Source organism: Luteibacter jiangsuensis (assembly GCF_011742555.1).
GTDB classification, from domain to species: Bacteria; Pseudomonadota; Gammaproteobacteria; order Xanthomonadales; family Rhodanobacteraceae; genus Luteibacter; species Luteibacter jiangsuensis.
The window spans coordinates 1-56,478 of record NZ_JAAQQR010000009.1 but is presented as its reverse complement, the minus strand read 5'-3'; the positions used below and the strand labels follow the sequence as shown (position 1 = coordinate 56,478).

The following is a 56,478-nucleotide window of genomic DNA, read 5'->3' as shown; positions in this document are numbered from 1 at the left end:
CGGTGCGCGGAAGCCCTCGGCATACGTGGCACGCAGCAAGAGGTCGTCGAACGGCTTCCAGCGGAGGCTGTACTTGTCGTTGGTGCGCCCGCCGAAGGCCGTGTAGTGCGAATAGCGGGTGGATGCGTTTACGGCCAGTTCGCGCGCGAGCGGGAGGTCCGCAAGCAAGGGCACGTCGAATTCGAGGTAGGCCTCGTTGGCGATGTACCCGCCATCGGTCGGGTCGCTGGCCAGTTGTGTGGTGAGACCCGCCGAATCCGCGGGATCCGGCCGATAGCGTCCATGGTCGTTGCGGTGCTCGATGCCGCCGGCCACGCGCAGCGTGCCGGCCGGAAGGTCGAGCAAGCCGCCCGTGATGTTCGCGATGAGGTCGTTCGTGCGCGTGGTCTGCCGTGACGTGGTGGTGGAACCCACGTACGACCACACGGCGTCGGGTGTGCCACCAGGACCGGCAAGTATGTTCCAGGGAACGCATCCCCCGGCGCGGTCCGCTGCATCCGCGCAGACGGTCCGGCCATCGATCACCGTCGTCGGCCCGAGCGCCTTCCTCGCGGCGACGAGATCGATGTTGCCGCTGGTGGTACGGCTGGCCCGTGTTTCGGAGTACGCGTAAGTGACGTCCCAGGTCCACGTGTGGTCGGCCCAGGAAAACGTTCCCTCGGCGCCCACGTCGCCGTGCAGCACCTTGCTCTTCGCCCATGTCATGCGCGGCATTTCGGTGGTGCGTCGGAAGAACGGCGTGGCGTAGCCGGGGAAAGGGTTGTATGCGTTCGCCGGGTCGATGAACAGGCCGTCCGCGCGGCCGGACCCGCTTTGCAGCGGGTATCCCGCGCTCTGGCTGCGCGTGTCGCGCACGGCGTAGGTGGCCATGCCGCGCAGCACGATATCGTCGGTGAGATTGTAGCGTCCGGTGCCGAAGAGGCTGCGCAGCTTCGTGCCCGAGCGGAAGCTCATGTCTCGCGAGGTGGCGTATTTGTCGTCGTTGCTGTCGACGTCGTACGGGTGATAATTCGCGAGGTTCGCCGTATCGCCCGCGATACCGCCGGGGTGGTTCACCACGTAACGGTTGGCGGTCCAGCTCCCGTCCGGCGCATAGCTGCCCGCGCCGAGTGTGCCGGGCTCGCGAGGGTCGACCACGCCGCCGTACGGCCCCATGCCGAATCCGTCATCCGGATGTCGTGGACCGTACGCGTTTCGCGTCAACGACCGCTTGCTGTCGCGCAGTTCGTCGCCGTCCTCGTACGCCGCACCGAGGATGATCGAACTCGTCTCGCTGCTTCGGCCCCAGGTGAACGTGCCGTTCTTCTGTGTGCCGTCGCCCCGCCCGTTCACGCCGTACAGGACGTCGGCAGACGCCCCTTCGAAGCGATCGGTGGTGATGATGTTCACCACGCCGCCGATCGCGTCGGATCCATAGATCGACGAGGCGCCGTCCTTCAGCACCTCGATGCGTTCCACGATGGACAGCGGAATGGTCGAAAGGTCGGTAAGCCCGCCCAGGCTGCTCGTCCAGCGGCGTCCGTTCACGAGCACGAGGGTGCGCACGGCGCCCAGGTTGCGCAGGTTGGCGTAGCGGCCGCCCGCGTCGTTGCTGGAGGAAAGCGTGTCCTGTGGGGTTACTTCGGGTGTAGCGGCCGAGGGCATGCGGGCGATGATGTCGCCAAGCGCGGTGAGCCCGGTGGCGCGAATCGCCTGGCGATCCATGGTGAACACGGGCTGCGCCGTCTCCACATCGGTGCCGCGGATGCGCGAACCGGTGACCGTCACGTTCACCGGAGCGAGCATCTCGGCGGAAGGTGCGGTCTGCTGGCCATACACGGCAGTGCCGGTCAGGGCGGCCGCGAGCGCGGCCGCCAGCGCCACGCGTCGCCGCGCGACGTGGCGTCTCTGCCCCGAACTGACGTGCATACCCTGAAGCCTCCCAAGCCCCGCCATACCCCACCCGGGCCCGACGATCACGCGACCATAACGCCTGTACCCGTGCTGCGCAAGCGTCGGTACCTTCGCAGGTCGATGCCTGATTGTCGCGGATTCCCGGAACATGCGTGCAGGAAAATAGGAGCAGGACGCATAGCCCGGGGATCGTGCCCCTTCTACCCTGCAGGCGCCGGAGGGCACGAATTCAACACGCAGGGAGAATCACATGTCTTTTCAATCACGCCGGATGATCCGTCCGGCTTTCGCTTTGCTTGCGTTGGCGCTGGCGCCATCCGCCTTCGCTCTCGAATACGATCCCGCATCCGCTTACGTAGCAAACTGCGTCGTCAACTGGAGGAGCGAGGTCTTCCGGGCGAAGTGGTGGGCCGGCCCGGGACAAGGACCGGACGAAGTCGACACCGTCGCGAATCCCTGGGACAGTCCCTGGGAGCGCGCACCCGCGGGAACCCCGACGGGATGCCCTGACCAGGAGAATCCCGGCGAGCCGGGTAACCCGGGCGAGCCCGGTACTCCCGGCACGGTGCTTCTCAGCCACTTGCTTGCCGAAGAAGAACGGCTGACGTCGGCCCCCTTGATGCAGCAGGTTCGTTCGTCCATACGCACGCTGGACAACGCCAGTGTCGAGGCCGTCGCTCCGTCGCGTTCGCAGAATCCGGTCAATGTGAAACGCGTGGAATCCATCCTGGACGAGTCGCGGTTCGAATACCTGTTCCCGTTGCGGGCGCCCGAATACTCGTACCGCGGTTTTCTCCAGGCCGTCGCCAAGTTCCCCGCCGTGTGTGGCGACTATGCCGACGGGCGCGATGCCGAGGCCATCTGCCGCAAGACTTTGGCCACGATGTTCGCGCACTTCGCGCAGGAAACGGGAGCGCATGAATCCTGGCGCCCGGAAGAGGAGTATCGCCAGGCCCTCTTTCACGTGCGTGAGATGGGGTGGAAGGAGGGCGATCGCAACGGCTATAACGGCGAGTGCCAGGGCAGCGGGTGGATCGCCGAGACCTGGCCGTGTGGAACGTTCTCCGATGGGAGCTTCAAGAGCTATTTTGGCCGGGGCGCGAAGCAGCTCTCCTATAACTACAACTACGGTCCGTTCTCCGACGCGATGTATGGCGACGTACGCACGCTTCTCGATGCGCCGGAACGGGTGGCGGATACCTGGCTGAACCTGGCCAGCGCCACCTTTTTCTTCACTTACCCGCAACCGCCGAAGCCGTCGATGCTCCATGTCATCGATGGCACGTGGCAGCCGAACGATGCGGATCGTGCGGACGGCCTCGTTCCGGGCTTCGGCGTGACCACGCTGATCATCAATGGGGGCGTCGAATGTGGCGGAAATGCGGAGCACGCCCAGTCGGCGAATCGCATCGCCTACTACCGTGCGTTCGCGGCGACCCTCGGCGTGCCCGTCCCGGCGGACGAGGTCCTGGGTTGCAAGGGCATGAAGCAGTTCGGTGAAAGCGGTGCGGGTGCCCTACCGATCTATTGGGAGAACAACTGGACCGAACAGCCCGGTTGCAAACTCGTCGGTTACCAGACGGCGTTCTTGGCCCTGAAGCCGGGCGACTACGTGGGCTGCGTGCGCGTTGCATTCCCCGACGTGGAGATCGTGGACGACACGAAGGGCTGAAGCCGGCCATCGCGGCGCGGCGGCTCCGGCAAGGTGCGCAATCCTTGCCGGAGCCGTTGCCTCAGCGCGCGGCGTCGCCGATGTTCTTGTCGAGGAAGGCCTGCAACCGGGTCAGGAGTTCCTCGATGTTTTCCGGCTTCACGAAGCCGTGCCGCTCGTCGGGCTTGGTCAGGGTTTCGTACGGCTTGTGCGCGGCATCCAGCGCGGCACGCATGGCCTTGAACTGGGCGAAGGGCGCGCGCTGGTCGTCCTCGCCGTGCACCAGGAAGACAGGCACGGTGATCTTGTCGGCCAGACGCGCCGGCGAGTTCGCGGCCAGGTCGGCCTCGTCCCTGCCGATCACGGTGGTCAGGTAGTTGCGGCCGTACTCGTGATCCTTGATGTCGCCCTTGTTGTACATCATGTCGAGGTCGTAGATGCCGTCGTAGCCGACCGCGCACTTGAACATGCCCGGCGCGCGGATCGTGCTCATCAAGGCGGAATAGCCGCCGAAGCTGGCACCGAACACGCAGACCCGGTTCGCGTCGGCATAGTGTTCGGCAATGGCCCACTTCACGGCGTCGATCAGGTCCTCCTGGATGCGCGTGCCCCATTTCAGGTAGCCCGACTGAACGAAGGCCTGGCCGCGCCCGCCGGAGCCGCGGTAATTCACCTGAAGTACGAGATAGCCGCGGCTGGCCAGGAACTGCGACTGCTCGTCATAGAACCAGTCGTCCGAAACGCCGTGCGGGCCGCCGTGCGGGAACAGCACCATCGGCAGGCCGGATTCCGGCTTGCCTTTCGGGAAGGTGAGGATGGCCTCCAGTTCCGTGCCGTCGCTGGCCTTGAAGCGCAGCGGCCGGCGTTCCGACATCTTCGCCGGATCGATCCACGGCACCGCGTCGAACAGCTTGGACACCTTATAGGTCTTGGTGTCGATGAGCATGTAGCGGCCGGGTTCGCGATCGCTCGCCACCTTGAACATCAGCTGGCCGCCGTCCTCGCTGAAGCCCTCGAAGCTCACGAAGTTACCGGGGAACTTCTGCGAGAGCGCCATGTGCAGCTTGGCGATGGGCGCCTGCGGATCGATGTAGGTGGCCTTCGGTATACCGGTCTCGGACACCGTGCCGAAGGGGCGCAGGGGCGCGGGCGTCCACAGCCCGTTCGAGGTCACTTCGCTGAAGTCGTCCCTGGTGATCACCTTCAGGTTGCCGCCGTCGTCGTCCTGCTCGACGAACTCGCCGCCCGTGCCGTTGGGGCTGAAACTAGCGTAGATGTGTTCGCTGCCCGGCACCTTGGCGATCGGCGTGAAGGTCTGTTTTTCCTTGTCGGAGGCGAGCTTCGTCCAGCCGTTGCCGTCGCGGCGGAAGACCAGCCACTTCATGTCGTCGCTGGTGCCGTAGGCGTAGCGCGCGTTGCCCTGCGGATCGATCATGAAGTTCATGTCGCGGTAACCGATGTCCGCCATCAATCGGCGCGCGCTCGTCTTCGCGTCCACGTCGTACAGCGTGCTCTTGTCCTGCGCATTCCAGTCGATGGCGCGCATGTAGAAGTGCCCGTTGCTCTGTACCGGCGTGCCTTCGATCTTGCCCCAACCGCGGTCGAGCGCACGCGTGGAGGCGCGCTTGCCGTAACCTTCGAAGCCGTAGAGGTAATCCGGGTTCTTGCCGTCGACGTCGATGGCCATGATTTCACCGGTGTAACGGGCCTGTCCGATCGATCCGTCGATCTTGCCGCGAGCGACCACGAGCCGGGTGGAACTGGCCCAGACCATGTCCGCCGGCAGTTCGTACGGAGGCATCTTGATCAGCGTGACCGGCTTGCTCATGTCGCCGACGCGGTAGATTGCTAGCCCGTGGTTCTTTCCGTCGGGGTCATGGTAGGCCATCGATACGTAGTGGCCGTCGGGCGAGAGGCTCGGGGCGGTGAGCGGCGGGCGCCGCGCGAAATCGCTTACCGGAATGACGTCCGCGGCCGTCGCAGCGGTCGAAGCAAGGCAAAGCACGGCCAGCATGGGCCGTACGACGTGGTGACGCATGGATTTTCCCCTGTGGGTCGATGGATCCGTATCGCCGTCCCCCCGGACGGTTCCTGACCGCCGATATAGCCGATCCGGGCGTTCGCCACAAGGCGACCTGCGCCATGCCGGGCGGTACACTTGGCGCCTGCTCTCGATCCAGGCACCTGCATGGCCACTCCGTTCGTCGTCGATATCGATCCTGTCGCGTTTTCCCTGGGGCCCATCCAGGTCCATTGGTATGGCCTGATGTACCTGGGCGGATTCCTTGGGGGCTGGGCACTGGGCGAGTATCGCCGGCGCCAGGGCCGCCTGCCGGTTTCAGCCGACCGCTTCGGCGACCTCATGTTCTACGCCATGATGGGCGTGGTGCTCGGCGGCCGCGTGGGCTACATGCTCTTCTACACGGCCATCGACTGGATCTGGACGGACCCGCTCGCCATCTTCCGCGTATGGGACGGCGGCATGTCCTTCCATGGCGGCCTGCTCGGCGTGCTGGTCGCGGGGCTATGGTGGTCCCGCCGCAATGGCGTGAAGTTCTTCGACACCGTGGACTTCGTGGCCCCACTCGTGCCCCTGGGCCTGGGCCTCGGCCGCCTGGGTAACTTCATCAACGGCGAACTGTGGGGCAAGCCTACCGACCTGCCCATCGGCATGATCTTCCCGCACGCGCCGGACGCGCTGCCGAGACACCCGAACCCGCTCTACGAATTCGCCCTCGAAGGCGTGGTGCTGTTCGTGGTGCTGTGGATCTTCTCGATGAAGCCGCGGCGGCGCTATGCCGTGTCCGGCCTGTTCGGGCTGCTGTATGGCCTGTTCCGCTTCACCATCGAGTTCGTCCGCGTGCCCGATCCGCAGCTCGGTTACCTCGCCTTCGGCTGGGTCACGATGGGGCAGATCCTTTCCTTGCCGCTGATCGCCGTGGGCATCGTCTTGCTCGCAATGTCGCGCCGCGCTCCTTACGCCCCGGTCGCGCCTGCCGCGGCCGCCACCTGAGGCCATCCACTCGTCATGCGGCATCCCGAATTCCAGTACCTCGATCTGATGACGCGCGTCCTCGAACAGGGGGACAAGCGCATCGACCGCACCGGCGTCGGCACCCTGTCGGTCTTCGGCGCGTACGCGCGCTTCGACATCGGCCGCGGCGAGTTTCCGGTCCTTACGACCAAGCGCGTGCACTGGAAGCTCGCCGTCAAGGAAATGCTCTGGTTCCTGAGTGGCGGGACCAATATCCGCCCGCTGCTCCTCGAAGGTGTGCGCATCTGGAGCGACTGGCCGCTGGCCAGGTTCCGCAAGGAAACCGGCGAACAGGTCTCGCAGGAAGAGTTCGAACGCCGCGTCATGGAAGACGAGGGCTTCGCGGCCGCCTGGGGCGATCTGGGCCCTGTATACGGAAAGCAGTGGCGCCGCTGGCAGGGCGCGGACGGTGTGGTCTACGACCAGATCCAGACCCTGATCGATACATTGCGCACCAATCCCTACAGCAGGCGCATGCTGTTCCACGCGTGGAACGTGGCCGAGATTTCGAGCATGGCCCTCCCGCCGTGCCACATGGTCTACCAGTTCCATGTCGATACGAACGGCCGCCTGAGCCTGATGCTGTATCAGCGTAGTTGCGATCTCCTGCTGGGCGCTCCTTTCAATTGGGTAGGGGCTGTGGCGCTCATGCAGATGATCGCGCAACAGGCAGGGCTCCAGCTCGGCGATTTCGTCTGGGTCGGGGGCGACGTGCACCTGTATCTCAATCACCTCGACCAGGCCCGCTTGCAGCTCTCCCGCGAACCTCGCGCGGTGCCGGCCCTGAAGCTGGTGGGGCAGGCGGATTCCATCGACGGCTATCGCATCGACGATTTCGAGATGGTCGGTTATGCGCCGCATCCCGCGATCAAGGCGGACGTCGCCGTTTAAGCCGGGGAAGGTCGCGGTTCATGGCTGCCGCAGACTTTCCCGTGCTACCAGACACACGCCGTTATGAGCGTATGCTCGTCCATACGCGTGGTGCTCACCTCCAGGCGGCGTCCGAGAGGGAAATCGACGGAGAGTTCTTCGGCGACCTCGAACTCAAGAACGCCCCGTTGCGACACGTCAACGATGTGTATCGCCTGGAAATCGAAAATGCGGCCCACGGCCTTCGCGGCAGCCTTGAAGAAACTCTCCTTTGCCGAAAAGACGAGAGTAAGGGCTTCCGCGCGTCCCATGGATCGGGACAAGGTATCGACCAAGCTACGCTCCGCTGCGACGATGACCGTCGTCTCCAGCGCGTCGAGCGCGGCGCCGGTAGCCACGCATTCGATATCGATACCGATGCCCCGCATGCTGCCGGTCGGTACCGCCACAGCCGCCGCGACCGTGCCGGCATGCGTGATGCTGCCCAGGAATCCCGGGGGCCAGACAGGGGCGCGGTCAGGCCCGATGGGCAGATCGCCGACGTTGCAACCGAGGTCGCGCAAGGCCCGTAATGCGCACCGCCGGCCCGCGAGGAATTCGGCCTGGCGTTTCGGCACCGAGCGTGCGATGGAGGGCGGGCAGACGATGCCGTGTCGTGAAAAATCGTCTTCGCGGAAACCCTCCGCATCGAAACGCAGGGCAAAGGCAGCCGGCAATTCCAAGGCGGGGCCGCCAAGCGGCAGCTTGAAGAATGGCTCCATGGCTCGGCACGATATTTCACCCTCTCCCGACTCCGCAAGGGCGGCACCTTTGTCGCTGTTTGCCGGGACGCCGTGTCTTGACGGCATTTAGCGTCACTTGACGCACCCCTATGTCGGTCACGGTGATAGCGTGTCGCGTGAAGGCTCCACGACGTCTGCACCGGGAACGCACCCATGGCACTGAAAGATCTCCTCACCGATCCGCTCGGTTTTGGCACCGCTCCGCTGGGAAACATGTTCCGGGACATTCCGGAGGATGAGGCGCAGGCCACCGTGGAAGCCGCCTGGAACCACGGCATCCGCTATTTCGACACCGCGCCGCTTTATGGCGCGGGCCTCGCCGAAATACGCCTGGGCCGGGCGCTCAGGGGTCACGCCCGCGAGGATTACGTCATCAGCACGAAGGTGGGTCGTATCGTGCTGGACGAAGTGGAAGACGTCGCAAAACGCGACCTGGGTGAGAAGGGGGACGTGTTCCGCTACGGTCTTCCCAACAAGGTGGTGAACGATTACTCCGAAGACGCGACCCTGCGTTCCATCGAAGACAGCCTTGGCCGCCTGGGTGTCGACACCATCGAGATCGCATGGGTGCACGATGTGGCGCAGGACTTTTACGGCGACGAGTGGCTCGCCATGTTCGAGAGCGCACGAAAGGGAGCGTTTCGCGCGCTGGATCGCCTGCGCGACGAGGGTGTGATCAAGGCGTGGGGGCTTGGCGTCAACCGCGTGGAACCGATCGAGCTTCTGCTCGAACTGGACGCACCGCGTCCGGACGGCTTCCTCCTCGCGGGCCGCTATTCGTTGCTGGACCATGCCAAGGCGCTGCAGCGGGTCATGCCCACGGTGGAGCGGGAAGGCCTCGGCATCGTTGTCGGCGGCCCGTACAGCTCCGGTGCGCTCGTCGGCGGCAAGCATTTCGAGTACGCCCCCGCGAGTCCGGAGATTCTGCAAAAGGTCGCGCGCATTCGTGCGCTTGCCGACGCGCACGGCATCGGCATGAAGGCCGCGGGCCTGCAGTTCTGTCTCGCGCATCCGGCCGTCGCGGCCGTCATCCCCGGTGCCAGCCATCCGGGTCGAATCGCCGAGGACAAGGACGCCCTGCGCGAGCAGGTTCCCCGTTCGTTCTGGCTCGCGCTGCGCGAGCAGGGTCTTGTCGACCCGGGCGCGCCGCTGCCGGGCGACGACTGACGCCTAAAGCTTCAGGAAGCCGCGTTGCATGGCGAGTATCACCGCATGCGTGCGGTCGCTGGCGCCGAGCTTCCCGAGGATATTGCGCATGCGCGACTTCACCGTTTCCTCCGAGACGAAAAGCTCGGCGGCGATCATCTTGTTCCCGTGTCCCTGCGCCACGAGCTGCAGTACGGCGATCTCCCTCGGGGTCAGCATCTCGGTGCCCGCATAGGCGGCCAGGTCGTGTGCGACATCCGGATCAACCACGTGCCTGCCGGCGATGGATGCGCGGATCGTCCGGATGATCTCCTCGAGCGTTGACGATTTCAGCAGGTAGGAGGTCGCGCCCAGCATCAGCGCGCGCATGATCCGTGCGTCGCCGGGGAAGCTGGTAAGCACGATGATGTTGGCGTCGGGGAATTCGCCACGGATGGCCTCGATGGCGTCGAGGCCATCGACATCCGGCATCTGCAGGTCCATGAGCACCACGCCGGGACGTAGCTCGCGATACTTCCTGATCGCCTCGCGGCCGTTCTCCGCCTCGCCGACCAGAACCATGTCCGCTTGCGTGGATATGGCGGCGCGCAGGCCGTGCCGCATCACCGGATGGTCGTCGCTCACCAGCACGCGAATCAGGCTGCCTGCGTTGTTCGCGTCTTCCATCATGGCAGTCCCTGGACGTGATGACCGCCACCCTGCAACGGCCGCACTGTGTGGTCAATACCCATCGGAGTGAACGTGCGCCCCTCGTCGATGGGGAGCAGATCCGTCCCGAAAGGGATGGGACAGCGGGATGAGTCGGCCTACGTTGTCCCAAGGAAAGCCCATGGAGCACCCCATGCACGCCACGTCTCTCTTTGGTCCGTTTCGTCTCGAACCCGCATCGCGCACCCTGTACCGTGACGGCGAGGTGGTGAAGCTGGGAAGTCGCGCCTTCGACATCCTGGTGGTGCTCGTCGAACGGCGGGGCGCCGTCGTGACACCGCGCGAGCTGATGTCGGTCGCGTGGCAGGGCCTGGTTGTCGGCGAATCGAACGTACGCGTGCAGATCGCCAACCTGCGCCAGGCGCTGGGGCGCGACGGCGAGGGTGCCCGCTACATTGCCAGCATCCCGGGCCGGGGCTATACCTTCCTCGCCAGCGCCGTCCGGGTGGACGACGCTGCGCTGTCCACGAGCACGCGGCCCGTGTGGTGCGGCGGCACGTGGTCGTGGCGCTGGAGCGGGACGGGCACCTGATCAGCCCGGCAGCGCCCTGGCGAACCGTGGTGCCACGGTCAAGGACAGCCAGAACACCAGCAGCCCGAGCAAGGTGAACACGAAACCGGCCCATGCGGCAGCGAGCAGACCCATGCCGGCGGCGACGACCAGGCCGCCGCCCCACGCGCCGATCGCGTTGGCGACGTTCAGGGCCGCCAGGTTCATGGCCCCCATCAAGGTGGGAGCCTCTGGTGCGAACCGCGTGAGGCGCACCTGTACGGTGGGTATGGCGATCATCATCGTGGTGCCCACGCCGAACAGCGCGATCATGAGGACCCATACGTTGTCGCCCGCCGTGGCCAGCGTTGTCAGCACAAGCAAGGCTCCGCCATAACCCAGCATCAAGCCCCGTGCCGGGTAACGATCGGCCAGTTCGCCACCCCATACGTTGCCCACGGTCATGCCGATGCCGAAAAGGGCGAGTGCCACGGGTATCCAGGCACGATCCAGGGAGACCACGTCGGTGACGAAGGGGCCGATGAACGTGTACACGGCGAAGATACTGGCCACGCCAAGCGCCGCGACGAGCATGGTGACCCATACCGGACCCTTGCGCAGCGCACTCAGCTCCTGCACCACCGGCGCGCCGCGCAGGGCGTCGGTGCGCGGCACCCAGGCCAGCAAGGCGAGGAAGGCGAGGCATCCGAGGCCGGCGACGGCGAGATAGGTGTTCCGCCAACCAACGTGCTGGCCGAGAAACGTGGCGAGAGGCGCCCCCACAATGGTTGCCGCGGTGAGACCGGTCATGACGATGGCGAAGGCCTTTCCTCCCTTGCCGGGACCGACGACGTAGGAAGCCACGACGGCGCCCGCTCCGAAGTAGGCGCCCTGCGGCAGGCCGCTCACGAAGCGGGCGGCAGCGAACATCCCGAGGTTGGCCGCCTGCGAGGACAGCACGTTGCCCAGCACGAAGAGCACCATGAGACAAAGCAGCAAGGTTCGCCGGTTCAGCCTGGCGGCGGCCAGGGTGACCGCGGGTGCGCCGAAGACGACGCCGAAGGCGTACGCGGTGATGGCGTTGGTCGCCGTGGGCAGGCTGATGCCGAGCGACGCGGAGAACAATTGCAGCACGCCCATGCTGGCGAACTCGGACGTACCGATGCAAAAGCTGCCGAGCGCCAGGGCGAACAGGGTCAAGGAACGACGCCGGCCGTCGTTGCGTTCGTCGCAATGAACCTGCACCGACCGGCACTGTGCCTCGAATGCTTTCTCATGCATGGGGATATCGCCTCAGATCGTGTCGACCGCATCCAGGGGAATGGCGTGCCGCGTGGCGAGTTCGTTGATTCGCCCGAGGTAACGCAGGTAATGCGGGCTGGCCCGGTGCGCCGCCGCGGCTTCCGCGTCGGCATACAACTCGTCGATGACGAATTCGCCGTGGCGCTCCCGCGCGCGCCAGAGGTTGTAATGGAGGTTGCCTGGTTCGGCGCGGGAAGGACCGGTCATGCTCCGCAGGAGCTCCTCCAGTTCATGTTCCTTGCCTTCTCTTGCCGTGAGGATGGCCACCGTCTTTACGCGTGTCGAAGCCATGCGGTTGTTCCTTCGGTAGGCAGTGTCGGAATCATTCCACCTTCGCCAGCGCTTCGGCGATGGCCTTTCCCACGAGCGTGCCCGACGCCGGGTTCTGTCCGGTGATGAGATGCCCGTCGACGACGAGATGAGGCTGCCATGGCTCGGCGCAGCTGTACTGCGCGCCTGCTTCGCGGAACACACCTTCGAGATCGAACGACACGTCGCGCGCGGCATAGCCATCTTCCTCGGCTTTCGAGAAGGACGTGAGCTTGCGGCCCTTGACGAACGGCGTACCGTCATCGAGGCGTGCGCCGAGGAACGCCACCGGTCCATGGCATACGGCGGAAACGATTTTCCCGGCGGCCCAGGCCTGGAGCACCGCCTGCTTCACGTAGCGGTCTCTTGAAATGTCTTCCATCGGTCCGAGTCCGCCCGGAAAAAAGATGGCGTCGTAATCGCGAACGTCCACCTCGGACAACTTGCGACTGTGCTGCAGGCGGCGGTATGCCGCGCTGTCGCGAAATTTCTTCTGAACCTGGTCGCTGGGGTCGTAGCCGTCCTCGGGAACGATGCCGCCCAGTGGCGAGGCGAACTCGACCGCGACGCCGGCTTCCTCCAGTACTTCGAAGGGATGCGCAATCTCGGGAAAGAAGAACCCGACGGTTCGTTCATACGGGCCCATGACGGCCGTGTTCGTGGCGATACAGAGCACATGTTTCACGCGCATGGCGATAGCTCCAATGCTGGTTCGATGATGGATCGATCAGAACGTCATGACCGCGCGCCCCACGATGTCGCCCGAGCGCAACTGGTCGATATAGGTGTTCACCTCGTCGAAGCCGAAGGTCTTGATGGTGTGGCGGATCTTGTCCTGAGCGGCCAGCGCCATGACTTCCATCAGGTCGGCGTTGTTGCCCCAGAACGAGCCATGGAAGCTCTGTTCCCGCGACACGCGCGGGAACAAGGGGATGTCGATGCGGTCGCCGACCAGGCCGACGTCGACATAGTGGCCGCTGGTGGAGAGAAGGCTCATTCCCAGCTGGATCATGGCCGGGGCGCCCGTGCAGTCGATGATGGCGTCGAGGTCACCCTGCCCGAAAGCCTGGGTCAGGTCCTTCTTGATGTCCGCTTCCGACTTGTCCTTGACGGCGATGGTGTGGTCGACACCGTAATCGCGCGCGACCGCGAGTTTCTCTTCGCTTCGCGCCAGGGCGACGACGCGCGCCCCGCCGCCGAGCAGGCGCGCATACTGCACCGCGTAGGCACCGAGGCCGCCCACGCCGAGTACACCGATCACCCGGTCCGGGCCGACCGCGCCGGCATCGCGTAGTTTGCGGATGCCGCGGTAGGTGGTGAGGCCCGCGTCGGTCAGCGGCGCCAGTTCCTCGAACGCGAGCTGCTTGCCGACCTTGATCACGTAGCGAACGGGCACCGGGATGTACTCCGCGAATCCGCCTACCGGACCGAAGCCGGGCCAACGCACGTTCGGGCATATCTGTGTGTCGCCCACTTGGCAGTGGCGGCAGATGCCATCGCCCCAGCCCGGTGCCACCACGACGTGGCCGCCTTCGACGATGCCGGCGCCCTTCGGGACGAGCGATCCCATCTTCGCGATGACTCCGGTGATCTCATGCCCCAGGGTCAAGGGTGGCTTCAGGTCGCCATACGGGCGGAAATAGCCGTCGATCAGCTGCACGTCGGAGCGGCACATGCCGCACGCCTTGACCTGCACCAGCACCTCGTCTTCGGCGATGTCCGGAACCGGAATGTCCTCCAGGACGAGTGGTTTGCCGTACTCATGCATGCGTGCCGCTTTCATGGTCGTGTACCTCGCACGGGGTTTGTCTGGTGTAACACGGGCCCTCGACAGGTGCCCGTAAAGTGCGGTGAAGCCACGTACAAAAGCGCTTAGCGCAGTGTGTCCGAAGGGTGCGGCTGGTGTGTCGGCGTGGTCCAGGGAACAGGCCGGGGTCGCTTGAAATTCGCCAGGCCCGCCGTTGCCCAGTCGATCCCCTCGAGCTCGCGTGCGAAGCGCTCGGCATCGCGTCGTCTTACCAGGTCGGCGATAGCCTCGGCCTCGGTGGGCGTGGCGCCGAGCTGCACCAGCGCCATGCTGCCGAAGCGCAATGCGGATTCGAACGTTTCGCGTACATGCACCGAGACCCCCTGCGCGACCATGCGCAGCGCATGCTCGCGATCGTAGGTGCGGACCATCAGCGTTGCGTTTGGAAAGCTCTCCTTGCCGATATCGACGATGGTGTCGGCAACGCTGCGCGAGTCCACGCAGATGGCGATCACCTGCGCCTTGTCGGCGCCCGCCGCCTCCAGCACATCGAGGCGCGTGCCGTCGCCGTAATAGATCTTGAAGCCGAAATCCGACGCGGCCTGCACCATCTCGACATCGGTATCGATCACCGTGACGTCGATGTCCCTGGCGAGCAACGACTGGCTCACCACCTGCCCGAAGCGCCCGAAGCCGATCATCAAGATGCTGCCCGTCAGGCATGGGGGCACATCGGACGGCAGGACCGGCCTTGCCGCCTTCGGCATCAGACGATGGACCGCGGCGCTCAGCAACGGTGCCAGTGCCATGGAGAGCACGACGATCGCGGTGAAGCGAGCGTTGTCCTCCTGGCTCATCAGCCCGGAAGCCGCGGCGCCTGCGTAGAGAACGAATGCGAATTCGCCGCCCATGGGCATCAGAAGCGCGCGGTCCATGGCATCGGCGTGGCTGTCGCCAAGCGCTCGGCCGACGGCGTAGATCGCCAGCGCCTTGGCGAGCATCATCGCCACGACCCCGAGCAGCACGAACAGCAGGTGTTCGCGCACCATGTGCAGGTCCAGCGCCATGCCGATGCCGAGGAAGAACAGGCCGAGAAGGAGGCCCCGGAAAGGTTCGATGTCCGCTTCGAGCTGGTGGCGGAAGCTGGATTGCGACAGCAGCACGCCGGCGAGGAATGCGCCGAGCGCCATCGACAGGCCGCCCAGTTGCATCAGCAACGCCGCGCCCAGCACCACCAGCAACGCCCCTGCGGACAGCACTTCGCGAACCCTGGACCGGGCGAGCACCCGGAACAGCGGTTCGAGCAACCAGCGCCCGGCCGCCAGCAAGGCGAGAAGGCATCCCAGTCCCGTGATGGCTGCAAGCCAGGGGATGCCGGTGGCCGAGCGCTCATGAGCCGGTGCCATCCAGGCGACCAAGGCAAGCAGCGGCACGATGATCAGGTCCTCCAGCAGGAGGATGGCCACCACCTTCTGCCCGGCCGGACGGCTCAATTCGCCCGATTCGGACAGGAGCTGCATGACGATCGCCGTCGAGGTGAGCACGAAGCCCATGGCGCCGACGAACGCGACCCTCGGCGCGGCGCCGAGTGCCCAGGCCACAGCCGTGAGTGCGGCGCCGCAGGCCACGAGCTGGCAGAGCCCCAGCCCGTAGATGGTGCCGCGCAGTGCCCACAGGTGCGCCGGACGCATCTCCAGGCCGATGACGAACAGGAACATGACCACGCCCAGTTCGGCGAGTCCGAGGATGGCTTCGGGGTCGGTGAACCAGCCGAGTACGAACGGGCCGACCAGCACCCCGGCAAACAGATACCCGAGCACAGCCCCGAGCTTCAGCGCCCGGAATACGGGTACCACCAGCACGGCCGCGCCGAGCAGAGCCACGGCCTGCAGGAGTTGGCTATTGGCGATGGTGGTCATTCGCCGATGCTAGGCCCGCGTGCGGCGGGGCTGGCGCAAAAGGTCGGGAAGGCGTGTTAAGTCTTGCGCGGAATCGTGCGGACGCTCACGCTTGGGCCTCCGGCTCCTGCCACACGGGTGAGGCCTTGCCATGCGCAGCGCGAAGGTCATGGGTTTGCTGTTGCTCGTGGCCGGCGGCGTGCGCGCGAACGACGAATACGTGAACCCGAGGTTCTGCTACCGAGTGATACAGCCGGCCGATGTGTCCCGGGTCGTTCCCCGCGCCGACGGTACCGGCATCGCCATGGAACTGGGCGGCCCGTGCCCGGGCCCGGCGTGCATCGCCATCGATATCGGCGCGGGCTACCCGCGCCGTGCCGACGTCCTGCCCCACACGCACCGCTATTACCAGGCCCTGGGTTGGAAAGCGGGCAATCCGGCGCGACGCACGGTTGCGGGGACGACCTGGACGACCTATCCGATGGCCAGGCAAGGCGTGGCCATGGACGTGCACGAACACGTCCGTCGGCACGGCGAGGCGGTGTACGTCATCGTGGCGCAGTACCCGCGCGAAGCCAGGCAACGTGTGCGTAGGGAAGTGACGAAATTGCTCGCATCCTGGCGCTGGGTAAGCGCCTGCATCTAGGGGCGACCGCGATGATCGTTGCGGCGGCGCAGGCGGTTCAGCGGCACCGCGAGCGACACGGTCGTTCCCCGGCCCGGCGAACCGATGCAGAGGGTGGCGCCCATCGCGGCGGCGCGTTCGCGCATGCCGGACAGACCCCATTGCTCGCTCCCCGACACATCGGCGCCCGGACCGGCCGGCATGCCCTTGCCATCGTCCGCGACGGTCAGCTCCAGGTTCCGGCGCGTGGTGACGAGCCGCACGGCGACGTGCTGCGCGCCGGCATGGCGGAACACGTTGACGAGGGCCTCGCGGCATATCGCGAGAATGTCTTCGCCCACGGCCGGATCCATCTCCTGATCGTCCACGCGAACATCGGTCGTCATGACGATCGGGGAAGCCTTTTGCATGAGGCGTGCAAGCTCGTCGATGGTCGAGCCCAGCTTGCGTAGCGAAGTGATGTTCGTGCGCAGCTCGCGCACCTTGTCGCGGCCTTCGACGATGAAGTCGTTCGCCACCTTCAGCGTGCCCTCGATGCCTTCCTTCATCGGGTCGTCCTTGGGTATGGCGGAAGCGACGGCCTGGAAGCGAAGCATGATCCCGTAGATGGCCTGCAGCAACGTGTCGTGCAGTTCGCGCGCGATGCGCTCGCGTTCTTCGTGCCGTGCCTCCGAACGCAGGCGCACGCTTCGCGATACGCTGCGGATGCGCCAGGCATACACCGCGCCGGCCAGTGCAAGCACGACGAGCCCTTCGAGCGTCATGAACCACCACGACTGGTAGAAGCGTGGCGGGATGTCGATGGTGACGGATGCGCCGCGTTCGTTCCAGACGTCGTCCTCGTTCGCGGCGATGACGGTGAAGCGGTACGTGCCCGGTGCAAGGCTCGTGTAATACGCCTGGCGGCGCGTGCCCGCATCGACCCAGTTCTGGTTTGCACCGTCCATGCGATAGCGGAAGCGCACGCGGGAGGGCGAGGTCAGGCTTACCGCCGTGTAATCGATCTGCAGGGAGTCGTCGCCTGCCGACAGGCGTACGCTTCCGGCAGGGTCGAACACACGGCCGTCCGCATGCACGGCGGTCACATAGACGGGTGGAACCTGCGTATTCCCGCGCTGCACCGATGCGTCCAGCCAGTAGAGCCCCTCGTTCGTCACGAACCAGACCCTGCCGCTGTCGTCGCGTTGCATGCTTGGCACAGGCTGGCCTTGCCTCGCGATGCCTTTGACGCCATCGCGGAAATCGAAAGGTCCGATCTGGGGGCGGTAGCGGAGGTCGGAGAACGCCTTCTCCAGTTCGTCGGCGGAGAATCGGATCGCGCCGAGGCCGCCATTCATCCACACGTCGCCGTTGGCGACCTCCACGATGCCGGTGATTCCCACGAGTGCCGGGAAATCGCGATCGGTCAGCGATCGCATGACCCCGTCGGCATGGCGGGCAACGCCGGTACTTCCGCCGAACAACATGCCCCGGGCGCTCGGGAACATCGTCGTAAGACTGCCGATATCCAGACCGTTGTGCTGGTCGAAAACGGTTTCGCGACCGTCCTTGTCCACACGCAGCACTTCGCCGCCCGCGTAGCCGAGCCAGAGCGTCGTATCGGCATCCATGGCGCCCGTGGTCGGATAGCCTTTCACATGGTCCGTCTTCGGTTTCCATGCCTCCCAACGGTCGTTGCGAAACCGGTATACACCCATGCCTTCGATCGATCCCCACAACTCACCCGGCTTTCCGGGGGAGAGGAATTTCAGCCTCGATGCGTAGAGATTGTTCGGCAAGGCGACGGTTTCGAGCCGGTTGTCGCGGTAACGGTAAAGGTCGTGGAACCCGGCCACCCAGAGTGTCCCGTCGGCGTCGAAAAGAATGCTAAGAATGTCCGGCAGGCCGTCGAGCACCGTGACGAGATGCTCGCCGTCCAGCCGGTAGACCGTGCCAAGCTTCGACAGCCAGAGTCTCCCCTGTGGATCGCGCGCCACGCTCGTGCGCAGGCGTGTGTCCGGACCGAAATCGCGCACCGTTCCCACCGGCCCGTGGTGGTAACTGTCGATACCCGATGCCGTGCCCACCCAGGCGTTGCCTTCGCGATCGACGATGACGGGCGTGGCGCTGTTCGAGGTGAGCCCCTGGGGCGCCGAGAAAACGGCGCCTACCGCATCGTCGGTGACGATGTCGGATGCGCCGATCTGCTCCGGGGAGGGCACATGGAATACCTTCCCGGTGCCGAGCCCGGTCGCCCACAGACCGCCGTCCCGGTCGAAGGCCATCCGCAGCGCGCCGTGCGCATCGGTGACGGGCAGGGTAGCTACACCGTCGATCCTGGGATGTTCCGCCGTGAGGCCGCGCAACGGGCGCGTGCCATGCAGCCGGTCGGAGGCCCATAGCGTGCCCGTCGGATCGACGGCGAGCGTGGCACCCGGCGCGAGCGCCACATTCGTGGCCTTGAAGTGCGTCGCGCCGCGCGGCAGGTACAGCAACCGGTTGATCGCCGCGACCCACAGCGTGCCGCTCGCGTCGGACAGCACCCAGTCCGCTCGATCCGCGGTATATCCCCAGTCGGTGCCCACCTTCACCCAGCGCGTGCCGTCGAAGCGGCCGAGCCCCTGGCTGGTCGCCGCCCAGATGCTGCGGTCGGGTCTCTCCGCGAAGGCGAGCACCCATCCCGGGGGAAACCCATCGCCCACCTCATACGCACGCAGCTTCCCATCCTGGATGCATGCGGCACCCCCATCGTAGAAGCCCACCCACAGCGCACCCCCTGTCGTGAACTTCAGCGCGGTGATATTGGCCGACGGCAGGTGCTTCCCGGGAGGAGGCTGGTAGCGCGAGAAGGTCACGCCGTCGAACCGATACAGACCCGTGCCGGTGCCAAGCCAGAGATATCCGTCGGGTGCTTGGGCTAGCGCGATAGTGGCCGGCGGAGCGCCCTCTCCTGTGGTCCACGCCTGGTGCACGAAGTTGCCCGGCTGCAGGGCGCCTCCACCCTCGGCACCGGCCACGGTGGAGCAGGCCAGAGCGAACGCCGCCAGCAGCAGGGGCCAGATGCGGGAGTTTGCGGACGCAAGCATTCACCGCAGTCTAGCGGCGCCGCCATGAAAAACCTTGGTGAATCTTTTCCGCCGTCAGCCCGCGCGGAAGACAATCATCTTCTCCGAGGTCATCTCTTCCATCGTGTACGGAATGCCTCCGACGCCGTGCCCGGAGACGCGCCGCCCGGCGAAGGGCATCCAGTCGACGCGGAACGCCGTGTGATCGTTGACCATCACCGCCGAGGCATCCAGCCGTTCCGCCGCGCGGAACGCCGACGACAGGTCGTTGGTGAAGATGCTCGACTGGAAGGCTTCCGGCAGCGCGTTGGCTTCCTGGATGGCCTGGTCCAGCGTGTCGAAGCCATAGACGCAGGTAAGCGGTCCGAAAACCTCCTGCGTGGATACCTTTGCATCCTTCGGCGGGTTCAACAGGACAGTCGGGTAAAGCGTCGTTTCGCTCAGCCGTCCGCCGCCGATGGGGCGGGCCCCTGCGGCCACCGCTTCATCGATCCACGCCTGCACGCGGTCGGCCTCCTTCGGCGTGATGAGCGGGCCGACCTCGGTCTCGGCCAGCAGCGGGTCGCCGGTGCGGAGGGCCTGGACGCGACGAGCGAACCGCTCGGAAAACTCCGTCTGCAGGCTTGCATGCACATAGATCCGCTGCACCGAAACGCAGACCTGGCCGGCATGGTAGTAGCCGCCCTTGGCCATGGGCTCGATCAACCGGTCGAGGTCGGCGCTCCGGTCGACGATCACCGGGGCGACGCCGCCGTGTTCGAGGGCGCAACGCGCGCCGGGGGCGAGCTTCGAACGCAAGCGCCAGCCGACGCTCGCCGAGCCGATGAAGCTCAGGAAGGACACGCGCGGGTCCGTCACGAAGGCTTCGGCCAGTTCGCGCGATTCGGGGAGGAACGACTGCACCCAGCCTTCCGGCATGCCGGCTTCCTGCACCATCTGCACGAGGTCCAGGCAACTCATCGGGGTTGCGGTGGCCGGCTTGATGACGATCGGGCATCCCGTGGCAACGGCTGGGGCGACCTGGTGCACGATCAGATTGAGCGGATGATTGAAGGCCGAGATGGCCGCGACCACGCCGATGGGTTCGTTGACGGTCCATGCGCGGCGGTTCTCGCTCGACGGCGTGATACCCATCGGGATCTCCTGCCCCGCGCGCGTGCGCAAGGTCTCGGCGGCGATGCGCACGCCGTCGATCGCACGTCCCGTCTCCACCATGGCGTCTGTGTACGGCTTGCCGCCTTCGCGCGCGATCTGCCGGGCAAGCTGTTCCCGTCTGCTTTCCATCAGTGCGGCGAGCGCGTGCAGCACCGCGATCCGCTGGTGGGGCTTCAGCCAGGTGGCGCGCTCGCGCGAGAGACGGTACGCCGTCGCCAGCTTTCGCTCGAGCGCCGCGGCATCGTCCGTGGGTAGTTCCGCGATGGGTTGGCGGTCGAATGCTTGCACGACGGTGAGCATGGCGAATCCCTCCGCGGCTGCGACGACAGCCGGTGGCAGAAGCTGAGGTTAGCCACACGCGAGCACGCCCGGTTGTTAAAGATCGTCAGTCCCGGCAAAGCCGGGACAATCGTGTGAGCTTAGTGGCCGTCGCCTGTCATCGCGCTCGAACCGGAACCGCCCGGCAGCTTCTTCGCCATCTCCAGGTGCTCCTTGAGCGTCGGGAGGGTCTTCGTGGCGAAGGCCTTCAATTCCGGGTCCTTGCCGCTGGTCGATTCCTTGGTGAACAACGCCACGGCCTTCTGGTGGTCGGCCACCATCTTCTTGGCGAACGCCTTGTCGAAGGCATCGCCCGACTTCTTGCTCATCGCGTCGGCCGTCTCCTTGTCGGCCGGCATCGGGGCGGGCGAGACGGTCAGGTTCTTGCTGCTGGCGATGGTCTTCAGTTCTTCGTTGGCGGCCGTATGGTCCTTCACCATGCGCTCGCCAAAGGACTTGGTGGCAGCCGAGCTGCCCTGTGACGCGCCGAGCTGGCCGAGCGCCACTTCGGCCAGGCCCGAGGCGCTGGCCTTGCGCACGAACTCGGTATCGGTCGATGCGGCGATCTTGGACGACCCGGAAGCGGCGGAGTCCTGGGCGAAGGCAGCGGCAGGGGAGAGGACGGCAGCCGCCAGGGCGGCGACGAGGAAACGGCGATGCATGCGAATCATGGGTCACTCCTTGGTAGCCGCGCTGTGCGCGTGGTCGCCAAGGTGTCGCACCATGGGGATGAATGAGGCGTGCAGCCGGGATCAAAGCGCCAGGCCCATGCATGGGTCCATTTATTTGACGAGCACCGGCAACCTCGTGAGGAAATCCCCCAGCGTCAGGACGATCATGATCGTGAGCCAGGCCACGCCGAAGCAGGCCGCGAAGTGAATGGCCGGTTTGCTTCGGCGCAGCTTCATGAAGAAGAACACCACGATGGCCGCTTTGGCGGCTGCGATGCCGGGGCCGGCCACGGTGTTCCATGTGCCGAGGTGTATGCGCGACACGACGATGCTCAGCAGAAGCAGCACCGCCAGTGCGGCCAGTGCGGCGACATGCGCAATCAGCGAGGGTGGCCGTTCGCTCATGCCCGGCCTACCTGGTAGTACAGCGGAAAGACGAAGATCCACACGATGTCGACCAGGTGCCAGTAAAGAGCGGACACCTCCAGTGGCGTGTGGTAGCCGGGGCCGAACGCCGCGCGGTGCGTGCGAAGCGCCATGGTGAGGAGAACCACCACGCCGACGGAAACGTGCAGCGCATGGAAACCTGTAGTGACGTAATAAAGGAAGAAGAACAGGCGCTCCTGCGCGGCAAAGCCCCCGACCTCTTCGTAACGGATGCCCGGAATCACCGCCGCCTTGTAGTCGTGGTAGTACTCGAAGCCGTGGATCGCGAGAAAGACGAGGCCGAGAACGGCCGTGCCGCAAAGCAAGCCGGTTGCGAGCCGCCTGCCGCCAAGCTGCACGTCGCGAACCGCCAGCGCCACGGTGAAGCTGCTGGTGAGCAGTATCGCCGTTTCCAAGCCGCCGAGCGTCAGGTCGGTGTGGCGGCTGGCGGAGGCGAAGGCATCCGGCCAGATCACGCGGCAGACGGTGTACGCGGCGAAGAGTACGCCGAAGAACAGTACCTCGGTCGCAAGAAAGGCCCACATGCCGAGCGTCGCCGCGTCGCGCTGCTGCGCGGCGTCGTCGAATTGCTCGGCGGTATGGGGGGCGTGAGCGTTCATGGGTGCGTGTACGCGTAGGGCCCTTCGGTCACGACGGGTGGCGCCTCGAAATTGTGCGTTGGCGGAGGCGAAGAGGTTGTCCATTCCAGGCCCTCGGCGCCCCATGGGTCATTCCCCGCCCGTTCGCCGAAGCGCAGCGACCACAGGAAGTAGCCGATGGGCAGGAGATACGACGCCGCGAGGAGCACGGCCCCGGCCGAGGACAGGATATTGAGCAGGCCGTACTCGGCGGGGTACTGGTGATAACGTCTCGGCATGCCTTCCGCGCCGGCCAGGAATTGCGGGAAGAAGGTGAGGTTGAAGCCGAGGAACATGAGGATGGCCGCGAAGCGCGCCCAGGCTTCCGAGAACATGCGGCCGGTGATCTTGGGCCACCAGAAGTGGATCCCACCGAGGTAGGCCATGACCGAGCCGCCGACCATGATGTAGTGGAAGTGGGCCACCACGAAGTAGGTGTCGGTGAGGTTCACATCGAGCGCGGTCGCCGCGAGGAAGAGGCCGGTGAGGCCACCGAGCATGAACAGCCCCACGAAACCGAGCGCGTAGATCATGGGCGCGCCGAAGGCGATGTCGCCCTTGTAGAGGGTGGCTGTCCAGTTGAACACCTTGATCGCCGAAGGCACGGCGATGATGAAACTTAAGATCGAGAAGACGATGCTAGCGTACATCGACTGCCCGGCCACGAACATGTGGTGGCCCCACACGAGGAAACCGATGACCGCGATGCCGATGATCGAATAGACCATGAAGCGGTAGCCGAAGATCCTGCGCCGTACGCCGGCCGTGATCAGTTCGCTGACGACGCCCATGGCTGGAAGCACCATGATGTAGACCGCCGGGTGCGAGTAGAACCAGAAGAAGTGCTGGAACAGCAGCGGATCGCCACCCAGGGCCGGATCGAAAATGCCCACGCCAAGCAGCCGTTCCGCGGCGATCAGGGCCAGGGTCATGGCCAGCACCGGCGTCGCCAGCAACATCACCAGTGACACCCCGTACATCGACCACACGAAAAGCGGCAGGCGGAACCACGTCATGCCGGTGGTGCGCATGGTGTGGATCGTCACGATGAAGTTGAGTCCGGTAAGAATGGATGAGAATCCGACGATGAAGACACCCACCACGGTCAACATCACGTTCGAGTTCGAGAACATGGTGGAAAACGGCGTGTAGAAGGTCCAGCCGGTATCCACGCCGCCGAGAAGGAGGCAGGCCACCGTGAAAATGCCGCCCGCCACGTACAGGTACCAGCTGAAGAGGTTCAGCCGGGGGAATGCGACATCGCGCGCACCGATCATGATGGGCAGGAGGAAGTTACCGAGGGTGTTCGGAATCGACGGAATCAGGAAGAACCAGACCATCACCACGCCGTGGAAGGTGAAGGTCTTGTTGTAAGTGTCCGCGCTCATCAGGTCGCCAGCGGGCGTGGCCAACTCCAACCGGATCAGTGCGGCCGCGATACCGCCGAGGAAAAAGAAGAACGTGATGGAAACCGCATAGAGAATGGCGATGCGCTTGTGGTCGTGTGTCGCCAGCCAGGACCTGAGCGTGTTGCCGTCCGTGAGATAACTGGGTGCGGCTTGTTCAGCGGGAAGCATGCGGGGTCTCCCGGTCCGTGCCACGGACCTTGAGGTAGGCGACGAGCGCGAGAATGTCGGCTTCGTCGATGCGGTCCTTGTAACTGGGCATCACGGGCGCGTAGCCGGCGGCAACTTCGCTACCCGGCAAGGTGATGGAGTCGTGCAGGTAGCGCTCGTCGGCCAGCACCTGCCGGCCGTCGGCCAGGGGCACGGTGCTGCCGTAGAGACCATCCAGCCGCGGCGCGTGCACCGACGAGCGGGCATCGTGGCAACCCGCGCAGCCGTAGCGGGTGAACAGGGCGCGGCCCTGCTCGGCCAGCGACCCGGTGGCATGGCTTGCGAGCCACCTCGCGTGGTCCTGCGGTGTCTGCACGATCACCGCGCCGCCCATGCGCGAGTGGTCCGTTCCGCAGTATTCGGCGCAGAACAGATTGTAGGTGCCCGGGCGGGTAGGGGTGAACCACATCTGCGTGTAGCGCCCGGGGAGCACGTCCTGCTTCACGCGAAAGGCCGGTATGGAAACGTCGTGGATCACGTCTTGCGAGATCATCACCAGACGCACCGGCTGCCCGGTGGCGAGGTGCAGCGTGTCGATCTCCCGCTGCCCGTCAAGATGTTCGAACTCCCACATCCATTGCTTGCCGACGACATGGATCGTCGTGGCGTCGCCCGGTGGCGTGCGCATGTCGATCCAGAGGCGGATGCTCCATGCGAAGATGCCGACGAACAGCGCGAAGGGAATCAGGGTCCAGGTCAGTTCGATGCCGAGGTCGCGATGCGATTCGCCGCTACGGTCGACGTTCCTGCCACGGCGGAAGCGTATGGCGAACACCAGCATCGTGGTGAACACGGCCACGACGACAAGGGCCGACAGGCCAAGCATCGCGTAGAACAGACCGTCGATTCGCGGGGCGAATCCAGACGCTTCGGGCAGAAAGTTCATGGCGTCCTCCGACGCAGCCACAGGGCACCGAAGGCCATGGCGAGCAGGAAGGCGCAGCCCAGCGCGATCATGATGCGCGACACGAGCAGGCTGTAACGACCGGTGGAAGGATCGTAGCCACAGCACAGCAGCACGAGGCGGTCGATGACGGTCCCGAGGCGCCCCTTCGACGCGTCGATCAGCGCGAGCCTCAGGGCGTGTGTGTCGTAATCCACGCCGAAGAAGTACTGCGTCACGCGTCCGTCCGGCGATACGATGACGATGCCGGCGGGATGCACGTATTGCCCGTCGCGCGGGTCCTTGAAGTACCGGAATCCGGTGGCGCGAGTGAGCGCGGCGACCGACTTCGGTCCGGCCGTCGTCCAGTGCCAATCCTCCGCGTGTCCACGCGGCGACATGCGTACGAGCATCTCGCGGGCTTCCCGCGCATCGGCTGCCGTTTCTTCCGTCGCGATGCTCACGAAGGTCACGGCGTAGTCGTGGCCGGCGCGCAACGGCAGACCGGCCGCGGCCGAGGCGATGGCGTGCAGGGTGAGGTCGCAGAGATTGGGGCAGCGGTAGTAACCGAATGCCAGGAGCAGCGGCTTGCCGTCCGTAATGGCCGCGAGCGAGGTCGCGCGGCCGTCCGCATCGGTCAGCGGTGCGTTCATCGGCACCGCTGCGCCGATGTGCTGATCGAAACCGGCACGCGCATCGAGGTCTGGCGGCGGTGGGACGCCGGCGAAAGCCGCCGTGCAGGTCACGAAAGCGAGCGCTGCGAGGCGGGCGACCAGGCGCGGGGGCCGCCCCCGACCGAGGCCGCTTTGCCAGCGCCCTTTGCTGGGGAGCCCGCTCATCGTTCGCGCCTCCCTTCTTTTGCCATCAGTTGCATGGCCCTTTCCACGGGGATGCGCGCTATACCGTGCTCGCGGTCGACCCAACTCCACCGATCCTCGTTTCGTTGCCGGCGGCGGAACTGTTCGAGAGCGCGCCGCGGTTCCGCCTGCAGTCTTGGCTCGTCCGGTCGGGGGGCCGGTGCGGATACGGAGATCCACGCACGCCAGAGCACGAAACAGATAACGAGCACCGCGACGGTCGAGCCGGCGAGGATCGCCGCAAGGCGTGCCAGGCGGCCGCTGGCGAGATTCTGCGCTTCGTGGCTCATGGCATCACCATCCATGCCACGTGACACGCCTGGCCAAGGAGCACGGACCAGGCGGCCGCGCGCAATACGAAGGGCCGTCCTTTCGCCTGCCGCGTCAGGAGCAGAAGGAACGGCACGAATCCCTGCGCAGCAAGCGCCGCGAGCCCAAGCATGCCCGGGACACCTTCCGTGCGCGGCAGGTACCAGGCGGTCTCATAGGGAAGGTCGGCCATCCATGCCGTGAGGTAGTCGATGCCGACGAGGTAGACCCAGCCCAGAGACGTTGCCAGAAGCAGCGACGACTGGTCGCGTCGCGTCTGGTCCGTCGCATCGGGAGCGCCGGGTGCGCGCATGAGCAGCGATGCGGCAAATCCCGTCGCCAGATGCCCGGTTGCGACGACCAGTCCCATGACCGACGAACGCCACTCGGGCGTGAGCGACACCATCCAGTCGTTTGCAAACACGCCGCACGCGAACAGCCAAAGGATCAGGCTCGCCGCCGCGGCCCGGGCGAGCAGCCACCATGCCGCCGCCCACGCGAGGAAGCAGCCGACCGTCCGCCAGACGAGGTAGGTGTGGTCGAGGTACCACCACCGCGCTTCTTCCACCGGCTCGTCCATCCATGGAAAGAGGTGGTGTCCGTCCAGTAGGAGGGGCACGGCGGCAAGCGCCGCCAGGGGCAGCAGGCGGCGCAGGCGTCCCCAGCGGGAGGCGAGGTCGTCGCCCCAGGCGCCTCCCGTAAGGCGATGGATGGCCTGCCATGCGATACCGCCCACGCTTGCGCCGGTAAACAACAGCCACGCCGCGAGATAGGCATGCAGGATCACCGCCGGCCTCCGGCATCGGGGAGGTCGCGCAGGCGCGCGAGGTCCGCAGCCTCCAGGCGATCGACGGGCGCGTGGCGGCTGAACTGCAACGCGCGGATGTAAGCGACGATGGCTTGCCTGTCGGCCGGCGACACGCGGTCGGCGTACGGATACATGACGCCCCAGCCATGGGTGATCACGTCGTAGATGTGCCGGTCGTCGGCATCGCGCAGCCGCTTTACGTGGTAGCTGGGCGGCCGCGGAAAACCTCGCTGCACCACCATGCCGTCCCCATCGCCGCCGGCCCCGTGGCAGGGTGTGCAGTAGATGGTGTAGCGCTCGCGTCCGCGCTCGAGCAAGGCTTCGGTGATGGCCGGCGGTTCTGGCATCGCTTCTGCGCCGGTCGTGGCGACGCTGCCGGGCGGCGCTTGCCGCTCGGCGACCCCGTCGGCGAACAGCGGCGCTTCGTCGCCGCGCTCGTAACGCGGCTGGTCGTACATCTGGTGCATGCCGCGCTCGCAGCCGGCCAGCAGGCAGAGCGCTGCGAGGATCGCCTGTCGCTTCATGCCGGCACCTCCGCATGGCGCATGGGTTCCAGGGCCGCGACATCCTCGGCCACCTGGCGCGCTTCCCAGCGCGGATCGTCCGCGCGGATCAGCAGCAGGAATCCGTCGCGGCTGGCTTCCTCGAACCATTCCACGTTGAATTCCGGCCGGTAGAGCTTCGGTAGCCGGCTGCTTGCCAGGTAGACCACGTATCCCGCAAGCACGGCCAGGAGGATCGTCACCTCGACAGCCGGCGGCAGGAAGGCCGGCCAGCTCGCCGCGGGCCGGCCGCCCACGTTCAATGGGTAGTCGACCGCGGCGGAGTGATATTGGAGCCACAGCATGCCGATGCCGCCGGCCAGCCCGCCCACCAGCGCGGCAAGCGGAATACGTTTGGGCGGCGGCCCGAGCTTCTCCACCAGTCCGTCCACGGCATAGGGCGAGAACGCCTCGATGCGGGTGTAGCCGAGACCGTGCAGCGCATCGATCGCCCCGGCGAGGGCATGCGCGTCGCGTACCTGCATGAGGCGGCCGTGTACGCTCATGGCCGCCTGTCCACGCGTTCGGCCGCATGCCGGCGCAGTTCGGCGATGGACAGCACCGGCACGACACGCACGAAGATGAGGAACAGCAGCGCGAACAGCCCGATCGACCCCGCCAGGAAGGCGCCGTCCCAGATCGTGGGATAGAACATGCCCCAGCTCGACGGCAGGAAATCCCGATAAAGGCTCGTGACGATGAGCATGAAGCGCTCCAGCCACATGCCGGCCAGCACGAGCAGCGAAATGGCGACGAGGGCAGCCGGGTTCGTGCGCACGCGCGGCCACCACAGCGCCTGGATGGAGACGCTGTTGCAGGCGATGGTGGTCCAGAACACCCACGCGTACGCACCTTGCAGGCGATGTCGCTGCATGGCCACCTCGTAAGGATCGCCGCCGTAGAACGCGGTGAAGATCTCGGCAGCGTAGCCATAGGTGACCACCCAGCCGACGGCGAGCATCATCTTCGCCAGCTTGTCCAGGTGCCCGTCCGTGACGAACTCGCGCAACGGGTACGCGCGGCGCAGGATCACCGCCAGCAAGATGACCATCGCGGCGCCCGAGAACAGCGCGCCCGCGACGAAGAACGGCGGGAAGATCGTCGAGTGCCAACCCGGCAGCAGGCCCTCGGAAAAGTCCAGCGCCACCATGCTGTGCACCGAGAACACGAGCGGTACCGCCAGGCCTGCGAGTATCCGCGTCAGCGTGGCATGCCTTTCCCATTCCAGCGCCTCGCCGCGCCAGCCCATCGCGAGTACGCCGTAGAACACTTGCCGGCCGCGAGACCGGGCACGGTCACGCACGGCTGCGAAGTCGGGTACGAGGCCCACATAGAAGTAGATCACCGACACGATCACGTACGCGCCGAGGGCGAAAAAGTCCCACACCAGCGCACTTCGCCACTGCGGCCAGAGGCCCATCCGGTCGGGGTAGGGTGCGAGCCAGTACGCGAACCAGGGACGCCCCAGGTGCAGGACCGGAAAGATGGCAGACACCGCCAGCGCGAACACGGTCATGGCTTCGGCGAAGCGGTTGAGCGCGGAGCGCCACCCTTGGCGGGTGAGGTAGAGCGCGGCCGAAATGAACGTTCCGGCCATGCCGATGCCGATCCACCAGACGTAATTCGCGATGGCGAAGCCCCAGGCCACCGGCATCGTCACGCCCCAGATGCCCACGCCACGTGCCAGCAGCACGGCGATGGCGGCGACAAGGACGGTCGTCAGCAACGAAGCCACGCCGGTGGCGAGTTTCCAGACCGGCCCACCCGGACGCGCGAGCACGAGACCGGTTACGAGGTCGGTCACCTCCGCGGGCGTGGCGGTATGCGCGGGCTCGCGATCGGTCATGCGTCCCTCCAGGCCGGGTTCGGGTTGCGCAGGGCGCCGAGATACGCAGTGCGGGGCCGCGTGTTGAGTTCCTCCAGCAGTACGTAGCGTCGCGGCGAGCGGTGCGCGACGGCCACCTCGCTGGCGGTGTCGCCCAGATCGCCGAAGACGATGGCGCGTGTCGGGCAGGCGTCCTGACACGCCGTGGTCACCTCGTCGGTATGGATGCGCCGTCCCTCGCGATCGGCGTCGATATGAGCGCGCTCGATCCGCTGCACGCAGTAGGTACACTTCTCCATGACGCCACGGTAGCGCACCGTCACCTCGGGATTGCGCATGGCTTTCAGGCTTTCGCTGGCCAGGTCCGCGTACTGGAGGAAGTTGAAGCGGCGCACCTTGTATGGACAGTTGTTGGAGCAGAAGCGTGTACCGACGCAGCGGTTGTAGACCTGAAGATTCAGGCCCTCGCTGTCGTGCACGGTGGCTTCGACAGGGCATACGACCTCGCACGGGGCGTGCTCGCAGTGCATGCAGGGCACCGGCTGGTGATACGTGCGGGGCTCCGTTGCGGTGCCCTCGTGGTAACGGTCCACGCGAATCCAGTGCATGCGGCGCCCGCGGGCCACTTCGTCCTTGCCTACCACCGGTATGTTGTTCTCCGCCTGACAGGCAATGGTGCAGGCATTGCAGCCGATGCATGCGTTGAGGTCGATGCTCATGCCCCAGCGGTACTCGCCCGCCGGCGCCTCGGGGTAGAGGCTTACCGGTGTCTTGCCGCCGCCCTGCGGTGGATGCTCCGGGGTTCCCGCGCGCACGATGTCGCGGCGGCCCATGTCGTGGTGCGTCTGCGTGCACGCGAGCGTCGCGCGTCGATTCAGCGGAGTCAGTTCCACGCCGGGGACATGCCACGTGTCGTCGCTTTCGCGCAGCGCATAGGCGTCGTAGCCGAGCCCGTCGGCGATGCCGCAACGGCGTCCGTAACCGAACGTGACGGTAATGCTGTTGTCGGCCTGTCCCGGCACGACGAGCACCGGGGCCTCCACGTGCCGTTCGCCGACGGCGAGCCGCACCATGTCCCCGTCGCGAAGGTGGCGCTGCCCGGCGAGGGCAGGGGAGATCCAGGCGGCGTTGCCCCAGGTGAGCGACGTGACCGGGCGCGGAAGTTCCTGTAGCCATGCGTTGCCGGCGTGGCGCCCGTCCCACAGATACTCGTCGGGGCGGAATACGAGCTCCAACGCATCCGCCCCTGTAGGAGCCGCCACGGCGGCGAGGAAATCTCGCCCCGGTTCAGCACCACTAGCCGCCATGGCGGCTCCTGCAGCGTCTGGGGTCCTTGAAACGACGCCGTCGCGCAGGGCCGTGGTCCACGCGTCGTCGTCGAGCTCCGGCCACGTTGTCCGCACCCGCTTCACCGGGTCGTCCGTCATGGCTCCCGTGAGCAGATCGAGCACGTCATGCGCGGAACGGGCATCCGCGAGGGGCGCAAGCACGGGTTGGACGATGCTCGCCACGCCGTCCGGTGTACGCAGGTCGGACCAGGTTTCGAACGGATGGAGCGCGGGAAGATGCCATTGCGCGGCTTCCGCGGTTTCGTCGCGATAACGCCCCAGATGCACAGTCCGCGGCACGGTGCGCATGGCATCCGCGAAACCGGGCGCCGTGTAGACCGGATTGGTTTCCAGAAGCACCAGCGTCCCGACGTGGCCGGCGCGCATGTCTTCGAGGAGTTCGCCGAACGGCCGGGCCGTGTCGTGGCCTGGCGCGTTGCGCACAGTCGTTCCCTCGTTGCCGAGCACGGCGTTCATGGCGCGCACGAGGTCGTGCACGGCGGGCGGCTGGGATGGGCCTGCCAGAACAAGCGATGCGCCCGCGTTCGTCCGCAGGTCGTCGGCGATCATGGCGATTCGTTCGCGGGCGAGGGCATCGAGATTCGGCACATCGGCATGCACGCCGAGTGCGGCTGCGAGGCCGGCAGCGATCGCCGGCAGCGCGCCGGCTGCAACGGGCCACGCGTGATCGGCGTTCCTGCCCGTGAGGGATGGCGAGGGTTCGATCGCGTAGAGGCGTGGCATCGCGTTCATGTCGCCGCGCATGGCCGCGAAGTCGCGCGCATGGCGGACGTGGCCCGGAAAACCGCCGAGCGGATCCGCATCCAGGGTCACGATGGTCCGGGCCTTCGAAAGGTCCGGCCAGACATCGGCCGGCCGGCCCCGCGCCGGATCGTGCACGTGCCAGCGGGCCGCCGGATAGCGTGCAAGGAGCGCATCGCGCTGGCGCGCGAGGGTGGGTGACACGACGGTACCGCTCAGAATGCGCAGGCCTTCGCCGCGTTCCCCCAACTGCCTGCGCAGCGCGGCAGCCTCGCTTTCGAACGCGGCCCAGCTCGACGGCGTGCCATCGCGGCGTAGTGCATCGGAGCGCGCCGGGTCCCACAGATCGAGCACGGCTGCCTGCATGCATGCGTCGCTACCGCCGAGCGCAGCCGGGTGGCGCGGATTGCCGTCGACCTTCACCGGCCGTCCGTCGCGCAGCGTCACGACCACACCCACCACGTCGTCACCGGTGGCCAGGGCAGTGGCATAGCGCGCCGAATGTGGAACCGTGCGGCCATTGCGCCCCACTTGCGGAACGATGTGCTCGGGCGGCGGGCCCGAACAGGCCGCCAGGCCAGCGAAGGCGAGCGACGCCCCAAGCAGGCGCAGGAATCCGCGGCGATCGAGCGCAGGCTCCAGCTCGGCAAGCGACGGCCACGCCGCGGCAAGCAGGCCACGACCTGCCGGGTCCGCTGCGAGTTCGTCGAGCGCGCGCCAGAAGCGCGGCGAGCCGGGAGGCGGAAGGGCGTCGCGCAGGGCGTTGGCCGGGCTCATCGATGACATACCGAGCAGTCCGTGAGGCGCCGCCGATCGATGCGATAGGCATCCACGAGGTGCATGCCGAGCGCATCGTCGTCGCCTGGCTCCCGGTCGTCCATGGCGAAAGCTTCCTCGCGCGGCCGCACGAAGCGTTCCGGGTGGCGATGGCAGTCCAGGCACCATTTCATCGACAGCGGTGCGACGCGGCGCATCAGCGGCATGCGGTCCACACGGCCGTGGCACGACACGCAGCCCACGCCCTTCGCCACGTGAATGGAATGGTCGAAGTACACGAAGCCGGGAAGGTCATACACACGGTTCCATCGCAGCGGCACGCCGGTGCGCCAGCTCTCCACAAGCGGCGCGAGTGGGGGCTGATCCGTAAAAAGTTGCGAATGGCAGGTCATGCACGTCGATACCGGCGGAATGCCGGCGAAGGCATCGGTCTCCACGCCGGCATGGCAATAGCGGCAGTCGATACCTACTTCGCCCACATGGTGTTGGTGGCTGAAAGGCACCGGTTGTTCCACGGCCTCGCTTTCGCTTTCCGGTTCGGCGGTGACGCTGCGCCATGCGAATATCGCCGCCGCGAGGAGCATGGCGAACGCCAGCATCGCCAGCTTCGCGTAGAGACCGGAACGCGGGTGGAATACTTGTGCCATCTCCCTCGAGCCCCGGCATAACGGGTTCACGCTAGTTGCGGCGCCGTGCGCGGTACGTGAAGCCGAACACCGCGCGTCATACACTGCACGTGGCCGCGTGTGTCCAGACATGGCACATGTCCACGCCATCGCACACGATCGTCGTCGACCGTGTCCCTTCCCTTATCGGGGAAGACGAACGCCTCGTCGATGTGCTTGTTCGCCACGGCATCGAAGTGCCGCGTGTCTGTTACAACAAGGCCTCGGGCCTCTCAAGACATACGACACGTGCTGGGTGGAGGTCGACGGCGAGGTGGTGCGGAGCTGCGCGCATTCCGCGGTGGCCGGAACAAGGGTGGGGACTCAGGGAGCGAAGTCGCTTGCCGCGCGCGAGGAAGGCATGGACCGGCTGCGGGCCAAGCATGAACTGTGTTGCACCGTGTGCGAGAACAATCTCGGCGACAGCGCGTTGTGGGCACCTTCGGTCGCGCGATGTCGCGGCCGGCGCCGGAAAAGCCGATCGTCGCGCACAGCGGCAAACCTGGCGATGCTTAGAATGCCCGTGGCATGCGGCTACGGTCGAACTTGCTTGAACGAGCTGCGCAGTTCCGCGACGAACGCATCGGGTTGCTCCCAGGCCGCGAAGTGACCACCCTTCGGCAGCCGGTTGTAATGGATCAACTTCGGGAAAGCTTTCTCCGCCCAGGTCTTCGGCGCGGCGTAGATCTCGTCGGGGAAGACACTCACGGCGACCGGAATCTTCAGGTGCTTCGGCTCGAAAAAGGCGAGCTTGTTCTCCCAATACAAACGGGCGGAGGACACCGCCGTGTTCGTGAACCAGTACAGCGTCACGTTATCGAGCACGTCGTCACGCGAAAGCCCTTCCTTCTTGCCGTCGAATACGCGGGCAATGAGTTCGTAGCTGCGGATGTCGTGGTCCAGCATCCAGGCCGCGAGCCCGATCGGGGAATCCTCCAGCGCGTATAGCGTCTGCGGCTTGTTCGTCATCTCCTGTGCGTAGCCCAACCCGTGTTTGTAGAAGAAGTCGAGTTGCTCGTAGGCGTTTCGTTCGTCGGCAGAAAGGCCTGCCGGCGCCGGCTGGCCAGCCGACAGCGCCTTCGCTATGTCGTCGGGCACGGTGGCCGGCATGTTCGTGTGGATCGCCAGCAGCTCGGGCGGAGCGATTACCGCCATCTGTTCGGATACGGCGTCGCCCCAGTCGCCGCCCTGCGCGACGAAGTGCTTGTAGCCGAGCCGCTTCATCAGGACGATCCATGCGCGCGCGATGTGCACCGGGTCCCAGCCTGTGGTGGTGGGCTTCCCCGAATACCCGTAGCCGGGAAGGGAGGGAATAACCACGTCGAACGCGTCGGCCGCCGAGCCGCCGTGCGCGGTGGGATCGCTCAAGGGTTCGATGACCTTCAGCTGTTCCACGATCGAGCCGGGCCACCCGTGCGTGATGATGAGCGGAAGCGCGTTCCTGTTCTTCGAGCGCACGTGGATGAAGTGAATGTCCACGCCGTCGATGGTCGTCACGAACTGCGGCAGGGCGTTGAGGCGCGCCTCGACCTTGCGCCAGTCGTAGCTCGACTGCCAGTACTCCGCCAGTTTGCGCATCGTCGACAGCTGCACGCCTTGCGACGTGTCGTCCACCGTTTCCTTCGAGGGCCAGCGCGTCGCGGCGATGCGCCGCCTCAGGTCGGCGATGGCTTCGTCGGAGACATGAACCTTCGGGAATGGCCGTATCGAGGTGTCATCGCTCGGCGTGGCGGCTGGCACGGCGGCGGCCGGCAACGGCGCGGAGGCGCGTGGCTCGCCCGCACCGACGAATGGCGAACTGGCCGGCGCGGGAGGCGCCGCGGCGTGAACCGGCAGGGGGAGCATGACCGCGACGGCAGCGGCCAGTGCGGTGGTTGCAGCGAAGGGCCAGCGGTTAGCTGGCGCGAAGTCTGACGGCATGGCGTCGCCCTCGGTCGGAATGAAATCCTGCACACACGGTCGCGTCTTTCGTCCCTGCGCGCATCAAACCCGCAAAACTTCGTGTCGTCTTGGAAGATACGATCCCGCCGATGACTCCCCTTCGACGTTGTGGCCGGCATCATCCACCCGATGCCCTGGGAGACCGACGCATGACACCGGAGAGCCTGTATTTTCCGCCGCACGACTGGGTGCCGAACCATCCGCGCCTGCCGGTGCTGCTGTATCGCGGCGTGCGATCGGAAGGCGACGTGGCATCGGCGTTCGAGACGTTGTTCGCCGGGAACGGCTGGGTGCCGCGCTGGCGCGATGGGGTGTACGACTACCACCACTACCATTCGAGCGCACACGAGGTGCTCGGGTGCAGCATGGGCTCCGCCACCCTCGTGCTCGGCGGTCCCGGCGGGAAGGAAATAACGGTAAGCCGGGGCGATGTCGTGTTGTTGCCGGCCGGAACGGGGCATCGCAGCCTCGCGGCCTCCGAGGATTTCCAGATGGTAGGCGCCTATCCCGACGGACAGGCATGGGACATCTGCCGCGACGCGCCAGACGCGGCCATGCGGGACCGGATCGCCACCCTGCCTTTTCCCGACACCGATCCGGTGACCGGCTCGGAGCCGCCGCTCACCCGGCTATGGCCTCTCGGCTGATCCTCGCCAAACCGCAGGGAATCGCGATCCGGGTGGCCCCGGCTCGGTTTCGTCCCCGCACGCAGAGGACTACTATCTCCACCGCGGGCCCCTGGGCCCGATTGTGCCAACTCAACGCGAAGGAAGTTCCATGGCTGTTCACCTGGTTGCCGCGCTCGACGAAAACTTTGCCATCGGCAAAAAGGGCGGCCTGCCCTGGCATCTTCCCGACGATCTGCGCTATTTCAAGAAGCTCACCAAGGACAGGGCGGTGTTGATGGGCCGCAAGACCGCCGAGTCCATCGGCAAGCCCCTTCCGGACCGCGACAACTACGTGCTCACGCGAAAGGGCGAGGCACCGTATCCCGGCCAGATCACCGTGCGCTCCATCCAGGAGGCGCAGGCCCGTTGCGGCCACACGGGCGTAATGGTGATCGGTGGCGGAGAAGTGTTCCGCGAAGCCTTGCCGCTGGCGAGTACCCTCTACCTCACCTGGGTGTATGCCTCGGTGGACGGTGCCGACGTGTTCTTCCCCGGCATCGACTTCAAGGACTGGACCGAAGTGTCCCGCGTGCGCCACAAGGCGGACGCCGAGCATCCCTACGCATTCGACATGGTCGAGTACGTGCGGAACCATGCCGTGGAGCGGGAACGCCCCCTCCCCGAGCCGGCGGGCGGTTCGCACCGGACGCCTTGATGCACGTGGTTGCCGGCGTCCTCCTCGACGCCAGCGGGCGCATCCTCATCGCGCAACGCCCGCCGGGCAAGCACCTGGCGGACATGTGGGAGTTTCCCGGCGGAAAGCTCGAGCCTGGCGAGAGCGCGGTGTCGGCGCTCGAACGCGAACTGGAGGAAGAGCTCGGCATCGCGGTCGATCCGGCCACCTTTGAAGCACTGATCCGGGTACCGTGGCGCTATGGCGACCGTGACATGCTGCTCGAGGCTGTGCTTGTGCGTGGCTGGAAAGGCGAGCCCGAGGCGCTGGACGCGGCAGCCATTGCCTGGCACGAAGCGGCCTCCGTCGATGCAACGCTGCTGGCACCGGCCGACCGGCCGATCCTCGCCGCGCTGCGGTTGCCGCGGCACTACGCGATCAGCCCCGCGCATGCCTCGCCGGACGAAGCCGCCGCCTGGGCCCATGCGGCGCTGGATCGGGGCGAACGCCTTCTGCAATTGCGCCTGCCGGCGGAACCTTTCGAAACGGTGCGCGGTGTGGCTGCGGCGATACTGCCCGACGTGCGGCGGCATGGCGCGCAGCTGTTGTTGAACCGCGATGTGGCTGGGGCGGAGGCACTCGGGATCGGCGTGCACCTGGCCTCCGGGCAATTGCGTGAGTGGACGGAGCGGCCGCTGCCGCTATCCGTTCCCGTCGGCGCATCGTGTCACGATGCCGCGGAACTCGAACTGGCTTCGCGCCTCGGCTGCGATTTCGCCACGCTGTCGCCCGTGCTCGCGACGACGAGCCACCCTGGCGTGGAACCCCTTGGATGGCCGCGGTTCGGCCGTCTGGCGGAAGCCGCCTCGCTGCCCGTCTACGCGCTGGGCGGCGTCGGCCCGGAAGCACTGCCGGAAGCGCGAATGCACGCGGCCCAGGGCGTCGCAGGCATAACCGCCTTCCGGTAATCGCAACTCCTGTGGGAGCCGGCTATGCCGGCGATCCCGCGGCAGTGGGCACTCTAGCGAGCGCGTATCGCCGTTGTGTCTCGCCGCCATGGCGGCACCTACAGCGAGGCGCCCGGTGCTACTTCGACTTCAGCCGCGCGACGAGGGCTCTCATCACCGACTGTGTTTCGTCGCCAAAGAAGTCGTCGATGAAGCCCGGATCGAGCAGGTCGGTGGTGTCGCCCCAGACGGCGGTCAGGTCGGCGCGAGCGATGGCGCGCGTGCGCAGCATGGCCTTCGTCGGCAGCTTCAGCAGGTCGTCGAGCCACTGCACGGAACGCGTTACCACCTGTTCCACGGCGGCAAGCTCGTCGACCAGCCCGATGGCGTGCGCCTGTTCCGCATCGACCATCGCACCCGCCACGAGCAGGCGCTCGGCGCGGTAAGCGCCCACGATGCGGCGCATGGCGAACTGGATGGGCTCGGGCACCGACAGGCCCACCTGCACTTCGTTGAGTCCGATCTTGTAGACGCCGTGCGCCATCACCCGGTAATCGCAGAACAGCGACACCACGGCGCCGCCGGCGGGGCTGTGCCCGGTGACGGCGGCGACGGTGGGCACGCTCGACGTGGCGATGGCACCGCAGAGGGCGAAGAACGCGTCCCAGAACTCCTTCACGCCGGCGCGATCGCGCTGGATCAGCGCCGGGACGTCCACGCCCGCGGAAAACATGCCCTGCGCGCCGGAAAGCACGATGCCACGGGCGCCGTTGGACGGGGCCTCGACGATAGCCTCGCGCAGTGCCTGGACCAGCCCGAGGTCGAATGCGTTCACGGGCGCCCGCGCCATGCGGATCTCGTGGATGCCGCCGTCGTGAGGAAGGATGTCGAGCATGTTCGTGGTCCTTGGGTGGGTTCGCCCGATTATGGCGCCGAAGCCGATGGGTTACCTTGCGAGGTCCGACTCGACCCACGTGTACTGCACGGCGTAATCCAGCGTGGCGCTGCCGTTCGCCGGCACCTCCACCTTGAACTCCAGCAGTTCGGGCGAAACCTTGGTCGGCTTTACCGACGACGACGTGAGTTTCCAGGCGCGCCAGCGGTTCGGATGCTCGTGCACGGTGACGGTTCTCGGCGTATCGCCGGCATTGGACAGGACGATGCGGAAGCCCTCGTCCATGCGGTGCGCCGCCTGGTCCACGGTGAACGTGGTCTGCTCGCGCGAGGCGGTGAGGTCGAACGCATTGCCCAAGGAAACCGTGCTGTCCTGGTTCTTCGGCGTATCGTCGATGCGACCTTCGCCCAGCAGTTCGGCGTTGCCGTCGCGGTCGGTGGTGAGCACGCGCACATATCCTGCAGGCAAGCTGTCGAATGCCTTGAAGCGCAGGTTCGAGACCACCGGGACGCCATTGGCGGGCGGCACGGTTTCTTTCTCGACGTTCGGGCGCGGCGGGAACCAGCCGCCCGCCTGGGAGTCGTAAAGCGCCTGCCGTTCGCAGTCGAGCGTGCGGCGGTCGTACAGCGGGGTTTGCGTGACGCTGCCGTCCGGGAGGTCCACGGCGGCGGGCAGCGTGTAGGTGCGCAGGTCGCCCAGCGTTGCCTGCGAGGGCGCGGCTTCTGGCGCGGCGGCAGCCTTGAACACGAACATGCGGTCTTGCGCGGCTCGTGGCTGCGGCGGCGTTTTCGCCCTGCGCGCCTCGCCAGCGATGAGCTTCAGTGTCACGTCCTTCCAGTCGCGGCCGCTGCGGTTGGCGATGCTGGCCGCCGAGTCGAAGGTCATGCGGCAGGCATTGCCCGGCTGGATCGTGGCCACATAGGCGCCGCGCCAGCCGAGACCAGAGGTGGGGTAGTCGAGCTGGGCGTTCGCCTTGCCGGTACCGCCGCCGGTCACGCGCACCTGCAGTGTCGAGCCGCGTGCGAAGTCGGTACTGTCGGCCGCGCGCAGCGCGGCGTACTGGCGTACCAGGGTGGCTTGCCCGTTCGCTTCGCGCACCACGAGGGCGTCGCCGCCACGAACCAGCGTGCCGCTGGCGATGGGCTGGCCGCTCTCGCCGATGACACTGACGTTGCGACCGACGAGGCCGGCCACCGCGCCGTCGAAGCCCTGGCCGAGCAGCAGGCGCTGCGAGACGACGCGGGTTTCCTTGCCGGGAAAGCGCAGCGACAGCGCCTCGCTGTCGAGCGCCGCGGGCAGGCCGTCGATCGTCAGGTCCTGCGTGCCGCCCTTGAGGTCGAAGGCGCGCCGTTCGTGGACCACGGCATAGCCGTCGCCCGATACGGCGTCGCCGCCGGTGGAAAAGAGCTGGTCGCCATCGGCGCGGTAGAGCGTGAGCGCGGTGCGCTCGTCCGCGGCGAAAGCGGGAAGGGCGACGGCGCAGGCGATCGCGAGGACGAGGGAACGTTGCAGCATGATGCTCTCCATGTAGGCCCTCGCGGATCATACCGGTGGCACATGAACGAGGCGAAAGTTTTTGTGGGAGCCGGCTATGCCGGCGATCCCGCGGTAGCGGGCATGCTCGCCGCGAGCACCCATCGCCGCTGAAGCGGCTCCCACACAAAACTCGCATGGCCTGTGCCGAAGCGATTAGCGGTAGTCAGCCGGCTCCAGCAAAAGACAGTTGATCCCACATGAAGCCGGTGCTTCCGCGGAAACCTTGGTTCCCGAATAGAATTCTCAGCCCCGCTCCGCTTCCGCCACCGCATCGCGCACCGCCTGCGGCAGCGGCACAGGGCGACCGCTGCGGGTATCGATCCACACCATGGTGATGCTGCCGTCGCAATGGATGCGCGTGGGATCGTTGCTGTCCAGGATGCGATGGCCGATGGTCATCGAGCTGTTGCCCATGCGATTGACGAAGAGCTCGATCTGGATGTCCGCCGGCCACTCGATCGGCAGGCGGTAATTCAGTTCGCTATGCGCCATCACCGGCGCCGCGGCCGGGCTGTACCAGTCGCCCGGAATATCCTTCAGCCACTTGAGGCGTGCTTCCTGGAGGTAGACCAGGTAATTGGCGTTGTTGACGTGGTTGTACGCGTCGAGGTCCTGCCAGCGCACGTCCATCGGCGTGATGAACAGCGGAACGGGTGCGGGGTTCAGGGAGGCTTCGGTGCTCATGCGGTCCTTTTCTTCTTCGCGGCGGCCGGCTTCGCGGTCGTCTTCTTGGCGGCGGCCTTGGCAGGCGTGCCGGCCGCGGCTTTGGCGGCGGCTTTCGCCGGAGCCTTCGGCGCGGCCTTCGCAACGGTACGCGCCGGCTTCAGGTGAGGCAACAGGAAACGCCCGGTGTGCGACGCCTTCGTGGCGGCCACGGTCTCGGGTGTGCCGCTGACCAGGATGCGGCCACCGCCGGCGCCGCCTTCCGGGCCGAGGTCGATCAGCCAGTCGGCCGTCTTGATCACGTCGAGGTTGTGCTCGATCACGACCACGGTGTTGCCGTGCTCCACCAACTGGTGCAGCACGTCGAGCAACTGCTCGATGTCGTGGAAGTGCAGGCCCGTGGTCGGTTCGTCGAGGATGTAGAGCGTGCTGCCCGTGTCGCGCTTGGACAGTTCCTTCGACAGCTTCACGCGCTGCGCCTCGCCGCCGGAAAGCGTGGTGGCGCTCTGTCCGAGCTTGATGTAATCGAGGCCCACCGCGCGCAGGGTTTCGAGCTTGCGCGCGATCACCGGCACGTTCTCGAACAGCTTGAACGCGTCTTCCACCGTCATGTCGAGCACGTCGGCGATGGTGTGGCCCTTGTACATGACTTCCAGCGTTTCACGGTTGTAGCGCTTGCCGTGGCACACGTCGCAGGGCACGTACACGTCGGGGAGGAAGTGCATCTCCACCTTGATCATGCCGTCGCCTTCGCAGGCCTCGCAGCGGCCGCCGCGCACGTTGAAGCTGAAACGGCCCGGCGTATAGCCGCGCTGACGCGCTTCGGGCACCTGCGCATACAGCTCGCGCAGCGGCGTGAACAGGCCAGTGTAGGTAGCCGGGTTCGACCGCGGCGTGCGGCCGATGGGCGACTGGTCGATGTCCACCACCTTGTCGAACAGTTCCAGTCCCTCGATGGACTCGTAGGGCGCCGGTTGCTCGCCCGCCCCGTTCAATTCCATCGCGGCGAGGCGATAGAAGGTGTCGTTGATGAGCGTGGACTTGCCGGAACCGGACACGCCGGTGACACAGGTGAACGTGCCGACCGGGATGCGGACGTCGACATCCTTCAGGTTGTTGCCGCTGGCGCCCTTGAGTTCGATCCACTGGTCGTCGCGGGCCTCGCGGCGCTTCGCGGGCACCTGGATGCCGCGTTCGCCGCTCAGGTACTTCGCCGTGACCGACGCGGGCGAGGCGAGCACCTGTTCCAGCGTGCCTTCGGCCACCACGTGGCCGCCGTGCACGCCGGCGCCGGGACCGATGTCGAGGATGTGGTCGGCTGCGCGGATGGCGTCCTCGTCGTGTTCCACCACGATGACCGTGTTACCGAGGTCGCGCAGACGGGTGAGCGTGCCGAGCAGGCGCTCGTTGTCGCGCTGGTGCAGGCCGATGGACGGCTCGTCCAGCACGTACATCACGCCGACGAGGCCGGCGCCGATCTGGCTGGCCAGACGGATGCGCTGCGCTTCGCCGCCGGAAAGCGAATCCGCCTGGCGGTCGAGCGTGAGGTAATTGAGGCCCACGTCGTTGAGGAAGGTGAGGCGCTCGCGGATCTCCTTCACGATCTTCACCGCGATCTCGCCACGCCAGCCCGGAAGCTTCAGCTTCTCGAAGAAGCCGAGCGCCGAGTCGATCGCCAGCGAGGTGATCTCCGGAATCGCATGGTCGGCCACGAACACGTTGCGCGCCGACGGATTCAGGCGCTGGCCTTCGCAGTCGGGGCAGGGATGGTCCGCGATGTAGCGCGACAGTTCCTCGCGCACGGCGGCCGATTCGGTCTCCCGATAGCGGCGCTCCAGGTTCGGCAGGATGCCCTCGAACTTGTGTTCGCGGGTGACCTTGCCGCCGCGTTCGGTGATGTAGCGGAACGGAATCAGCTCGCGGCCCGAGCCGTTGAGCACGGCGTTCTGCACCGACTTCGGCAGTTCGCGCCAGGGCGTTTCCGGATCGAATCCGTAGTGCTTGCCCAGCGACACGATCATCTGGTGGTAATACGGATTGCGGCGGTCCCAGCCGCGGATGGCGCCGCCGGCAAGGCTCAGTTCCGGGTGACCCACGACGCGCGCGGGATCGAATACCTGGGTGATGCCCAGGCCGTCGCAGGTGGGGCAGGCGCCCACGGGGGAGTTGAACGAGAACAGGCGCGGTTCCAGCTCCGGCAGCGAGTAATCGCACATGGGGCAGGAATAGCGCGAGGAGAACAGTTGTTCCTGCGCCTTGGCATCGTCCATGTCCACGAGGATCACGATGCCGTCGCCGAGGCGCAGAGCCGTTTCAAACGATTCGGCCAGACGCTGCTTGATGTCCTCGCGCGGGCGGAAGCGGTCGATCACCGCCTCGATGGTGTGCTTCTGGCGCAGGGTGAGCGGCGGCACGGCGTCGAGGTCGTACACCTCGCCGTCCACACGGGCGCGCACGAAGCCCTGCGCGCGCAGCTGGTCGAACACCTGCACGTGCTCGCCCTTGCGTTCCCGGATCACCGGCGCCAGGAGCATCCAGCGCTTGTCGGCGTCCAGCGCCAGCGCCGTGTCCACCATCTGGCTTACCGTCTGCGCTTCGAGCGGAATGCCGTGGTTCGGGCAGCGCGGGGTGCCGACGCGTGCATAGAGCAGGCGCAGGTAGTCGTACACCTCGGTGATCGTGCCGACGGTGGAGCGTGGGTTGTGCGACGTGGACTTCTGCTCAATCGAGATGGCGGGCGAGAGCCCTTCGATCGTGTCCACGTCCGGCTTTTCCATCATCGAGAGGAACTGCCGGGCATAAGCCGACAGAGACTCGACGTAGCGCCGCTGGCCTTCGGCATAGATGGTGTCGAAGGCCAGCGACGATTTGCCGGACCCGGACAGGCCCGTGATCACGATCAGGCGATCGCGGGGCAGGTCGAGGTCGATATTCTTGAGATTGTGCGTGCGGGCGCCGCGGATGCGAATGCTGTCCATGTGCCGACGTAAATGGGGGAAGTCGGCGACTATACCAAGGGTTTTCGGCCTTCATGCCGCGTCGACTTTTGACGGTTCATCACATTTGTTATGAGGGATCGGCAGCCGGTCGGCCAGGGTGCCCAGGGACCGTCGGCGGGGCTACCATGGTCCGATCCCGGGGAGGGATCAGAGCCAATCATCCAAAGAGGAAGACACGCATGCGTAAGTGGACAGGGATCGCCGCCGGCCTGGTGCTGGCGGGTTGTGCGGGCCAGGCGCTGGCGGCCGTGCCCTCGGAACAGCAGGTGCGGCAGCTGATGGACGCGGTGGGCATGGGGCGGATGCTCAGTCAGATGAACAGCCAGATGGCCGGCGTGATGCAGAACGCGCTGCCCTGCGTACCGGCGAGCTACTGGCAGGGTTTCGTGGACGCCAACGCCACCAACCAGCTGATCGGCCGCATGGTGCCGGTCTACCAGAAGCACTTCACCGCCGAGGACATCGACGGCCTGCTCAAGTTCTACCGCTCGCCGCTGGGCCAGAAGGTGATCACGCAGATGCCCGCCACCATGGCCGAGGGCATGCAGATCGGCAAACAGTGGGGCCAGGAGCGCGGTAAGCAGATGATCGCCCAGCTGCAGAGCCAGGGCACCCTGAACCAGCAGGGCCAGTGTCCGGCCGCGGGCGCGGCGGCCAAGCCGGCTCCGGCCCCGGCGCCGAAGAAGTAGGCCACCCACTGTGGGAGCCGGCTGTGCCGGCGATCCCGCGGCAGCGGGCAAGCTTGCCGCGAGCACCCATCGCCGCTGAAGCGGCTCCCACAGTACCTAGTCCATCTCGTCGTCCTAAGTGCTTGATTGTTAAGTTGTTGTGCGATCGCCTCGGCCCTGCGGGAAATCAGGCGCCGCTCTTAACCACCTGATTGACCTTGCCTTTTGCGTCCCGCTATAATTCGCGATTCGCAGTACCCGCAACACCCCAAAAAGAACTACATAAACAGCAACAGGAAACTCCCATGAGCTACGCAGTCATCAAGACCGGTGGCAAGCAGTATCGCGTGATGGCAGGCGAAGTCCTGCGCGTCGAGCTGCTCAACGCCGAAGTCGATTCCACCGTCCAGTTCGACCAGGTTCTCCTCGTCGGCGAAGGTGAGTCGATCACCGTTGGCGCCCCGCTGGTCGCCGGTGCCACCGTCAGCGCGAAGGTTCGCGCCCACGGCCGCGCCGATAAGATCCGCATCGTCAAGTTCCGTCGTCGCAAGCACTACAAGCGCACGCAGGGACACCGTCAGCATTACACCGAAATCGAGATCACGGGCATCAACGCCTGAGTCGCCGGAGGATATAAGTCATGGCACATAAAAAAGGCGTAGGTTCCAGCCGTAACGGCCGCGATTCGAACCCGAAGTACCTCGGCGTGAAGATCTACGGTGGCCAGGCTGTCGAAGCCGGTAACATCATCGTTCGCCAGCGTGGCACCAAGTTCCACGCCGGCGTGGGCGTCGGCCTCGGCCGCGACCACACCCTGTTCGCGCTGGTCGACGGCACCGTGTCGTTCAAGACCCGTGGCGACAAGGGCCGCAAGTTCGTCGACGTCGTCCAGGCGTAAGCCTCCCGCGACGCGATAGCGAAGGCCCCGCCATAGGCGGGGCTTTTGTTTTGTGTGAACCGTGAAGTGTGAACCGTGAAGCGAAAGATCGGACGGCCGGTGGGCTGGCCGCATCGTCTCCCGGTTCGATGTTCTCGTTGATGGTTCACTCGTGACGGTTCGCTGCGTGTGTAACCACCAGTGGCTGCACTATCCATCGGGTCGCTTTTTCGGTTCACTGTTCACTCTTAACGGTTCACTCCCCATGAAATTCGTCGACGAAGCGCAAATCAGAGTCTCGGCCGGTGACGGCGGCAACGGCTGCGTGAGCTTCCGGCGCGAGAAGTTCATTCCTTTCGGCGGCCCGGACGGCGGCGATGGCGGGAGTGGGGGTTCCGTGTGGCTGGTGGCCGACGAAGGCCTCAATACCCTCGTCGACTTCCGTCACATGCGCTCGTTCAAGGCCCCGCGCGGGCAGGGCGGCATGGGCAGCCAGATGTACGGCAAGGGTGGCGAGGACATCGAGGTTCGCGTGCCGGTCGGCACCGTGGTCACCAACGTCGACACCGACGAGGTGATCGGCGACCTCACCGCGCACGGCCAGCGCCTCAAGGTGGCGCAGGGCGGTCGCGGCGGCCTCGGCAACATCCATTTCAAGAGTTCCGTGAACCGCGCGCCGCGCAAGTCCACCCCTGGCACCCCGGGCGAGGTGCGCGACCTCAAGCTCGAACTGCGCCTGCTGGCCGACGTGGGCCTGCTGGGCTTTCCCAATGCCGGCAAGAGCACCTTCATTCGCGCCGTTTCGGCGGCGACGCCGCGCGTGGCCGATTACCCGTTCACCACGCTGCACCCGAACCTGGGTGTGGTGCGCATCGGCACCGACCAGAGCTTCGTGATCGCCGACATCCCCGGCATCATCGAGGGTGCCGCGGAAGGCGCCGGCCTGGGCATCCAGTTCCTGCGCCATGTGTCGCGCACCAGCCTGCTGCTGCATGTGGTCGACATCCGCCCCATCGACGGTTCCGATCCGGTGGAGCAGGTGAAGGCGATCGAGCACGAACTGCAGCAGTTCGACACCGAACTGGTCGACCGGCCGCGTTGGCTGGTGATCAACAAGTCCGACGTGATCGATGACGAGGACGAGCTGAAGCGGGTGGTCGACGATATCGTGGCCCGCCTGGAATGGACCGCCCCGTGGTTTGTCGTTTCGGCCGCCGGCCAGGTCGGCACGTGGGACGTCTGCCTGAAGGTGCAGCAATTCTTCGACGCGGAGCGCGCGGCGCGGCGCGAGCAGACCGAAGCGGCCGACGACGTGCGCATGCGGGGCGAGTAGGAATTGCTGGCTTTGTGTGGGAGCCGCTTCAGCGGCGATGGGTGCTTGCCGCATCTTGGCCCGCTGCCGCGGGATCGCCGCTGAAGCGGCTCCCACAAAGAGAAGCAACCCCCGAATCGAGGGCAAAAAAAGCCGACGCGAGCCGGCCTGCTTTTACAGATACAAAAAAAGCCGACGCTAGCCGGCCTGCTTTTACAGATACAAAAAAAGCCGGCGCGGGCCGGCCTGCTTTTATGGATACAAAAAAAGCCGGCTTTCGCCGGCTTTTTCGTGAACAGCGATGTCGCGCAGGCTTACGCCAGGTCGCGGATCTTCGCGTTCAGGCGGCTCTTGTGACGAGCGGCCTTGTTCTTGTGGATGAGGCCACGGGCAGCGTAACGGTCCATCACCGGCACGGCGACGGCGTAGGCGCTGACGGCGCCGGCCTTATCCTTGGCGTCGATCGCCTTGACGACCTTCTTCAGTGCGGAACGCACCATGGAACGCGCGCTGACGTTGCGCAGACGGCGCTGCTCCGACTGACGCGCACGCTTCTTCGCGGACTTGATGTTGGCCAAGGTAAAGCTCCAGAGTTCGGTTGGTTTTAAAAAAGACGCCCATTTTGGGGCCAAAGGCGGGCCGCGTCAATAGCTTAGGGCCCGCTTCACCTGTGGGAGCCGGCTATGCCGGCGATCCCGCGGCAGCGGGCATGCTTCCCGCGAGCACCCATCGCCGCTGAAGCGGCTTCCACAGGAGCGTCTTGCCCTCGCGGCGGGCTGCTGCAGCGTGGCTTGCCCGGGCTGCCGTGGCCCGCAAATCGCCAGATGACAGACTGTCCTCCGGCCCGTCACGGCTGTCAAACTAGGGGTTTGCGGCAGGCTCTTTCTACCGGATGAAAACCCCCAGTCTCCTACGCGGCGTGCTCAGCTTCAGCGGCATGACCATGGTTTCGCGCGTGCTCGGGCTGGTGCGCGACATGGCGATCAACGCCTCCTTCGGCGCCAATGCGGCCACCGACGCGTTCTGGGTGGCCTTCCGCATCCCCAATTTCATGCGCCGCCTGTTCGCCGAAGGCTCGTTCTCCACGGCCTTCGTGCCGGTATTCACCGAGGTGAAGGAAACCCGGCCGCATGCGGACCTGAAGCGGCTGATGTCGCTCACCTCGGGCACGCTCGGCGGCGTGCTCCTGGTGGTGGTGGCGCTGGGGGTGATCTTCGCGCCCCAGGTCACGGCGCTGTTCTCGCCGGGTGCCATCGAAGCGCCCGACAAGTTCGAGCTCACCGTGGACTTGCTGCGGCTGACCTTCCCGTTCCTTCTGTTCGTGTCGCTCACCGCGCTGTCGGGCGGGGCGCTCAACAGTTTCCACCGCTTTGGCCTTCCCGCCCTGACGCCCGTCATCCTCAACCTGTGCATGATCGCCGGCGCCCTGTGGCTCGCGCCGCGGCTCCATACGCCGATCATGGCCATGGGCTGGGCGATCCTGCTGGCCGGCGCACTGCAGCTGGCCTTCCAGTTGCCCGCGCTGCGCAGCCTCGATCTGCTGACATTGCCGCGCTGGGGTTGGAGTTCGCCCGACGTGCGCCGGATCATGACGCTGATGGTGCCGACGCTGTTCGGCTCGTCGGTGGCCCAGATCAACCTGCTGCTGGATACGGTCATCGCATCCTTGCTGATCGCCGGCTCGCAGAGCTGGCTGTCGCAGGCCGACCGTTTCCTCGAACTTCCCCTGGGCGTGTTCGGCGTGGCCCTGGGCACAGTGATCCTGCCGTCGCTGTCGCGCCACCATGTGGCCACGGACAAGGAGGGTTTCTCGCGGGCGCTCGACTGGGGCCTGCGTACCGCCTTGCTGATCGCCGTGCCGGCGATGTTCGCCCTGATGATCCTGTCCGTGCCGCTCGTGGCCACGATCTTCCAGCACGGCCGTTTCACCGCCTTCGACACGAAGATGGCATCGTTGTCCATCTCGGCACTGAGCTTCGGCCTGCCGGCGTTCGCGCTGGTGAAGGTCGTCCTGCCGGCGTTCTATGCACGCAAGGACACGAAGACCCCCGTGCGTGCCGGCGTGGCGTCGCTGGTGGCAAACATGGTGTTCAACGTGGCCTTCCTGGCACTGTTGTTCTTCCTCTGGGCCACGCCCGCGCAGAAGGCGGGGTCATGGATGGCGGCGATCGCCACGATTCCGGGCCTGCACATGGCCCTGGGCATGGCCAGTGCGCTGGCGAGCTACCTCAACCTGCTGCTGCTCTGGCGCTGGCTGGGCAAGGCGGGCGTGTACGCGCGCCAGCCGGGGTGGGGCAAGCATCTCGTTCGCCTCGCCGTTGCCTGTGGCGTGATGGTGGCGGTGCTCCTGGCCGGGTTGTACGTGTGGCCGGACTGGAGCGGCGTGGAGAAGTGGGAGCGGGTGTGGCGGCTGGCAGTGCTGGTGTGCGCCGGTGGCGGCGCTTACCTCGCTACCCTGTTCGCGCTCGGCTTCCGCTTGCGCGATCTGCGCGCCCACTGACGGTCCGCAGCGGGCACAGGGGCCGCTATACTGGCCCGATGGCTTTCAATCCGCATCGACTCCAGGGCGCCCCGGCATGACGCTGCGACTCCATCGCGACGTCGACGGACCTTGCCTCACGCCCGTCGGCAGCATTATCGCCATCGGCGCTTTCGACGGGCTGCACCTGGGGCATCAGGCGATCCTTTCCGAGGTGCGCCGCCGCGCCGAAGCCGCCGGGCTGGTGCCCGCGGTGATCAGCTTCGATCCGCTTCCCCGCGCCTATTTCTCGAAGGAGCCCGTTCCGCGGCTCTCCGGCATGCGCGAGAAGGCCGAGGGCATGACGGCGGCGGGCATCCGCGAACTGCTGTCGCTGCGCTTCGACCGCGCGCTCACCGAGATGTCAGCGGAAGACTTCGTGCGCAAGGTGATCGTCGGGCGCATGGCCGCCCGTGAGGTCTGGGTGGGCGAGGATTTCCGCTTCGGTCACCGTCGTGGCGGCGATTTCGCGCTGCTGCAGGCAATGGGGCCCGAACTGGGCTTCACCGCCCATGCGGTGCCGCCGGTAATCGTCGACGGCGAGCGCGTCTCGTCGTCCCGCGTGCGCACCTTGCTGGCCGAAGGCGACTTCGCCGGCGCCACTCGCCTGCTGGGCCGGCCCTTCGTCATCGACGGCCACGTCGAGCGCGGCAAGCAGCTTGGCCGCACGCTGGGTTACCCCACGGCCAATGTGCACCTCGGCGATCGGGTCAGCCCGATCCTGGGCATCTTCGCGGTGCGGATCGGCATCGGCGACGGCCCCTGCAGCTGGCCGGGCGTGGCGAGCCTCGGCTTCCGCCCCACGGTGAACGAGGTGCGCGAGCCGCTGCTGGAGGCGCACCTGTTCGATTTCTCCGGCGACCTTTACGGCCAGCGTATCGGTGTGGAGTTCGTGCGGAAGTTGCGCGACGAAGAAAAATTCGACGGCCTCGACGCCCTGACCGCACAGATGCGCCAGGACGAGGTCGCCGCCCGACAGGCCCTTGGGATGAACCCCATACTTGTCGAGTACCCACAAGAACAGCGTGCCCCTTTCCACGGTTCCGAGCGATGACCCAGGATTACAAGAACACCATCAACCTGCCGCAGACGGATTTCCCGATGCGTGGCGACCTGCCCAAGCGCGAGCCGGGCTGGCTGGCCACCTGGGAGCGCGTGGGCCGCTATGCGCAGATCCAGGAACGCACCGCCGGGCGCGACAAGGTTTTCGTGCTGCACGACGGCCCGCCCTACGCGAACGGCGCGATCCACCTCGGCCATGCGGTCAACAAGGTGCTGAAGGACGTGGTGGTCAAGTCGAAGCTGATGGCCGGCTACCGCGCGCCTTACGTGCCGGGCTGGGATTGCCACGGCCTTCCCATCGAGATCGCCATCGAGAAGAAGTTCGGCAAGGCGGGCGACAAGCTCAACGCCGCGGAATTCCGGCAGAAGTGCCGCGAATACGCGATGGCGCAGATCGACCTCCAGCGCGCCGACTTCAAGCGCCTGGGCGTGCTGGGCGACTGGGAAAAGCCGTATCGCACGCTCGACTTCACCTATGAGGCCGACATGATCCGCGCGCTGGCGCGCATCGTGGCGAACGGCCACGTGGTGCGCGGCGCCAAGCCCGTCTACTGGTGCTTCGACTGCGGCTCGGCGCTCGCCGAGGCGGAGATCGAATACGCCGACAAGACCTCGCCGGCCGTGGACGTGGCGTACGACGCCGTCGACCCGGTGTCCTTCGGCGCGCTGTTCGGCATCGCCGCCGGCGACGCGGCCATCGCCGTGCCCATCTGGACCACCACGCCGTGGACGCTGCCGTCCAGCCAGGCCGTGTCGCTCGGCGGCGAGATCGAATACGTCCTCGTGGAAGGCCCGTCGCGCAATGGCAAGCCGCTGCTGCTGGTGGTCGCCGCGGCGCTCGCGGAAAAGGCGCTTTCGCGTTACGGCGTGGATGCGGTGAACGTGCTCGGCCGCGTACAGGGCGCCGTGCTGGAGAACCAGCCGCTGCGTCATCCGTTCTATGACAAGCACGTGCCCATCATCCTCGGCGACCACGTGTCGGACGAGGACGGTACCGGTGCCGTGCATACCGCGCCCGATCACGGCGCGGAAGACTTCGCCGTGGGCCAGAACTACGGTATCGGCACGCTCAATTACGTGGACGGCCGGGGTGTCTATCGCGCCGACCTGCCGCTGGCAGGCGATGTCTCCTTCGCCGGCGTGCACATCTGGAAGGCCAACGACCAGATCGTCGACCTGCTCCGCGATCGCGGCGCGCTGCTCGCCTCGGCGAAGCTCACGCACAGCTATCCGCACTGCTGGCGGCACAAGACGCCGGTGATCTTCCGCGCCACGCCGCAGTGGTTCATCGGCATGGAGCAGGCCGACCTGCGCCGCACCGCGCTCACTTCGATCAAGGCCGTGCGCTGGGTGCCGGGCTGGGGCGAGGAGCGCATCGCCGGCATGGTCGAAGGCCGCCCCGACTGGTGCATCTCGCGCCAGCGCACCTGGGGCGTGCCCATCACCCTGTTCATCGACAAGGACACGCACGAGCCGCATCCGGACAGCGTCGAGTTGATGGAGAAGGTGGCGCGGAAAGTGGCCCTCGAAGGCATCGACTGCTGGTTCACCCTCGATCCGCGCGAGCTCCTCGGCGACGATGCCGACCGCTACGAAAAGGTGACCGACGTCCTCGACGTCTGGTTCGACTCGGGTGTCAGCCACTTCGCGGTGGTGGGCGCGCGTCCGGAACTGCAGGCCGGTGACGCCGGCGAATACAAGTTGATGTACCTGGAGGGTTCGGACCAGCATCGCGGCTGGTTCCAGTCCTCGCTGCTGACGTCGGCCGCCATCCATGGCCGGGCGCCTTACGACCACGTGCTGACCCACGGCTTCACCGTGGACGCGCAGGGCCGCAAGATGTCCAAGTCGCTGGGCAACGGCATCGAGCCGCAGGACATCATGAAGACCCTCGGCGCGGACATCCTGCGTCTGTGGATCTGCTCCACCGATTACCGCAACGAGATGTCGCTCTCGGACGAGATCCTGAAGCGCGTGGCGGACACCTACCGGCGTATTCGCAACACCGCGCGCTTCCTGCTCGGCAACCTGGACGGTTTCGATCCGGACAAGCACCTGATCGCCACCGACGCCTGTCTCGACCTCGACCGCTGGGCGGTGCAGCAGGCGGCCGATGTGCAGGCCGCCATCGTCGCGGCGTACGAGCGTTACGACTTCCCCGAGATCGTGCAGCGCGTGCAGAACTTCTGCACGAACGAACTGGGCGCGTTGTACCTCGACATCACGAAAGACCGCCTCTACACGATGCCCACCGACAGCCTGGGCCGGCGCAGCGCGCAGAGCGCGATGTACCGCATCCTCGAGGCGCTGCTGCGCTGGCTGGCGCCCATCGTCAGCTTCACCGCCGAGGAAGCCTGGGCGGCCATGCCGGGCCGGCGCGACGAGTCGGTGCTGTTCGAGACCTTCTACGAAGGCCTCGATGTGCGCCAGGACGGCGATACCCGTGGCTGGTGGGCCACGTTGCTCGCCATTCGCGAGACGGCATCCCGCGTGCTCGAGGGCATGCGCAAGGCTGGCCAGATCGGCGCGTCGCTCGACGCCACGCTCACCATCCACGCCAATACCGCCACCCAGGCGGCCCTGGCTGAGTCCGCTCCGGAACTGCGCTTCTTCTTCATCACGTCGGACGTGACGCTCGCGCCGCTGGACGGTCGTCCAGCCACGGCGGAGCGCGTGGAGCTCGACGGGGCCGAGGTCTACGTGTCCGCGGCGGTGAGCGAGGCAGTGAAGTGCGTGCGCTGCTGGCACCATCGCCCCGACGTCGGCGTGGACCCGGCGCATCCGGAGATCTGCGGCCGCTGCGTGGAGAACGTGACGGGGCAGGGCGAGGACCGCCGCTACTTCTGACCGGCCGATATCCGCAAGCACCCGTGCCGTTCACGGCACGGGTTTTTCGTCACCCATGGCTTTCCGAATGACCGCACGCCCGAAACCGAACGCACTCTCCTGGCTCTGGCTCGCCGCCGCCATGATCGCCCTCGACCAGCTGACCAAGTGGTGGGCGCTCACGGCCCTGCAGCCGGCGGAGACGCCGCATCCGGTGATCCCGGGCATCCTCAACTGGACGCTCACCTTCAATACCGGCGCGGCCTTCAGCTTCCTCGCCGACAGCGCCGGATGGCAGCGCTGGTTCTTCGTGCTGCTGGCCGTGGGCGTGAGCGCCACGCTTGGCGTCTGGCTGTCGCGCACCCCGCGTGCCGACTGGCGCACGGCCGCGCCCCTGGCCCTCATCCTCGGCGGCGCCCTGGGCAACGTGATCGACCGGCTGCACGCGGCCAAGGTCACCGATTTCATCCAGGTGTTCCTGGGCAGCTACCCCTTCCCGGTGTTCAACGTCGCCGATTCGGCGATCAGCGTGGGCGCCGTGGCGCTGGTGCTGTTCAGCATGTTCGGCGGCCACAAGTCCGAGGCCTGATCGCTCCTGCGCGGAGTGGATGGCCGCGGCTCGTTGTGGGAGCCGGCTTTGCCGGCGATCCCGCGGCAGCGGGCACCCTCGCGACCACATATCGCCGCTGAAGCGGCTCCCACAGGCCCTAGCCGACGGGTCGTGCGATAATCCCCCTGTTCCGCGCCCAGAAGGCGCCAGCCCGCTATCACGGCCCCCTGCGGCCCCGAGGTTCCCCTTGGACATCATCCTCGCCAACCCCCGCGGATTCTGCGCCGGCGTCGACCGCGCCATCGCCATCGTGGAGAGGGCGCTCGAGTCGTACGGCGCGCCCATCTACGTGCGCCACGAAGTGGTGCACAACCGCTATGTCGTGGAGCGCCTGCGCGCCGACGGTGCGGTGTTCGTCGAGGAACTGCACGAAGTGCCCGATGGCTCCACCGTGATCTTCAGCGCGCACGGCGTGCCCAAGGCCGTGCGCGAGGAGGCCGACCGCCGCGGACTCAACGTGTTCGATGCCACCTGCCCGCTGGTGACCAAGGTGCACATGGAGGTTGCGCGCCTCGGCCGTGCCGGCCACGACGTGGTGCTGATCGGCCACGCCGGCCATCCGGAAGTGGAAGGCACCATGGGCCAGTGGAACCCCGCCAACAGCGGCAACATCTACCTCGTGGAATCGGTGGAGGACGTCGCGGCCCTGGAGCCGAAGCAGCCCGGCAAGCTGGCCTTCGTCACCCAGACCACGCTCTCGGTGGACGACACCATCGCCATCATCGGCGCGCTGCGGACGAAGTTCGCCACCATCGAGGGGCCGCGCAAGGACGACATCTGCTACGCCACGCAGAACCGCCAGGACGCCGTCCGCCGCCTCGCCGATGCAGTGGACCTGGTGCTCGTCGTCGGTTCGGTCAACAGCTCCAACTCGAACCGTCTGAAGGAACTGGCCGAGAAGCAGGGCGTCACCTCCTACCTCATCGACGGCGCCGAACACATCGAGCGCAGCTGGCTCGAAGGCAAGTCCCGCATCGGCGTCACTGCCGGCGCTTCCGCGCCCGAGAAACTGGTGCAGGAGGTCATCGCCCGCCTGCAATCCTGGGGCTCCGGCACCGTCCGCGAACTGGACGGCGAGGCCGAGAACATCACCTTCGCGCTGCCGAAGGAACTGCGCATGGCCGGCTAGGGACGCCGTATGGCGCGGAAAAGGGCGACCCTTCTTGCGCCCCGCGGCCCGGTCCCCTAGAATTCCGCTTCTCGCCGGAATAGCTCAGTTGGTAGAGCGCGTCATTCGTAATGATGAGGTCGTAGGTTCGATTCCTATTTCCGGCACCACGAACTAGTCCAAGGGCGTCCACACGAGTCCAACGGAAGCAACTAAACCAGCGGAAACGCTGGTTTTTTTGTGCTTACACGTCCATGGCCATTCATGCGCATCCATCTCAGCGTGTGAGTACAGTTGTGAGTACAGTCCGCGAAAGCTCACTTTCCGCCGGAACTGTACATGGCCACAATCAGCGGGGATGACGAGCGGAAGCGCCGGTGGTCGTTTTCTGCTTGTCCGGCCCTTCCGCAGGCCGTGGACACCGATGGTCATGTCGTATTCGAATGGATTACGACATCCCCAAATACTTTCCAAGCCAATGAAGTCCATCCGGACCATGGCTCATCCCGACGTCGATCAGCTTCAGAGACAGATGTTTTATGGCGTCGGCAGGAAGCGCTCGAAGCCCATCGGTCCATCGCTTCTTATCGGCTTGGGGCAGGTCGGAATCCAAAACCTTCTGTGCCATCAGTTCCTTTAGGGTGTCCTCGTGGAGCTTGATCGTGACGGTGCCCAAGATCGCGCTGTAGCCACCGTCGTCCTGGATGAAATCGAGTCCAGCTGCGGTGGCCTTGCCTGGGCCCCACATGAAGTCGCCACTGAGGGCCATCGTTACGCCGGATTTAATCAGGCCAAGCTCCTCAAGATAAAGCAGGTTGCCGGCGACATCCTCCTCGTCGAGGCCGGGAAAGTCGGCGAGGTCCCATTGCACCCAGTGCGGATAGCAAGCCGCGACGTCCTCAAGCATTTTTCGGTGCGCGTCCCTGTCCAGTTTCATGAAGCCCCCGTAGTTGGTTCGGTCGCGCACCCAGCTTACCTCGCGGATGGCTTCGCCTATCCGGCGGGAGGCACCTGACATGATCGCCGACGCTCTCGTGCTCGTTTTCTTTGCCGCCTTGGTCGCCGGGCCTGCACAACCGCTCTGGCGTCGCTGACGCGCTACCGCATACTTCGTTTCTCGCCTTCCCGCGATGTCCGTGGCGAGCAGGTCCTTGCCATCGAGACGTACCCCAAACCGAAATTTTCGAGTTTCCGGTCCGCATGCACCTCATGACTATCACCGTCGAGGCGCTCCGTCAGCTTCCGGGCGGTGTCGCATTGCAGCGGAACTCCATTACGGAGCGCCATAATTCGGATCGGTACGAATGAGCCATCCGAATCAGCGATTTGGCCCCCTGGGCGAAGCAAATCGCCTCGCGGCGAGGTCGCGATCTTGCTTCACAACTTCCATCGTGGACGCATGGCCCAGCAATGCGTGTGGATCGAGCCGGCCGCCTGACAAGTGGGCCGGGTTAGTCGAAACCTTCTTTGCTATTGCCGTCACGTTTCTGCTTGGAGCTTGCTTCGGCTTCGGAATGGGGTTTGGCACCAAAGGACACAGAGGTCACGATCGCAAGCACGACAAGGAATCCGAAGATCATTGCGAGGCTCCGAAGCGAGATCACCCCGATGCCCAAGGGCTTGAGCTCCGCACGGTGCTGCACCGTTTGTTCGAGGATTCGTGGGCCGACACCCTTCGCAACACGCTGCTCAAGAGGCAGATCGCTATAGATCGTGCGCAGATCCTCGATTGCGGCATCGCGCTCCCGTTCGACTATATCCCTGTCGGCATAGTTCTGGCGCGTCGAGCCCGCCACGTAGCCGATCCATAGCGCGACGCCAATGGTGATAGAGGCCATAGTGCACACGGCGAGAATCCTGCCTACGGCTGGTATCCGCGGATCTTGCTTCCACCAATTGATGAGTAGAAAGACTGACAGAGATCCACAAAGACCCTGAACGGCCCAGTCTATAGTTTCCATTATCTGAAGCGCTCCGCGTGGATAGTGGTATGGCCGCACGTCAAGCTTACGACGTGGCGCTTCGGCTATCTCAGCGACGTCCCCCCGCTTTCAGTAGCGGAGCGAATTAGAGTCCGGGGGGTTACTTTAGCTGCTCGGCGTAGGCGGCGGGAGTCAGTCCGCCCAACGCCTTCTTCGGCCGCTCCTCGTTGTATT

The 56,478-nt window shown here is 66.1% G+C and carries 50 protein-coding genes and 1 tRNA gene (1 of these 51 only partly in view); 19 read left to right on the top strand and 32 right to left on the bottom strand.

What is annotated here, in order from left to right; genetic code table 11:
• A protein-coding gene (locus tag HBF26_RS19800) for a TonB-dependent receptor domain-containing protein (protein ID WP_275690598.1) crosses the window boundary here: on the bottom strand, positions 1–1,908 show its 5' portion. Its footprint begins 1,014 nt before the window's first position; 1,908 of the gene's 2,922 nt are visible here — the first part of the coding sequence; the start codon lies at positions 1,906–1,908; the stop codon falls past the left edge of the window.
• Between the two features lie 235 nt (positions 1,909–2,143).
• On the opposite strand from HBF26_RS19800, the gene HBF26_RS16465 reads away from it, so the two are divergent.
• Positions 2,144–3,565 (top strand): chitinase, encoded by a 1,422-nt coding sequence (locus HBF26_RS16465; RefSeq protein WP_205287665.1) that lies wholly within the window; start codon positions 2,144–2,146, stop codon positions 3,563–3,565.
• Between the two features lie 61 nt (positions 3,566–3,626).
• On the opposite strand, the gene HBF26_RS16460 is transcribed toward HBF26_RS16465, so the two are convergent.
• The gene (locus tag HBF26_RS16460; protein ID WP_240151395.1) at positions 3,627–5,582 is read right to left on the bottom strand and encodes an alpha/beta hydrolase family protein; all 1,956 of its coding nucleotides are present in this window, start codon (positions 5,580–5,582) and stop codon (positions 3,627–3,629) included.
• 150 nt (positions 5,583–5,732) lie between these two features.
• Between HBF26_RS16460 and lgt the strand changes: the two genes are divergently transcribed.
• Both lgt and thyA read left to right on the top strand, forming a co-directional pair.
• Positions 5,733–6,557 carry a prolipoprotein diacylglyceryl transferase gene (gene lgt / locus HBF26_RS19375; protein ID WP_193569942.1) on the top strand — a complete coding sequence of 275 codons (825 nt, stop codon included), beginning with the start codon at positions 5,733–5,735 and terminating at the stop codon, positions 6,555–6,557.
• A gap of 15 nt (positions 6,558–6,572) precedes the next feature.
• The gene (thyA, locus tag HBF26_RS19370) at positions 6,573–7,469 is read left to right on the top strand and encodes a thymidylate synthase (RefSeq protein ID WP_193569941.1); all 897 of its coding nucleotides are present in this window, start codon (positions 6,573–6,575) and stop codon (positions 7,467–7,469) included.
• 44 nt (positions 7,470–7,513) lie between these two features.
• Here the strand turns inward: thyA and HBF26_RS16450 are convergent, their stop codons facing one another.
• Positions 7,514–8,209, bottom strand: a complete 696-nt coding sequence (locus HBF26_RS16450) for a 4'-phosphopantetheinyl transferase family protein (RefSeq protein WP_167128960.1) — start codon at positions 8,207–8,209, stop codon at positions 7,514–7,516.
• 174 nt (positions 8,210–8,383) lie between these two features.
• Here HBF26_RS16450 and HBF26_RS16445 point away from each other — a divergent pair, with 174 nt between their 5' ends.
• The gene (locus HBF26_RS16445; protein WP_167128958.1) at positions 8,384–9,397 is read left to right on the top strand and encodes an aldo/keto reductase; all 1,014 of its coding nucleotides are present in this window, start codon (positions 8,384–8,386) and stop codon (positions 9,395–9,397) included.
• Between the two features lie 3 nt (positions 9,398–9,400).
• Here HBF26_RS16445 and HBF26_RS16440 read toward each other — a convergent pair whose 3' ends face one another.
• The gene (locus HBF26_RS16440; protein ID WP_240151394.1) at positions 9,401–10,045 is read right to left on the bottom strand and encodes a response regulator; all 645 of its coding nucleotides are present in this window, start codon (positions 10,043–10,045) and stop codon (positions 9,401–9,403) included.
• Between the two features lie 172 nt (positions 10,046–10,217).
• Here HBF26_RS16440 and HBF26_RS16435 point away from each other — a divergent pair, with 172 nt between their 5' ends.
• Positions 10,218–10,616, top strand: a complete 399-nt coding sequence (locus tag HBF26_RS16435; protein ID WP_167128956.1) for a winged helix-turn-helix domain-containing protein — start codon at positions 10,218–10,220, stop codon at positions 10,614–10,616.
• On the opposite strand, the gene HBF26_RS16430 is transcribed toward HBF26_RS16435, so the two are convergent.
• From HBF26_RS16430 to HBF26_RS16410, 5 genes are all read right to left on the bottom strand, one after another.
• Entirely contained in the window at positions 10,617–11,855 is a 1,239-nt protein-coding gene (locus HBF26_RS16430) for an MFS transporter (protein ID WP_167128953.1), read from the bottom strand.
• Positions 11,856–11,867: 12 nt separating this feature from the next.
• Positions 11,868–12,167 (bottom strand): putative quinol monooxygenase, encoded by a 300-nt coding sequence (locus tag HBF26_RS16425; RefSeq protein WP_167128950.1) that lies wholly within the window; start codon positions 12,165–12,167, stop codon positions 11,868–11,870.
• Between the two features lie 31 nt (positions 12,168–12,198).
• Entirely contained in the window at positions 12,199–12,876 is a 678-nt protein-coding gene (locus HBF26_RS16420) for a type 1 glutamine amidotransferase domain-containing protein (protein WP_167128948.1), read from the bottom strand.
• 36 nt (positions 12,877–12,912) lie between these two features.
• Positions 12,913–13,968 (bottom strand): NAD(P)-dependent alcohol dehydrogenase, encoded by a 1,056-nt coding sequence (locus tag HBF26_RS16415; RefSeq protein WP_167128945.1) that lies wholly within the window; start codon positions 13,966–13,968, stop codon positions 12,913–12,915.
• A gap of 89 nt (positions 13,969–14,057) precedes the next feature.
• Positions 14,058–15,851, bottom strand: coding sequence for a monovalent cation:proton antiporter-2 (CPA2) family protein (locus HBF26_RS16410; protein ID WP_167128942.1), 1,794 nt, complete (start codon positions 15,849–15,851; stop codon positions 14,058–14,060).
• 130 nt (positions 15,852–15,981) lie between these two features.
• Between HBF26_RS16410 and HBF26_RS16405 the strand changes: the two genes are divergently transcribed.
• Positions 15,982–16,476, top strand: coding sequence for a hypothetical protein (locus tag HBF26_RS16405; protein WP_167128940.1), 495 nt, complete (start codon positions 15,982–15,984; stop codon positions 16,474–16,476).
• Here HBF26_RS16405 and HBF26_RS16400 read toward each other — a convergent pair.
• From HBF26_RS16400 to HBF26_RS16325, 16 genes are all read right to left on the bottom strand, one after another.
• Entirely contained in the window at positions 16,473–19,520 is a 3,048-nt protein-coding gene (locus tag HBF26_RS16400; RefSeq protein ID WP_167128937.1) for a sensor histidine kinase, read from the bottom strand. The genes HBF26_RS16405 and HBF26_RS16400 overlap by 4 nt on opposite strands.
• A gap of 54 nt (positions 19,521–19,574) precedes the next feature.
• Entirely contained in the window at positions 19,575–20,954 is a 1,380-nt protein-coding gene (locus tag HBF26_RS16395; protein WP_167128934.1) for an aldehyde dehydrogenase family protein, read from the bottom strand.
• Positions 20,955–21,073: 119 nt separating this feature from the next.
• Entirely contained in the window at positions 21,074–21,643 is a 570-nt protein-coding gene (locus HBF26_RS16390) for a DUF4142 domain-containing protein (RefSeq protein WP_205287664.1), read from the bottom strand.
• Positions 21,644–21,754: 111 nt separating this feature from the next.
• Positions 21,755–22,048, bottom strand: a complete 294-nt coding sequence (locus HBF26_RS16385) for a cytochrome C oxidase subunit IV family protein (protein ID WP_167128931.1) — start codon at positions 22,046–22,048, stop codon at positions 21,755–21,757.
• Positions 22,045–22,689 (bottom strand): cytochrome c oxidase subunit 3 family protein, encoded by a 645-nt coding sequence (locus HBF26_RS16380; protein ID WP_167128928.1) that lies wholly within the window; start codon positions 22,687–22,689, stop codon positions 22,045–22,047. The genes HBF26_RS16385 and HBF26_RS16380 overlap by 4 nt, the downstream gene beginning before the upstream one ends.
• Positions 22,686–24,284, bottom strand: coding sequence for a cytochrome c oxidase subunit I (gene ctaD, locus HBF26_RS16375; protein WP_167128925.1), 1,599 nt, complete (start codon positions 24,282–24,284; stop codon positions 22,686–22,688). Before ctaD ends, HBF26_RS16380 begins: the two co-directional genes overlap by 4 nt.
• Positions 24,271–25,209 carry a cytochrome c oxidase subunit II gene (gene coxB / locus HBF26_RS16370; RefSeq protein ID WP_167128922.1) on the bottom strand — a complete coding sequence of 313 codons (939 nt, stop codon included), beginning with the start codon at positions 25,207–25,209 and terminating at the stop codon, positions 24,271–24,273. The genes ctaD and coxB overlap by 14 nt, the downstream gene beginning before the upstream one ends.
• Positions 25,206–26,045 carry an SCO family protein gene (locus HBF26_RS16365; protein WP_167128919.1) on the bottom strand — a complete coding sequence of 280 codons (840 nt, stop codon included), beginning with the start codon at positions 26,043–26,045 and terminating at the stop codon, positions 25,206–25,208. The genes coxB and HBF26_RS16365 overlap by 4 nt, the downstream gene beginning before the upstream one ends.
• A complete protein-coding gene (locus HBF26_RS16360; RefSeq protein WP_167128916.1) occupies positions 26,042–26,353 on the bottom strand; it encodes a hypothetical protein in 312 nt (103 codons plus the stop codon). The genes HBF26_RS16365 and HBF26_RS16360 overlap by 4 nt, the downstream gene beginning before the upstream one ends.
• Positions 26,350–27,159, bottom strand: a complete 810-nt coding sequence (locus HBF26_RS16355) for a hypothetical protein (protein ID WP_167128913.1) — start codon at positions 27,157–27,159, stop codon at positions 26,350–26,352. Before HBF26_RS16355 ends, HBF26_RS16360 begins: the two co-directional genes overlap by 4 nt.
• The gene (locus HBF26_RS16350; protein ID WP_167128910.1) at positions 27,156–27,704 is read right to left on the bottom strand and encodes a c-type cytochrome; all 549 of its coding nucleotides are present in this window, start codon (positions 27,702–27,704) and stop codon (positions 27,156–27,158) included. The genes HBF26_RS16355 and HBF26_RS16350 overlap by 4 nt, the downstream gene beginning before the upstream one ends.
• The gene (locus tag HBF26_RS16345; protein WP_167128907.1) at positions 27,701–28,228 is read right to left on the bottom strand and encodes a DUF3341 domain-containing protein; all 528 of its coding nucleotides are present in this window, start codon (positions 28,226–28,228) and stop codon (positions 27,701–27,703) included. Before HBF26_RS16345 ends, HBF26_RS16350 begins: the two co-directional genes overlap by 4 nt.
• Positions 28,225–29,568 carry an NrfD/PsrC family molybdoenzyme membrane anchor subunit gene (gene nrfD, locus HBF26_RS16340; protein ID WP_167128904.1) on the bottom strand — a complete coding sequence of 448 codons (1,344 nt, stop codon included), beginning with the start codon at positions 29,566–29,568 and terminating at the stop codon, positions 28,225–28,227. The genes HBF26_RS16345 and nrfD overlap by 4 nt, the downstream gene beginning before the upstream one ends.
• The gene (locus tag HBF26_RS16335) at positions 29,565–32,423 is read right to left on the bottom strand and encodes a TAT-variant-translocated molybdopterin oxidoreductase (protein WP_205287663.1); all 2,859 of its coding nucleotides are present in this window, start codon (positions 32,421–32,423) and stop codon (positions 29,565–29,567) included. Before HBF26_RS16335 ends, nrfD begins: the two co-directional genes overlap by 4 nt.
• Positions 32,411–33,061 (bottom strand): cytochrome c3 family protein, encoded by a 651-nt coding sequence (locus HBF26_RS16330; protein WP_167128901.1) that lies wholly within the window; start codon positions 33,059–33,061, stop codon positions 32,411–32,413. The genes HBF26_RS16335 and HBF26_RS16330 overlap by 13 nt, the downstream gene beginning before the upstream one ends.
• 552 nt (positions 33,062–33,613) lie before the next feature.
• Complete coding sequence (locus HBF26_RS16325; protein WP_205287662.1) at positions 33,614–34,999, bottom strand: epoxide hydrolase family protein; 1,386 nt, start codon at positions 34,997–34,999, stop codon at positions 33,614–33,616.
• Positions 35,000–35,169: 170 nt separating this feature from the next.
• Here HBF26_RS16325 and HBF26_RS16320 point away from each other — a divergent pair, with 170 nt between their 5' ends.
• From HBF26_RS16320 to HBF26_RS16310, 3 genes are all read left to right on the top strand, one after another.
• Positions 35,170–35,667 carry a cupin gene (locus HBF26_RS16320; RefSeq protein ID WP_167128899.1) on the top strand — a complete coding sequence of 166 codons (498 nt, stop codon included), beginning with the start codon at positions 35,170–35,172 and terminating at the stop codon, positions 35,665–35,667.
• Between the two features lie 130 nt (positions 35,668–35,797).
• The gene (locus tag HBF26_RS16315; protein WP_167128896.1) at positions 35,798–36,343 is read left to right on the top strand and encodes a dihydrofolate reductase; all 546 of its coding nucleotides are present in this window, start codon (positions 35,798–35,800) and stop codon (positions 36,341–36,343) included.
• The gene (locus HBF26_RS16310) at positions 36,343–37,269 is read left to right on the top strand and encodes a Nudix family hydrolase (protein WP_167128893.1); all 927 of its coding nucleotides are present in this window, start codon (positions 36,343–36,345) and stop codon (positions 37,267–37,269) included. Before HBF26_RS16315 ends, HBF26_RS16310 begins: the two co-directional genes overlap by 1 nt.
• A 118-nt stretch (positions 37,270–37,387) precedes the next feature.
• Here the strand turns inward: HBF26_RS16310 and HBF26_RS16305 are convergent, their stop codons facing one another.
• The 4 genes from HBF26_RS16305 to uvrA all read right to left on the bottom strand — a co-directional run bounded on the left by HBF26_RS16305 (position 37,388) and on the right by uvrA (position 43,320).
• Positions 37,388–38,143: an enoyl-CoA hydratase/isomerase family protein gene (locus HBF26_RS16305; RefSeq protein ID WP_167128891.1), complete on the bottom strand. Its 756-nt coding sequence runs from the start codon at positions 38,141–38,143 to the stop codon at positions 37,388–37,390.
• 51 nt (positions 38,144–38,194) lie between these two features.
• Positions 38,195–39,658, bottom strand: coding sequence for a DUF4139 domain-containing protein (locus HBF26_RS16300; protein ID WP_167128889.1), 1,464 nt, complete (start codon positions 39,656–39,658; stop codon positions 38,195–38,197).
• A gap of 264 nt (positions 39,659–39,922) precedes the next feature.
• Positions 39,923–40,363, bottom strand: coding sequence for an acyl-CoA thioesterase (locus HBF26_RS16295; RefSeq protein ID WP_167025585.1), 441 nt, complete (start codon positions 40,361–40,363; stop codon positions 39,923–39,925).
• The gene (uvrA, locus tag HBF26_RS16290) at positions 40,360–43,320 is read right to left on the bottom strand and encodes an excinuclease ABC subunit UvrA (protein WP_167128887.1); all 2,961 of its coding nucleotides are present in this window, start codon (positions 43,318–43,320) and stop codon (positions 40,360–40,362) included. The genes HBF26_RS16295 and uvrA overlap by 4 nt, the downstream gene beginning before the upstream one ends.
• A gap of 200 nt (positions 43,321–43,520) precedes the next feature.
• On the opposite strand from uvrA, the gene HBF26_RS16285 reads away from it, so the two are divergent.
• The 4 genes from HBF26_RS16285 to cgtA all read left to right on the top strand — a co-directional run bounded on the left by HBF26_RS16285 (position 43,521) and on the right by cgtA (position 46,219).
• A complete protein-coding gene (locus HBF26_RS16285) occupies positions 43,521–44,030 on the top strand; it encodes a DUF2059 domain-containing protein (protein ID WP_167128884.1) in 510 nt (169 codons plus the stop codon).
• A 284-nt stretch (positions 44,031–44,314) separates the two neighbouring features.
• The gene (gene rplU, locus HBF26_RS16280) at positions 44,315–44,629 is read left to right on the top strand and encodes a 50S ribosomal protein L21 (RefSeq protein WP_166699220.1); all 315 of its coding nucleotides are present in this window, start codon (positions 44,315–44,317) and stop codon (positions 44,627–44,629) included.
• A gap of 20 nt (positions 44,630–44,649) precedes the next feature.
• Complete coding sequence (rpmA, locus tag HBF26_RS16275) at positions 44,650–44,907, top strand: 50S ribosomal protein L27 (RefSeq protein WP_072321611.1); 258 nt, start codon at positions 44,650–44,652, stop codon at positions 44,905–44,907.
• Between the two features lie 244 nt (positions 44,908–45,151).
• Positions 45,152–46,219, top strand: a complete 1,068-nt coding sequence (gene cgtA / locus HBF26_RS16270) for an Obg family GTPase CgtA (protein ID WP_167128881.1) — start codon at positions 45,152–45,154, stop codon at positions 46,217–46,219.
• A 293-nt stretch (positions 46,220–46,512) separates the two neighbouring features.
• Here cgtA and rpsT read toward each other — a convergent pair whose 3' ends face one another.
• The gene (rpsT, locus tag HBF26_RS16265) at positions 46,513–46,776 is read right to left on the bottom strand and encodes a 30S ribosomal protein S20 (RefSeq protein ID WP_072321609.1); all 264 of its coding nucleotides are present in this window, start codon (positions 46,774–46,776) and stop codon (positions 46,513–46,515) included.
• A gap of 314 nt (positions 46,777–47,090) precedes the next feature.
• Here rpsT and murJ point away from each other — a divergent pair, with 314 nt between their 5' ends.
• The 6 genes from murJ to HBF26_RS16235 all read left to right on the top strand — a co-directional run bounded on the left by murJ (position 47,091) and on the right by HBF26_RS16235 (position 54,492).
• Positions 47,091–48,698 carry a murein biosynthesis integral membrane protein MurJ gene (gene murJ / locus HBF26_RS16260; RefSeq protein ID WP_167128878.1) on the top strand — a complete coding sequence of 536 codons (1,608 nt, stop codon included), beginning with the start codon at positions 47,091–47,093 and terminating at the stop codon, positions 48,696–48,698.
• Positions 48,699–48,774: 76 nt separating this feature from the next.
• On the top strand, positions 48,775–49,770 hold the full coding sequence (locus HBF26_RS16255; RefSeq protein ID WP_167128876.1) for a bifunctional riboflavin kinase/FAD synthetase: 996 nt from the start codon (positions 48,775–48,777) through the stop codon (positions 49,768–49,770).
• Positions 49,767–52,625 (top strand): isoleucine--tRNA ligase, encoded by a 2,859-nt coding sequence (gene ileS, locus HBF26_RS16250; protein ID WP_167128873.1) that lies wholly within the window; start codon positions 49,767–49,769, stop codon positions 52,623–52,625. The genes HBF26_RS16255 and ileS overlap by 4 nt, the downstream gene beginning before the upstream one ends.
• A 67-nt stretch (positions 52,626–52,692) precedes the next feature.
• Entirely contained in the window at positions 52,693–53,193 is a 501-nt protein-coding gene (lspA, locus tag HBF26_RS16245; RefSeq protein ID WP_167128870.1) for a signal peptidase II, read from the top strand.
• 208 nt (positions 53,194–53,401) lie between these two features.
• On the top strand, positions 53,402–54,343 hold the full coding sequence (gene ispH, locus HBF26_RS16240; RefSeq protein WP_167128867.1) for a 4-hydroxy-3-methylbut-2-enyl diphosphate reductase: 942 nt from the start codon (positions 53,402–53,404) through the stop codon (positions 54,341–54,343).
• Positions 54,344–54,416: 73 nt separating this feature from the next.
• Positions 54,417–54,492, top strand: a tRNA-Thr gene (locus HBF26_RS16235).
• Between the two features lie 278 nt (positions 54,493–54,770).
• Here the strand turns inward: HBF26_RS16235 and HBF26_RS16230 are convergent.
• Together HBF26_RS16230 and HBF26_RS16225 are read right to left on the bottom strand one after the other, a co-directional pair.
• Positions 54,771–55,340 (bottom strand): hypothetical protein, encoded by a 570-nt coding sequence (locus HBF26_RS16230; protein WP_167128864.1) that lies wholly within the window; start codon positions 55,338–55,340, stop codon positions 54,771–54,773.
• Positions 55,341–55,773: 433 nt separating this feature from the next.
• Entirely contained in the window at positions 55,774–56,160 is a 387-nt protein-coding gene (locus HBF26_RS16225; protein ID WP_167128862.1) for a hypothetical protein, read from the bottom strand.
• Positions 56,161–56,478: the final 318 nt, after the last annotated feature.

Excerpts from the sequence above, each read along its gene's own strand:
- HBF26_RS16465 (WP_205287665.1), top strand. The coding sequence starts at position 2,144 with ATGTCTTTTCAATCACGCCGGATGATCCGTCCGGCTTTCGCTTTGCTT.
- HBF26_RS16460 (WP_240151395.1), bottom strand. The coding sequence starts at position 5,582 with ATGCGTCACCACGTCGTACGGCCCATGCTGGCCGTGCTTTGCCTTGCT.
- lgt (WP_193569942.1), top strand. The coding sequence starts at position 5,733 with ATGGCCACTCCGTTCGTCGTCGATATCGATCCTGTCGCGTTTTCCCTG.
- thyA (WP_193569941.1), top strand. The coding sequence starts at position 6,573 with ATGCGGCATCCCGAATTCCAGTACCTCGATCTGATGACGCGCGTCCTC.
- HBF26_RS16450 (WP_167128960.1), bottom strand. The coding sequence starts at position 8,209 with ATGGAGCCATTCTTCAAGCTGCCGCTTGGCGGCCCCGCCTTGGAATTG.
- HBF26_RS16445 (WP_167128958.1), top strand. The coding sequence starts at position 8,384 with ATGGCACTGAAAGATCTCCTCACCGATCCGCTCGGTTTTGGCACCGCT.
- HBF26_RS16440 (WP_240151394.1), bottom strand. The coding sequence starts at position 10,045 with ATGATGGAAGACGCGAACAACGCAGGCAGCCTGATTCGCGTGCTGGTG.
- HBF26_RS16435 (WP_167128956.1), top strand. The coding sequence starts at position 10,218 with ATGCACGCCACGTCTCTCTTTGGTCCGTTTCGTCTCGAACCCGCATCG.
- HBF26_RS16430 (WP_167128953.1), bottom strand. The coding sequence starts at position 11,855 with ATGCATGAGAAAGCATTCGAGGCACAGTGCCGGTCGGTGCAGGTTCAT.
- HBF26_RS16425 (WP_167128950.1), bottom strand. The coding sequence starts at position 12,167 with ATGGCTTCGACACGCGTAAAGACGGTGGCCATCCTCACGGCAAGAGAA.
- HBF26_RS16420 (WP_167128948.1), bottom strand. The coding sequence starts at position 12,876 with ATGCGCGTGAAACATGTGCTCTGTATCGCCACGAACACGGCCGTCATG.
- HBF26_RS16415 (WP_167128945.1), bottom strand. The coding sequence starts at position 13,968 with ATGAAAGCGGCACGCATGCATGAGTACGGCAAACCACTCGTCCTGGAG.
- HBF26_RS16410 (WP_167128942.1), bottom strand. The coding sequence starts at position 15,851 with ATGACCACCATCGCCAATAGCCAACTCCTGCAGGCCGTGGCTCTGCTC.
- HBF26_RS16405 (WP_167128940.1), top strand. The coding sequence starts at position 15,982 with ATGCGCAGCGCGAAGGTCATGGGTTTGCTGTTGCTCGTGGCCGGCGGC.
- HBF26_RS16400 (WP_167128937.1), bottom strand. The coding sequence starts at position 19,520 with ATGCTTGCGTCCGCAAACTCCCGCATCTGGCCCCTGCTGCTGGCGGCG.
- HBF26_RS16395 (WP_167128934.1), bottom strand. The coding sequence starts at position 20,954 with ATGCTCACCGTCGTGCAAGCATTCGACCGCCAACCCATCGCGGAACTA.
- HBF26_RS16390 (WP_205287664.1), bottom strand. The coding sequence starts at position 21,643 with ATGATTCGCATGCATCGCCGTTTCCTCGTCGCCGCCCTGGCGGCTGCC.
- HBF26_RS16385 (WP_167128931.1), bottom strand. The coding sequence starts at position 22,048 with ATGAGCGAACGGCCACCCTCGCTGATTGCGCATGTCGCCGCACTGGCC.
- HBF26_RS16380 (WP_167128928.1), bottom strand. The coding sequence starts at position 22,689 with ATGAACGCTCACGCCCCCCATACCGCCGAGCAATTCGACGACGCCGCG.
- ctaD (WP_167128925.1), bottom strand. The coding sequence starts at position 24,284 with ATGCTTCCCGCTGAACAAGCCGCACCCAGTTATCTCACGGACGGCAAC.
- coxB (WP_167128922.1), bottom strand. The coding sequence starts at position 25,209 with ATGAACTTTCTGCCCGAAGCGTCTGGATTCGCCCCGCGAATCGACGGT.
- HBF26_RS16365 (WP_167128919.1), bottom strand. The coding sequence starts at position 26,045 with ATGAGCGGGCTCCCCAGCAAAGGGCGCTGGCAAAGCGGCCTCGGTCGG.
- HBF26_RS16360 (WP_167128916.1), bottom strand. The coding sequence starts at position 26,353 with ATGAGCCACGAAGCGCAGAATCTCGCCAGCGGCCGCCTGGCACGCCTT.
- HBF26_RS16350 (WP_167128910.1), bottom strand. The coding sequence starts at position 27,704 with ATGAAGCGACAGGCGATCCTCGCAGCGCTCTGCCTGCTGGCCGGCTGC.
- HBF26_RS16345 (WP_167128907.1), bottom strand. The coding sequence starts at position 28,228 with ATGAGCGTACACGGCCGCCTCATGCAGGTACGCGACGCGCATGCCCTC.
- nrfD (WP_167128904.1), bottom strand. The coding sequence starts at position 29,568 with ATGACCGATCGCGAGCCCGCGCATACCGCCACGCCCGCGGAGGTGACC.
- HBF26_RS16335 (WP_205287663.1), bottom strand. The coding sequence starts at position 32,423 with ATGTCATCGATGAGCCCGGCCAACGCCCTGCGCGACGCCCTTCCGCCT.
- HBF26_RS16330 (WP_167128901.1), bottom strand. The coding sequence starts at position 33,061 with ATGGCACAAGTATTCCACCCGCGTTCCGGTCTCTACGCGAAGCTGGCG.
- HBF26_RS16325 (WP_205287662.1), bottom strand. The coding sequence starts at position 34,999 with ATGCCGTCAGACTTCGCGCCAGCTAACCGCTGGCCCTTCGCTGCAACC.
- HBF26_RS16320 (WP_167128899.1), top strand. The coding sequence starts at position 35,170 with ATGACACCGGAGAGCCTGTATTTTCCGCCGCACGACTGGGTGCCGAAC.
- HBF26_RS16315 (WP_167128896.1), top strand. The coding sequence starts at position 35,798 with ATGGCTGTTCACCTGGTTGCCGCGCTCGACGAAAACTTTGCCATCGGC.
- HBF26_RS16310 (WP_167128893.1), top strand. The coding sequence starts at position 36,343 with ATGCACGTGGTTGCCGGCGTCCTCCTCGACGCCAGCGGGCGCATCCTC.
- HBF26_RS16305 (WP_167128891.1), bottom strand. The coding sequence starts at position 38,143 with ATGCTCGACATCCTTCCTCACGACGGCGGCATCCACGAGATCCGCATG.
- HBF26_RS16300 (WP_167128889.1), bottom strand. The coding sequence starts at position 39,658 with ATGCTGCAACGTTCCCTCGTCCTCGCGATCGCCTGCGCCGTCGCCCTT.
- HBF26_RS16295 (WP_167025585.1), bottom strand. The coding sequence starts at position 40,363 with ATGAGCACCGAAGCCTCCCTGAACCCCGCACCCGTTCCGCTGTTCATC.
- uvrA (WP_167128887.1), bottom strand. The coding sequence starts at position 43,320 with ATGGACAGCATTCGCATCCGCGGCGCCCGCACGCACAATCTCAAGAAT.
- HBF26_RS16285 (WP_167128884.1), top strand. The coding sequence starts at position 43,521 with ATGCGTAAGTGGACAGGGATCGCCGCCGGCCTGGTGCTGGCGGGTTGT.
- rplU (WP_166699220.1), top strand. The coding sequence starts at position 44,315 with ATGAGCTACGCAGTCATCAAGACCGGTGGCAAGCAGTATCGCGTGATG.
- rpmA (WP_072321611.1), top strand. The coding sequence starts at position 44,650 with ATGGCACATAAAAAAGGCGTAGGTTCCAGCCGTAACGGCCGCGATTCG.
- cgtA (WP_167128881.1), top strand. The coding sequence starts at position 45,152 with ATGAAATTCGTCGACGAAGCGCAAATCAGAGTCTCGGCCGGTGACGGC.
- murJ (WP_167128878.1), top strand. The coding sequence starts at position 47,091 with ATGAAAACCCCCAGTCTCCTACGCGGCGTGCTCAGCTTCAGCGGCATG.
- HBF26_RS16255 (WP_167128876.1), top strand. The coding sequence starts at position 48,775 with ATGACGCTGCGACTCCATCGCGACGTCGACGGACCTTGCCTCACGCCC.
- ileS (WP_167128873.1), top strand. The coding sequence starts at position 49,767 with ATGACCCAGGATTACAAGAACACCATCAACCTGCCGCAGACGGATTTC.
- lspA (WP_167128870.1), top strand. The coding sequence starts at position 52,693 with ATGACCGCACGCCCGAAACCGAACGCACTCTCCTGGCTCTGGCTCGCC.
- HBF26_RS16230 (WP_167128864.1), bottom strand. The coding sequence starts at position 55,340 with ATGTCAGGTGCCTCCCGCCGGATAGGCGAAGCCATCCGCGAGGTAAGC.
- HBF26_RS16225 (WP_167128862.1), bottom strand. The coding sequence starts at position 56,160 with ATGGCCTCTATCACCATTGGCGTCGCGCTATGGATCGGCTACGTGGCG.